We start from the raw sequence: 40,718 nt of genomic DNA, 5'->3' as shown, positions 1-40,718 counted from the left end.
GGGCACTTCAGAGAGGGTGTCGTCCGACCATACCGCCCGCCGATGGACCACTATGACCCGAACGTTGGGTGAGGGAGGTCTCGGGTGTTGATTGCCGGCCCGGACACACGTGTCGTCGAACTGCGGGTACATGGCGTGCAGGGAACGACGCCGCAGACGCTGGTCGACGCCGTTGCGGCCGTGGACGTTGCGGGAGACGGCCTCGGGCGCATCGTGCGCCCGGCGGACAGACTCCGCAGGCCCGCGCCCGGACCGGTGCTGCAGACCGAGGGACGTCCGATACCTCGCGTCGTGGAGGGCTACCTGTGGGGCGGAATGACGTCCGGAGGTGTGGCCAAGGCCACGTGGGCGCTGCTCTTCCCGTTCAGCATCGCGAACGTCGCGCACTGGATGCTCCCTCCCGTCCCCGAACGGAATCTGCCCGCCCACCTGCTCGGCATCGGTCTGCGGTCGTTGTTGCGGGTGTTCGCCCTGCTGCTGACGGCGTTGCTGGTCGCGCAGATCTCCGTGGTCAGCCTGGACCTGCTCGCCGCCCAGTGTCTCCGGCCGGGTACTGCGTGTTTGACCAGCATTCCGGCTGACGTGCGCACGTTTCCCTGGTTCCGGACCTTTCTGGGGCTGCTGCCGATCGTCGTGGTGATCGCGGTGATGCGGCGCGTCTCGCACGTCGAGTGGCGGATCGAGCGCAAGGCGATCGCCGACGCCGAGGAGCAGGAGAAACAGCCCGCGTCCGGACTGCCCGGCGCCCACGTCGCGACCGACCCGGACACGCCGGCGTTGCGGTCGCTGCACGTCGTGACGGCGCTCGCGGTGACGGCACTGATCGCCCTGGGCGGTCCGTTGAAGCAGCTCACGGCCTCCGGCGGCATGGGCGTGGCGATCACGGTGGCGTGGATCGTGTCTCTCGTGTTCATCGGCGTGTCCGTGCTCGGTGCGCTGCTGCTGGACGATCCCACGGGCGGTGCGCCTCATCGCGGCGGACGGTGGCTGCGCGCGGCGTTGGGCCGTAAGCCGCGAAGGCTGCTGTTGGTGTTCTCGGTGCTTTTGGTTCTGACGACACTCGGCTTGCAGGAACAACTGCCGTTGCGGGTGCCCGGCGCGGACGTGACCGTGCAGGTCGTGGCGTTGCTGATGGCGTTCGTGCTGGTGCTGTTCGGGCTGATGCTGATTCCCGCCGCCCTGCTCGCGCGGGGCACCTGGAAGTCGTTGCCGCGCGAACTGCGGCCGTGGGCGGGCGGCTGGTTCTCCGCGCCGGTGCTGGCGATCGCCGGTCTGCTCGGCGGTGGCTTCGGCGCCGGGGTCGCGTTGCCGGTGCGCAAGGCTCTGGGCGACGGGCTGAGGCTGCCGGCCGGCTACGAGTACATCACCCTGTTGTGGGGTGTGGCGGGCGCTTTGGCGCTGTTGAGCACGTTCGCGGTGGCGTCGTTCACCGGCGCCGTGCGGTGGCGGGCGTTCCGCAAGGGCAAGGTGTGGGCGCGCGAGGCGTCGTTGCTGCACTCCGGCCGGATGCGCGACCTTCGCACCGCGACACGCGCGTGGTGGTGGGCGCGCTGGGAACGCAACCACGGCCACCACATGATCCTGATCGTCGCGTCCGTGCTGGTGGTCGGTGCCGTGCTGGCCACGGTGCTGCGGGTGCAGAACGTCCCGCTCGGCTCTTGGGCGGTGTTCTCGGCTTTCGGCGTGTTCGTGCTCGGCCTGCTCGCCGTGTCGCTGCTGCGCGCCGTCTATCTGGCGGCGCGGCAACCGGAGTCCGGCCGGCGGCTCGGGATCATCGCGGACATCGCGCAGTTCTGGCCGCGCGAAGCTCACCCGATCGTGCCTCCCTGCTACGCGCTGAAGGTCGTGCCGGAGCTCGTCGCCCGCGTGCAGGACCACCTGCGCGACCCAGGAACCCGCGTCGTCCTCTGTGGACACTCGCAGGGATCCTTGCTGGTCGCCGTCGCGGCAGCCCGGTTGCTGGAGGAACTGCCCGCGCACGACCGCGAACGGATCGGGCTGCTGACGGCAGGTTCGCAGCTGCAGTGGGCTTACCCGCGGGCGTTCCCCGCCGTGGTGCCGCACGCGTCACTGGCCCGGCTGGCCGGCGGGCTGGACGGACGCTGGCGCGCGCTGTGCCGGGGCACGGACCCGTTGGGCGGCGCGGTGACGACGTGGCGGCGGCAGGTGTTCGACGGCATGCTGCTCGGCGTCGGCTACCGGGAGGACGGCTCGGAGGGCGCGCTGGCACCGGCGTTGCGCGGGCCCACCGGGGCGTTGGTGCTGGGCGGCGACCACTGGCTGCCGGATCCGCAGCGGGGCCCGTTCCCCGGACGGCGGTGGCGGTCGGGGGTGTCGGCGCACTCGGACTACACGTCGGATCCGGAGTGGGACCGGGCGGTGGCGATCGCGGCGGGGCTGTTGCAGGTGGACGCGCCGGAGTCGCCTTCGCTGCCGTTCGCACGCAAGCCGGAAACTCGGTCGCGGGACGTGTTGGGCGGCTCCTAGTGGCGTGGCTTGGAACGTTGCCGGGGGATTCGCGGTCAGACGGGTGCATCGGGGTGTCGCCCCCACGTCCTCGTACTGGGTTGTACGGGGGCGTGGGGGCGGCGCCGCGAGGCGCCCTGCTGGGCGTGAATTACCTCGCCAACGTTCCGAGACACGCCACTAGACCGCGACGACGATCTTCTTCCCGTCGTGGAGCCCCTTCGCCAGGTGGCGGTGTGCGTCGACGACGTCGTCGAGGGCGAACACCCTGTCGACGGCGGGCCGCAGGGCACCGAGGCGGACACCGGCGTTCAGGAAGGCCGCCATGCGATTCACCACGACGGCGTCGAGGGTGTGCTCGAAGCTCCGATAGCTGAAGATCGTGAGCGCCGTGCCGCCGGGGAACGGTGTGGGCCGTGGGTCCAGGAAGCCCGCGGCGACCAGCGTTCCGCCGGGGCGGGCCGCCTTCAGCAGATCCTGCTGGCCGGGGCCCATGACCACGTCGAGGACGATGTCGGCGCCGGTCCCGCCGGTGTGCCGGCGGACGGCTTCGACGACGTCCGCTTGGTCGGTGGCGATGACCGCGGCGGCGCCGGCGGCGAGCAGGTCGTCCTTCTTCGCGGTGTGCCGCGTGACGGCGATGGGCACGGCGCCGATCTGGTTGGCGATCTGAATCGCCGCCCGGCCGACGCCGCCGGATGCCGCGGTGATGAGCACGTGGTCGCCCGGCCGCATCCTCGCCTTCTCGACGAGTGCGCCGTAGGCGGTGGAGTACGCGACCCAGATCGCCGCCGCCTCCGTGACTCCGAGCCCGGCAGGCCGGGCGACGACCCGGCTCGCGGGAACCGTGGTGTAGTCGGCGTAGCTGCCCCTGACGCTCGCGTCCGGAATGGCCGTGATGATCACCGGATCACCGATCTCCAGTCCGGCGACCCCAGGGCCCAGCGCATCGACGACGCCGGTTCCTTCAACGCCGAGGCGAGCGTGCGGCAGGGGAACGACCGCGGGCGAGGTCCCGGAACGCATCATCTGGTCGAGCGGGTTGACGGCGAACGCCTCGATCCTGACCCGCACCTCACCGGCCGCGGGTTCGACGACCGGCTCCTCGACGACGTGCATGACTTCCGGACCGCCGAACTCGTCGAACACGACGACTCGTGGCATGGGGATTCCTCCGCATCTGGTGCTGAACTCGCTGCTGCGGAAGACGTTACGAAGCCGTCAGGTACCTCCTGGTACCTTCGATTCACATGCAGAACGCGGCCGGACCGACCTTCCTCGCCGACTGCCCCACGCGCCTGGCGGTCGAGATCATCTCCGACAAGTGGGCAGTGCTGGTGCTCTTCGGCCTGAGCCACCAGCCTCGCCGGCACGGTGAGCTCGTCGACCTCATCGGCGGCATCTCGCGCAAGGTCCTCACCCAGACCCTGCGCCGGCTCCAGCAGTACGGTCTGGTCGAGCGCCGCGCCGACGCGCCCCGGCAGGTCGAGTACAGCCTTACCGACCTCGGCCGCACCCTCGTCGAGCCGATCGAGGTCCTGACGAACTGGGCGAGGGACCACGGCGGTGCCATCGCCGACTTCCAGGAGGCAGCGGAAACCCGGTCGCGGGACGCGCTGGGCGACTCCTAGTCTGCGAATCATGCTGACCGGGGATCTTGTCCGACTGCGGCCCGTCGAGCCCGAGGACGCCGACGCGTTCCATCGCTGGCACAACGACGAAGAAGTCATGCGGTGGCTGCAGAGCTACTTCCACACGTCGCTGGCATCGGCGCGCAAACGCTTCGGCGACCGCCAGGAGAACTCGTACGAGAAGGTCACCTTCTGCATCGAGACGCTGAAGGACGGCAAGCTGATCGGCGTCGTCGTCTTGCGGGACGCGGATCCGATCAACGCGCGGGCCGAGGTCGACATCTACATCGGCGAGAAGGACCACTGGGGTGGCGGCTACGGCACCGATGCGCTGCGCACGGCGTGCAGGTACGGGTTCGACACCATGCGGTTGCACTCGATCGAACTTGGTGTCGTGGAGGCGAACGCCCGCGCGATTCGGTCCTACGAGAAGGTCGGTTTCCAGGTCGACGGACGGTTCCGTCAGTCGTTCTTCCGCGACGGTGAATGGCACGACGCGCTGCTGATGTGCGTTCTCAAGGACGAGCTCAAGTGAGCGCGGGCGCGAGGTGACCGATCGCCTCGCGCAGGTGGTCTTCGACTGAGGTGGTCGGCACCACGACGAGGCCGGACGGGCGGACGTCCACCCAGCGTTGCACCGCCAGGCGTGCGGCGGCGGACACCGCGGCCGCCAGGACCTCGGCGCCGACCGGGTCCTTGCCCAGGCGTTCGGCGATCACGGTGGCGATCGGGGGTTCCATGGACGCCACCGAGTCGAGGTAGGCCTCGCGCAGGGCCGGTGTCGAGGTGATCAGCGCGAGGGCCTCGGTCGGCGGTTCGCGGTACTGCTCGGCGAACGCGGCGATGATCGAGTCGACCAGAGGTTCGGACGAAGGCCGCGAGCGCAGTGCGTCCGCTACCTGGAGGGCGCGCGAGGCCGTGATGCCGGCGACGATCGCGTGCTCGCGGCTGGCGAAGTAGTTGTTGTAGGTGCGCGGCGAGACGTTCGCCGCTTCGGCGATCTCGTCGACTCGTACGTCGTCCACGCCCTTCTCCAGGGCGAGGCGCAGTGCGGCGGCCGACAACGCCGCTCGGGTCTCGGTCTTCTTGCGCTCGCGCAGTCCCACGCCGGTCACTCTAGAGACCGGTTGCAACACGATCACTACCGATTGACTTTCGATAGATCACTACCGATACTCGATCCATGATTGCTGAACGTTGGGCGGTGACAGCCCTCCGGGTGTTCCTGGTGGCGTTGTTCGGGATCCTCGTCGTGCTGGAGACGTTGTCGATCCCAGGCTCGTACGCGTACATGGCGCAGCAGAACCCCGCGGAGGCCCACCTGAGGTGGCCCTCGACGATCGTGTCGATCTTCTGGGTCGTGTGCGTGCAGGTGGTCATCGTCGCCACCTGGAAGCTGCTCACGTTGGTGCGCAAGGACCTGATCTTCACCGAGGCCGCGATCAAGTGGGTCAACGTGATGGTGTGGGCGATCGCCGCGGCGTGGGTCGTGCTGGTGGGGGTGTTCATCTGGGTCGGCGTCAACGCCGACGACCCCGGCGTGATCGTGTTGTTCTTCCTGTTCACGTCGGCGGTGTCCGTGGTCGGGCTCGTGCTCGTCGTGATGCGGGCGCTGCTGCAGCGCGCCACGACGCTGCGCGCCGACATGGAAGCGGTGATCTGATGGCCATCGTCGTGCGCATCGACGTCGAACTGGCCAAGCGCAAGATGAGCGTCGGCGAGTTCGCGGAGAAGGTCGGGCTGACCCCCGCCAACGTCGCGGTGCTGAAGAACGGGCGGGCGAAAGCCGTGCGGTTCAGCACTTTGGAAGCCATGTGCCGGGTTCTGGAGTGCCAGCCCGGCGATCTCCTCGAGTTCGTGGACGACGAGGAGTCCGCCTAGCCCAGCCGCTTCGCCAGTCGGTCGGCGGCCTCCAGCCGCCCCGACTCGGCGAGCAGGCCCACCGGTGCCAGCACGTAGTCGCGGTCGACGGTGATCTCGGCGGTCCGCAGCACCGGTCGCAGCACCGGGTCGGCCCGCAACGCCTCGACGATCGGCGAAATGTCCTTCGTGTGCCGGAAAACGCCACCGGAGAGCACGAGCAGACCCGCGCCGTGCGGGCCGAGTTGCCCGTCGACCTGCCTGAGATGCCTGCGCACAGCCAGAATCGCCGCGAACGAGGCCAGCTTCACGTCGACGGCCGGGTCTTCCGCCAGCCAGTCGACGTTCTCGGCGCGGTACTGCGCCTCCGCAGTCAGGTCTTCGGTCGTCAGGCGTTCGGCGAGCGCTTCCTTGACCACGCCCGGCGCGGACCAGCGCATGCCGAGATCGCCTTCCACGGTGCGGCGGTCCGGCGGCAGCGCGACCGTCCTCTCCAGACCTTCACTGTCCACAGTCGACACCGCCGAGTAGACGTCCGTGGTCGCACCGCCGACGTCCACCACGAGCACCGCGCCTTCGCGATCCTGTGCCGCGACCCGGGAAACGCCTGCCAGCACGGCATCCGGTGTCACGGCCCGCACGAGCTGACGGAACCGCGGGCCGCGCGACAGGCCTTTGCCGCCGATCACGTGCTGGAGGAACGCCTCGCGGATCGCTCGACGGGCCGGTTCCGGGGCGAGCCGACCGACGTCGGGCAGCACGTTCGGACAGGCCACCACGGTGCGTTTCGCCAGTAGTTCCAACGCTTCCGGCTGCGCCTCGACGTTGCCCGCCAGCACGATCGGCACGGCCACGCGGGCGAGCTTCGCGGCGTTGTGCAGCAGGACCGACTTATCGCCGCCGTCCGTGCCGCCGACCAGCAGAATCAGGTCCGGTGTCGTGGCTCGGAGTGCCTTCACGTCGACCGGGCCCGCGCTGACGTGCACGATCTTGGCGCCCGCGGACAACGCCACCCGGTAGCCCGCCTCGGCGCTCACCACACGTTCCTGACCGACGACGGCAAGCCTGAGACCGCCCCCGGCCGACGAGCACGCGAGGATCTCGCCGTCACCGACCTCGGAGCGCAGCACGTCGATGCCGCGCAGCACCTCCGGCGGCGTGGTCGGGTGCTGCCCGGTCCGGACCAGCTCGCCCTCGGGAGTGACGAGAGCGGCCTTGGTCCAGGTGGAACCGACGTCGAGACACAGGATCACGGGGTTAGCTTGCCATCATGAAGCTCACGCCCAAGGTGATCCTCGAAGGCACGCGGCTGACCGGCAAGACGGATTTGGCCTTCGCCCTGAACGAACACCCTCGTCTCGTCGGGCATCGCCGGTACCGCTACCACTCGCCGTTGATCTCGGCGGAGTGGAGCGGGTTCAGCAACGAGCCGTGGGGTCGTGGGCTGATCGACTTCGCGCCGGACGAGACCGCGCACGCGATGGAGACCTACGAGACGTGGGTGCGGATGTTCGAACTGCAGCGCTACTACTCCTGGATCGTCGACCGCTTCCACCTGTCCACGCTGGCGTTCCAGGCACGGCAGGGTCGCGAGTTCGACTTCGGCTGGCTGGAGGAACGGCTGAAGCCGCTCAACTTCGCGATCGTGCTGTGCACGCGGCCCGAGGACACGTTCGAGGAGGCGCGGGAGGAACGGCTGAAGATCAGCGCGAACCCGAAGCAGTACGTCGAGCTGGAGCCGTTCGTCGAGGAGCAACGGCAACTCCGCGAGCTCGCGGCGAAGTCGATCCTGCCCGTGCTGGAGCTGGACGTGGCGCGGCAGGGCCCGGACGACGTGGCCGAGTGGCTCGACCAACGAGGTCTGCTGACGCTCTAATCGTCGGCTTTCTCGTGCACGGTCTGCATGAACGACCCGAGCTGCGCGAGCTGGTCCGGCGTGAAGAGGTCGATCAGGTACTCGCGGACCGTGGTGACGTGACCGGGTGCGGCGGTGCGCAGCAGGTCCTTGCCCGCGTCGGTCAGCACGGCGAGGATGCCGCGCTCGTCGGACTCGTGCGGTTCGCGCCGCACGAGTCCCGACTTCTCCAGCTTGCCGATCTGGTAGGTCAACGAGCTCTTCGAGACCACGACCCTGCGCGCCAGTTCGGTCATGCGCATGCGGTTGCCCGGCTGTTCGGACAGGACGACCAGCACGTTGTACTGCGCGTGCGAGAGGCCCGCGTCGCGCTGCAACTGCTGTTCGATCTGCCTCTCGAGGAGGTGGTACGCCTGGACGAAGTGATGCCAGGCGCTGCCTTCCTCCTCCGAGAGCCACCGCGCGTTTCCCATGGTGGGCAGGTTAGTTGGTCACGCCGCTAGATCCCCGGCTCTTCACCCTGCTTGACCACCGGTTCCGGCTCGACCTTGGTGTCGCCGGTCTTGCCCAGCACCGAGTTGCGTCGGCTGTAGACGAAGTAGACGACGACGCCGAGCGCCATCCAGATGATGAACCGGATCCAGGTGAGCGCGGTCAGGTTCAGCATCAGCCACAGGCAGGCGAGAATCGCGAGGATCGGCACCAGCGGCACGAGCGGCACGCGGAAGCCACGCGACAGGTCCGGCCGCGTCTTGCGCAGCACCAGCACACCGCCGGAGACGAGGATGAACGCGAACAACGTGCCGACGTTCACCATCTCTTCGAGCTTGCCCGCGGGGAAGAAGCCCGCCGCGACCGCGACCAGCGCGCCGACGATGATCGTGATGCGCGTCGGCGTGCCGTGGCTGCCGGTCTTCGCGAGCTTGCGCGGCAGCAGGCCGTCGCGCGACATCGCGAACAGCACACGGCTCTGGCCGAGCATCAGCACCATGACGACGGTGGTCAGACCGGCGAGCGCGCCGACCGAGATCACCGTTGCCGCCCAGTCGACCCCGTTGTCCGAGAACGCCTTGGCCAGCGTCGCGCGCGTGCCGTCCGGCTGCGTGGCGAGCTCCGTGTACGGCACCATGCCGGTGATCACCAGCGTGACGGCGACGTAGAGCACCGTGACGATCGCGAGCGAACCGAGGATGCCGCGCGGCACGGCCTTCTGCGGGTTCTTCGTCTCCTCCGCCGTGGTCGCCACGACGTCGAAACCGATGAACGCGAAGAAGACGATCGAAGCCGCGGCCAGCATGCCGAGCACGCCGTAGGTGCTGCCCGAGTAGCCGGTGATCAGTGAGAACAACGACTGCTCGACGCCCGTGTGCGCGGCAGGCCCGCCTTCGGCCGCCGGCGGGATGAACGGCGAGTAGTTCTCGGCCTTGATGTAGCCGATGCCGAGCACGATCACGAGCAGCACCACGGCGACCTTGATGGCCGTGATGACCGCGCTGACCCGCGAACTCAGCTTCGTGCCGACGACCAGCAGGGTCGTGATCACCGCGACGAGCAGCACGGCGCCCCAGTCGAACTTGAGGCCGTCACCCACCTCGGTCTTCACATCGAGACCCATGAGGCCCAGCGTCGTCTGCAGGTAGGCCGACCAGCCCTTGGCGACCGCGGCCGAACCGACCGCGAACTCCAGCACCAGGTCCCACCCGATGATCCACGCGGCGAACTCGCCGAACGTCGCGTAGGAGAAGGTGTACGCGCTACCCGCGACCGGCACCGTCGAGGCGAACTCGGCGTAGCACAACGCAGCCAGCGCACAGGCGATCGCCGCCAGCACGAACGACAGCGAGACCGACGGCCCCGCGATGTTGCCCGCGGTGCTCGCGGTGAGCGTGAAGATGCCGGCGCCGATGACGACCGCGACGCCGAAGACCGTGAGGTCCCACGCCGTCAGATCCTTGCGGAGCTTCGTGTCCGGCTCGTCCGTGTCAGATATCGACTGCTCGATCGACTTCGTGCGCCACAACCCGTTCCCCGGCACGGTGCATACCTCCTTGATGGAAACCGATTCGGCCCACCCTAGAGGTATCCACGACCTGGGACCCCTATAGCTCGTTTCACATGGCAAACGGGGCGTTTCTCACTCGACTGGAGTGCGAAACGCCCCGTTCGGCCAGATCAGGAGCTGGCGACCGTCGACCGGTCCAGGTCCGGCTCCAGGTAGATCAACCGGGCGTGCGGCACCTTGGCCCGCACCCGCTGCTCGGCGTCGTTGATCGCCTGAGCCACCTCGTCCAGCTGCAGCCCCGGGTTGAGCGCGATCTTCGCCGCGACGAGCATCTCCTCCGGCCCGATGTACTGCGTCTTGATGTGGATGACGCGCTGCACCTTGCCGGCGGCCAGCTCATCGATGATCACGTTGAGGTCCTTGTCCGACGCACCCTCACCGATGAGCAGCGACTTCATCTCGATGATCAGGATGACCGCGATGACGCCCAGCAGCACACCGATGGCGACCGTGCCGAGCGCGTCGAAGACCGGGTTCCCGGTGATCGTCGCGAGGCTGACACCGATCAGGGCCAGCACCAGACCGATCAGGGCGCCCGCGTCCTCCAGCAGCACGACCGGCAGTTCCGGCGTGCGGGAGTTGCGGATGAACTGCCACCAGGTGGCGTCGCCCTTGATCTTCTTCGACTCGACGATCGCGGTGTAGAAGCTGTAGGACTCCAGGCCGATCGCGACGACGAGGATGCCGACGGCGACGAGCGGGCTGGAGAGGTCCTCGGGGTGCTGCAGCTTGTGGATGCCCTCGTACAGCGCGAAGACCGAGCCGAGCGTGAAGAGCATCAGCGCCACCACGAACGACCAGAAGTACCGGTCGCGGCCGAAGCCGAACGGATGCAGCTTGGTCGCCCTGCGCTGAGCCGTCTTCTGGCCGAGCAGCAGCAGGCCCTGGTTCGACGTGTCGGCCACGGAGTGCACCGACTCGGCGAGCATCGACGACGAGCCGGTGATCAGGAATCCGATGAACTTGGCCACCGCGATTCCTGCGTTTGCCACCAACGCCGCGACGATGGCCTTGGTTCCGCCCCCTGCTGACACGCCTGTCTCCTTGCTGAGAACCAGTCCGGTTTGTCCGGTCGTGAACCTTAGTCTGTTCCGGCCGTGGCACGGAAAAGTTCAGCGGATTCAACACCATCCGGGCGCACGAGCACCGCCGGGTCCGACGCGGGCAGCCACACGGACTGACCACGCGCCAGCTTCAGCTCGTCGCCTCGGGCGTTCGTGAGTACCACGGAACCCTCGGTGCAAATCATGATCTGCGGGCCGTCGTGGTTGATCCGCGTCTCGCCTGCCAGGTCCAACCTGGACAGTTCGAACTCGGGCGCGGGTGTGCGGTAGATCCGGACGCCGGGCTGGACCTCCTCGCCCAGCAGCACTTCCATGTCACCGCAGGTGAAGTCGAGCACACGCAGCAGCTCGGGCACGTCGACGTGCTTGGGCGTGAGGCCGCAGCGCAGGACGTTGTCCGAGTTCGCGAGGATCTCGATGCCCGTTCCGCGCAGGTAGGCGTGCAGGTTGCCGGCGGGCAGGTGGATCGCCTCGCCCGGCTGCAGCACGATGCGGTTCAGCAGCAGTGCCGCGAGCACGCCCGCGTCGCCGGGGTAGGACTCGCCCAGCTCCAGGATCGTGCGGCACTCCAGATCGAACTCGCCGTGCTCCTTCACGTGCAGCACGCACGCGTCGAGAACCTGGGGCAGCAACGTGCTCAACGACGTCTGCGGCAGCGTGATCAGCATCGTGAACAGCGCGCGCAGGCCCGACGAGTCTGGCTGGCCGACCAGCATCTCGGTGTACGGGGACAGCGCGGGCGCGTCCAGGGAGCGCAGCAGCGAGACGGTCCGCGACGGCTCCCGGAAACCGGCCAGCGCGTGGAACTCGGTCAGCGCGCAGACCAGTTCCGGCTTGGCTGCCGGGTCCTTGTAGTTGCGGACCGGGGAGTCGAGCGGCACGAGACGCTTCTCCTCGGCCGCGAAGCCCTCCGCCGCCTGGGCTGCCGACGGGTGCGCCTGCAGGCTCAGCGCCTCGTCGGCGGCGAGCACCTTGAGCAGGAACGGGAGCCTGCTGCCCCACCGCGCGGCGACGCGCGTGCCGAGCTGACCGTCCGGGTCGGACGCCAGCAGGTCGAGCAGCGAGCGCTCGGTGCCGTCCGCGCCGGCCACGCGGGACGGGTCGCCGGGGTGGGCGCCCATCCACAGTTCGGCCTCGGGATGGGGTGCTGGCACCTCCTTCCCGAGCAGCTCGGCGATGGCCGTGCGTGAACCCCACGCGTACGGCCTTACCGCGTTGTGCAGCAGGTCCACTTCTAAGTCAGCTCCCAAATCAGTACGGGTTGCCGCCGAGAGTTCCGGCGGCGAGCCCGAGGTACAGCGCGGCCAGTTCGAAGCGGAGCGCGAGGAGTGCGGCGCTGACCGCGTCGCCTCCCGCCACCTCGACGGCCGGCTCCAGCACGTCCGCGCCCGGCAGGGCGTCCTCGGCGGCGTGCCGAACAGCGTCCGCCACCGGGCCCTGGCGCACAGCCAGCAACAACACGCGCACGAGTCCGCTGCCCGGCTCGTCGTCCGGGTCGGCGAAGAGGTCTGCACCCGAGGTTCCCTGCACCGCGCGGCGGTGCAGCACCGGGCGGGTCAGCGCCTGTGGATACCCGGCGACGTCGCACGCCACACCGGCGAACGCCGCCAGCACGCCCGCGCCGTGCATGCCGACCGACGTGGCGACCTCGTCGAGGCCCCACAGCAGCGGCGTGCGGTCGGCGACGCGCAACGCGAGCGACTTCGCCGGGTTCACGAACGACTCGTGCATCGGGTGGTCGCGCTCGGCCTCCCGGTCGAGCTCGTCCGCGATCAGTTCGACGTCGGCCTTGAGCAGACCGAGCGAGTGCAGCACCAGCAGCCACGCGGCGAGCGCGCGCGGGAAGCTGAAGCCCGGCGGCACGTCGATGCGAGGAGGCAGCAGCACGGCCCGGCCGGCGGCGGCCGCGGCGATCGGACCGGAGTCCGGTGCCGTCAGCAGTGTGCGGGCGCCCCTGCGGACGGCCCTGTCGATCGACTCGGCGAGCACCCGGTCGCCGGGGTCCTCGGTGTGCGCGAGCACGACGTCGAGAGCGCCGACCCAGGGCGGCACCTCGTCGGCGAGCACGACCGGCACCGAGCAGCCGGGGCCGAGCAACGCCATGACGACGTTGGCGACGGCGACCGAGTGGCCGGGCCGGGTGATGAGCACGACCGCGCGCGGGCGTTCGGCGAAGATCCGCTCCAGCCCCGCCTCGGCCGCGGCCTCAGCGGTGGAACGGACCTGTGCCCCCGCCCGCGCGGCAGCGCGCAGCCAGCCGCCCGTGTCGGCGTCGGCGAGGCGGCTCGGGTCGTCGAGCAGCGTGTCGTCGAGCACCTGATCACACAGCCGACGGCGGCGCGACCGCCTCGTCCAGCAGGAGAACCGGGATGCCGTCGCGAACCGGGAACGAACGACCGCACGCGGTGCACGTGAGGAAGTCAGCTTCCGGATCGGTCGGCGTCCCGACCTGCAGGGGCGCGTGCTCAGGGCACGGGCAGGCGAGAATCTCCAGCAACTGCTCTTCGAGCTTGACGGCCACGGTGTTCTCTCCTCAGGCCCGCACGATCGCGAGGACCTCGTCGCTCAGCGCGGCGACGGCCTCGGGCGTGGCGGCTTCGACGTTCAGGCGCAGCAGCGGCTCGGTGTTCGAGGCCCGCAGGTTGAACCACGACCCGTCCGCCAGCTGCACGGTGAGACCGTCCAGCTCGTCGATCGTGACGCCGTCCTTGGACCCGTACGCGTCCTTGATCGCGGCGATCCGCCCGGCCTGGTCGTTGACCGTCGAGTTGATCTCACCGGAGGCGGCGTAGCGGTTGTAGATCGACGTCAGCGTCGACAGTGGACCGTCCTGCTCACCGAGCGCGGCCAGCACGTGCAGCGCGGCCAGCATGCCGGTGTCGGCCTTCCAGAAGTCGCGGAAGTAGTAGTGCGCGGAGTGCTCGCCACCGAAGATGGCACCGGTCCTGGCCATCTCCTCCTTGATGAACGAGTGGCCGACGCGCGTGCGGACGGGCTTGCCGCCGTGCTCCTGGACGATCTCCGGCACGGCGTGCGAGGTGATCAGGTTGTGGATGACCGTGCCGCCGGGGTCCTTGGCCAGCTCGCGCACGGCCACCAGCGCCGTGATCGCCGACGGGCTCACCGGGTCGCCGTTCTCGTCCACGACGAAGCAACGGTCCGCGTCGCCGTCGAACGCGACACCGGCGTCGGCGCCCTCGGCCTTCGTGCGGGCCTGAAGGTCCACGATGTTCTTGGGGTCGAGCGGGTTCGCCTCGTGGTTCGGGAAGCTGCCGTCGAGCTCGAAGTACATGGGGACGACCTCGATGGGCAGGCCCTCGAAGACCTGCGGCACCGTGTAGCCGCCCATGCCGTTGCCCGCGTCCACGACGATCTTGAGCGGGCGGATGCCCTTCAGGTCGACCAGGTCGTTGAGGTAGGCCGCGTAGTCGACGAGCATGTTGCGCTCCTCGAACGTGCCGGGCTCGACACCCTCGGCGTCCGGAACCTGGTTCTCGGCGTCCTGGCGGATCTGCGCGAGACCAGTGTCCTGGCCGACCGGCGAGGCACCCGCGCGGCACATCTTGATGCCGTTGTACTGCGCCGGGTTGTGGCTCGCGGTGAACATGGCGCCGGGCAGATCCAGCTTGCCGGACGCGAAGTACAGCATGTCCGTGCTGGCCAGACCGATGCTGATGACGTTCACGCCCTGCGCCTGCGCACCTTCGGCGAAGGCACGCGACAGCCCGGGCGACGAGTCGCGCATGTCGTGGCCGATGACGATCGTCGGTCCACCGACCAGGCGCGCGAAGGCGGCGCCGAAGTCGCGGACCAAGCCGGCGTCCAGCTGCTCGCCGACCACCCCACGGATGTCGTACGCCTTGACGATGCCGGACAGGTCACGCACGCCGCACACTCCCGAAACTCGCTCTTGACGGCCACTGCCAGGGCAGCCTACCGGCGAGAAGATTAGTGATGCGTGTGGTCAGTCAGTCCTCGTGCGGATCAGGCAATACCCGCAGGTGGCCACGCCTGTGAGAGCCCGCGGTCACGTCGGGCAGCTTCGGGCTCACATCAGCACGCCCAGCCTCCCTCACCGCCTCGGCCAACGCCGTCAGGTCGTCCACAGTCGGCTCGGGCGCCGCGAACTCACCCTGGTGCCTCACGACCTCCCAACCCCGCGGCGCAGTGAGCCGCAAGGCGTGCTCCTCGCACAGGTCGTAGCTGTGCGGTTCGGAGTACGTGGCAAGCGGCCCGACGACCGCGGTGGAGTCCGCATAGGCGTAGGTGAGCGTGGCGACAGCCGGGTTAGCACACCCGGTTCGCGAGCACCGTCTCACGCTCCGCACGATCGGGGACGATAGCGCGTCCACGGGAGGCTGTGTGTGAGGCACGCTGTGTTTAGTCGTCAGGGGTAGCAACTAGGCTGCTGGGTTGTGGTGATGGCACGGGGTTCACAGCGGCAGAATTCGCCGCGCCGACGCAACCGCGACCGGCACGGCCGAGGCCTGCGCGGCCCGCTCTACCCGGCCACGCTCCCAGCGGCCCGTTCCCGGGCAGAACGCTTCGACGCGCTGGTCATTGAGGCACTGGAGCCCATCGAGGCCCGCTGGCGAACCGAGCTCACCCAACTCGACGTGGCCGTCGACGACGTCCCGGACGTGCAGGTCGAGGGCGAGGACGGCGTGGTGGAGGACGGCAACGTCCCCCTGGCCCGCCTGCTCCCGCCGGGCTCGGACAACCGTGCCCGGATCGTTCTCTACCGCAGGCCTCTCGAGGCGCGGGCGAAGGACGGCGCCGACCTGTCCGACCTGGTGCACGACGTGCTGGTCGAACAGGTGGCGAACTACCTGGGCCTGGACCCGGACGTGGTGGACGAGGGCTGAGACGCCTCTCACACGGGTTCGCCGTCAGGCCGTCTTCCGCCGTGTCGGTATGGCGGTCAGCAACGTGAACAACGCGGCGGCCGCCTGCCCCAGCAACAAGAAGTCCCGCAGGGTGGAGGACATCTCCACCCGGACCTCGGCGGCAGAGGACGGCAACGGCACCCCGACCAGGTGCCCCCAGGCCCGGACAACGGGTACCTGCTGCCCGTCCACGAAGACCTGCCAGCCGGGCTCGTCCTCCGCGGCCAGCACGAGCACCCGCCCCTCCCCGCCGGGCGAGACCTTCACGGCGACCTCCGGCAACGACAGGTTCACCGGCACCACGCCGGACGCGGCCAGTTCCTCAGGCGGCTCCCCGCCGGTCCGGGCCCGCCGAGCCAGATCAGGCGCCAGCAACACCCCGGTGTCGGCCGCGAACCGCAGCCGCAACACCGGCCGCCCGTCAGACGCCCCCGGCGCCACGGACACCAGTTCCCCAGCGGCAGCCCGCACCCGCGCGGACGCCTCCTCGGACGGCAGGACCACGAAGGTCACCCCGGAAGCCGCGGCCTGAGCCAACGCGGTCTTCACCGCGGGCGCGGCGCCGTCCAGCAACGACGAGTTCCACCGCCGCAACCGAGCAGGCGACGAGACCGTGGGCACGAGATCGTCATCCCCGAAGGCGGGCATCCGCCCGGCGACCTGACGCACCGGCGAGCCCAGGATCAGCACGGACCGCCCGGACCGCTCCAACTCGGCGGACAAAGACGGACTCAAGGCAACACCACCGTCAGCCTTCAACGGCCCAGAACGCAGATCCAGCAACCCGGCCACTCCCAAGCTGACCAGCGTCACCACGCCAACGAGGTACACGGCCCGACGCACCCGAACCTGCCCGGCAACGCCCGGCGCCACTCCACGCTGACACCCGGCGAGCACCACGCACACGAGCCCCCACGCCAGCAGAACCAACGGCGTCCCGGGCCACGCCCCGACAGCGGCCACCGCCGCGAGAGCACCGATCGCCAGCACGATCACCAACAGGCCAGGCAGCATCGAAGCGTTGGGCCGCAACACCGCGGCAGCGAACGCGGCGGCCACGAAGACCGAGCACACGACCAGGTTCGGTGGCGGCGACGAGAACGCGGCGCCGAGACCGTTGAGGACCATCTCCGGGTGTTGCAGCAAGACGGCGGGCCACGGCAGAAGCAGCCCCATCGGCAGAAGCACGATCATGAACAAAGCCGCGATCCGGCGTGCGCCGCCGGTGACGGCGATGAAGCCGGCGAGGGCGCCCACGATGATCACGACGTGGGTCAGCGGCGAGAAGGCGCCCAGCACGGCGACGCCGATGGCGGTGCCGGAAGCCATCGGCAGCCAGGCGTGCGTGGACGACGCGCGCAAGACCGCGTACACGCCGGCGAAGACCACGGGCGTCACGACGTGCACGACGATGACGTCCAGACGGCCTTCGGCGACCGCGGTCGTCGCGACCGGCAGCAGGCCGTAGAAGGCGGCCACCACCGCGCGCACGGAACGTCGTACGCGCATACCGCGTGACGCGATGTAGGCCGACAACGCGGCGAGGGGAATGTCGCCGAGCAACAGCAGTGCGACGGCGAACGAAGGCCCGCCGGGGATCAGGCCCAGGACTGCCAGTGCGGCGGGGGCTGGGGCCGCCGTGCCGCCGAAGACCGGGTGCCACGACGACAGGTAGGTCGACCAGACCGAACCCGCCGAGCCGACCGGGAGCAGCCGGCCGCCCGCGAGGTTCAGGCCGAGCCGGGACCAGTTCGCGATCACGGCGACGGCCGAGAGCCCCAGCAGGAGCAGGACCGGCGGCGCGAGCAGCAGTGACCGCAGCATCCGCGACTGGTCGACCTCGACGAAGACCATGCCGGGAGCGCCGCGCGGGCCGGGCGACGGGCGGGGGCGCGGAGTTGGGCGCAGGGCACCGGGCAGGGCGGCGTCCACGGGAACGACCACGGGTGGGCGGCGCAGGCCGGCGACGCGCGGGCGGCCTCGGGAGGCTCCGGCGGGCAACGCCGACGGACCCACCGGACGAGAGTCCACTTCGGATGGTTCGAGCCACGCCGAACCTGCATCGGTTGCGGGCAAACGACCTAGTGCGGCGTCCGCCTCGACGCGGCGGCGGATCAGGAACGTCGCGCCGGCGCGGATCGCGTTGCGCAGCCTGGTGAGTCTGCTGGTGAAGAGGCCGCGCACGACGGCGGAACCGCGGCGGGCGCGGCGGCCTTCGAGCAGACGGCCTCTGGTCAGGAGGTAGCGGGCCGCGCCGACTTCGGCGTGTGCGTCCGCGAAACGCCGGAGGAACAGGAAGCCCAGAGCGCGCAGCAGCGACAGGAACAGCAGTCGCGGAACTCCGACGAGAAACGAGATACTTGAACAATTGACCAAAAATGTACGCATGCCGTGCGCTCGGTCGACGCCACGAAATGACGGACCGGGCCGCGCCATGGCCGCGTCCAAACGACGTGAGCCTTTAGTTGCGGCGCGCGCATGTCGCATGCGTGCGACCGGTACGCACAGGACCAAATGACCCGCGCGATTAGCGCGCCAGCCGAAGTCGAGATCGTCGCGCAGCAGCGGCATCGCTTCGTCGTAACCGCCGAGCGCGTGCCAGATCTCACGTTTGATCAGCGATCCCGCGGACGAGACGGCGAGAACCTCGGTGCTCTGCTGAAACGAAGCGGAATGTTCGGCCGACGACAGGCCAGTCTGTCGATGTCCTGAAGAATCCGTCGACAAACCCGCCTCGACGACCAGACGAGAATCCACCCAATCGAGGCACAGCGGACCCAGCACGGCAGCCGACGGCGACACCTCGGCCGCGGTCAGCAGCGAGGCCAGGCAGTCGGGTTCGGGCGCGCTGTCGTCGTGCAGCAACCACAGCCATTTGCCGGGGTCACCCCACCGTTCGACGGCGTGCTCGACCGCGATCCGCACGGCGGTGCCGTAGCCCGTGCCCCGCGGCGCGGTCAGCACGCCGTCCAGCAGATCTCCCGCCTCCGCCAGCACCTTCGCTGTCCGGTCGGTTGATCCGGTGTCGACCGCGATCACGTGCCGAGGACGAATTCGCTGGCGCCGCAACGCGGACAGCGCCGTGCTGAGCCACTGGTCTCCGTCGTGGCAGACCAGGACGCACAGCACCGGCGCTGTCCGGAGCCTCGGCTGAGGACTTGTCACGCCCCCAAGTTAGGGCACGAAGATCACGCTTCTAGACGGCTCGCTTCTTCAGCTTGCGGCGTTCTCGTTCACTGAGACCGCCCCAGATGCCGAAGCGTTCGTCGTGCTGGAGTGCGTACTCAAGGCACTCCGAACGCACCTCGCAGCCCAGGCAGATGCGCTTGGCCTCCCGAGTCGACCCTCCCTTTTCGGGGAAGAACGCCTCAGGATCGGTCTGTGCGCAGAGCGCGCGCTCCTGCCAGTCCTGCTCGTCGGCAGGGTCGAACAGGTACGACAGCTCGCCCTGCACGACCGGCTGCGTGACGTGATCTTCTTCGAGCTCTTCGAATTCCTGCATTTCGTCCGCCTCCTCGCCTTCCGCTCTCCCCGGTTGGCGGACGCCAGACGCCGTTCCCACAACGACGAATGACACCGATGTGATTACACCTGCGTCACAGCGGGCGGTCAAGCGGAGTCCACACGTCGGGGGATATTCGCGCGGATGGCCGCAAAAACCTTGACTGGCAGCACAGACAGTGATTCAGGTGTTGCAACGTGTCCCCGAACGGCCCACGACACCAGCCGACACGCCACACTGGAGGGGTGAAGCGATCAGCGGTTCGCCCCAGTCCACTGTTCCTAGGCCTGCTCGCGGCGACTGCCGCTGGAGCCGCCCTCACCCTGCTCGAGGGTGACGCCGCCATCATCTCGGGCACCATCCTCTTCGTACTCGCCGGGTGGGCGGTCACGCTGTGCCTGCACGAGTTCGGGCACGCCGCCGTCGCGTACAAAGGTGGCGATTTTTCCGTACGTGACAAGGGTTATCTGACCCTCGACATCCGTCGTTACACCGATCCCGTGCTCAGCATCGTGCTGCCGCTGGTGCTGCTGGTCATGGGCGGAATCCCCCTTCCAGGTGGTGCGGTGTGGATCAACCACCACGCGCTCCGGTCGAAGAAGATCGAGTCGTTGGTCTCACTCGCGGGTCCGATCTCGAACCTCGTGATCGGCGTTCTGCTCGCACTGGTCGTCGCGATCTTCTCGCCGCCCGCCGCGCTCGCCGCCGCGATTTCGTACCTGGCTTTGTTGCAGGTGTTCGCGTTCGTGCTGAACATCCTGCCGATTCCCGGCCTGGACGGCTGGGGTGCCATCGAGCCGTTCCTGCCCTACGAGGCACAGCGGTTCGGCGCGAAGGCCAGGCCGTGGGCGCCGCTGGTCCTGTTCGCCGTCCTGATCGGTTTCTCCCAGGTCAGCCAGGTGTTCTTCGAGGCGTCCACCTGGGTGTTCGAGCTCATCGGCGGCGACCCGTTCTCGGCGTTCGAAGGTTCGAGGACGTTCTCGTTCTGGCGCTACCTGTAAGCACGAACCGACGCTGTGGAAGCATGGGCGGGCGTGAAGGTCGTAGCACTGGTCGGCGGGGTCGGCGGCGCGAGGTTCCTGCAAGGACTCAATGCCCTCGGGGCAGATGTCACCGCGGTGGTGAACACCGGCGATGACGTGTGGATGCACGGGCTGCGCATCACTCCCGACCTCGACACCTGCATGTACACGCTGGGCGGCGGGATCGACACCGAACGCGGCTGGGGCCGTGCGGACGAGTCCTGGACCGTCAAGGAGGAGCTCGCTGCCTACGGCGCCGAGCCGACGTGGTTCGGCCTGGGCGACCGCGACATCGCGACGCACCTCGTTCGCACCCGCATGCTCCGCGCCGGCTATCCGCTGTCGGCCGTGGCGGAGGCGCTGTGCGACCGGTGGAAGCCGGGCGTGAAGCTGCTGCCGATGTCGGACGACCGCGTGGAGACGCACGTCGTCGTGGAGCTCGAGGGTGAGACGAAGGCCATCCACTTCCAGGAGTGGTGGGTCAAGCACCGGGCCGCACTGCCCGCGAAGTCGTTCGCGTTCGTCGGCGCCGAGACCGCCACCGCCGGGCCCGGCGTGCTGGAGGCGATCGCCGAGGCCGACGCGGTGATCCTGGCCCCGTCCAACCCCGTGGTGAGCATCGGCACGATCCTCAGCGTGCCCGGCGTGCGCGACGCGTTGCGCAAGACCGAGGCCGGCGTCGTGGGCCTGTCTCCGATCATCGGCGGGAAACCGTTGCGGGGCATGGCCGACGCTTGTTTGGACGCGATCGGTGTGGAGACCTCGGCCGAGGCGGTCGGGCGGCACTACGGCTCCCGCAAGTGCTCCGACGGCATCCTCGACGCGTGGCTGGTGCACACCGGCGACCGCGCCGACGTGCCCGGTGTCGCGGTGCGCGCGGTCCCGCTGCTGATGTCCGATGTGGACGCGACAGCGCAGATGGCCCGCGCCGCGCTGGACCTGGCCGGAGTCGAAGTTGACTGATCACGCCGCGGCTGCCCTGGAGCTGCTGCCGGTTCCGGGCCTGCCGGAATTTCGCCCCGGCGACGACCTGGCCGGCGCGATCGCGAAGGCCGCGGCCTGGCTGCGCGACGGCGACGTGCTCGTCGTCACGTCCAAGATCCTGTCCAAAGTAGAGGGACGACTCGTTCGGGTACCGGCCGATCCCGGGGAACGGGACCGGATCCGGCGCGAGCACGTCGACGCGGAGTCGGTGCGGGTGCTCGCCCGCAAGATGCGCACGCTGATCACCGAGAACAAGCTCGGCATCGTGCAGGCCGCGTCCGGCGTCGACGCCTCGAACGTGGCGGGAGACGAGATCGCGCTGCTCCCGGTCGACCCGGACGGCTCCGCGGCCTCGTTGCGCGGCGCTCTCAAGGACCTGCTGGGTGTCGAGGTCGCCGTGGTGATCACCGACACGATGGGCCGCGCGTGGCGGATGGGCCAGACCGACGCCGCGATCGGCGCGTCCGGCATCCGCGTGCTGCACGACTACGCGGGCGCGGTGGACGAGCACGGCAACGAGCTCGCGGTGACGATGGTCGCGATCGCCGACGAGATCGCCGCGGCCGCCGACCTGGTGAAGGGCAAGCTCGACTCGGTGCCGGTGGCGGTGCTGCGCGGGTTCGAGGTGGTGGACGACGGCTCCACGGCCCGCGACCTGAACCGGCCGGTCGAGGAGGACCTGTTCAGTCTCGGCACGGAGGAGGCGCTGGCCCAGGGCCGCGCTCAGGCCGTGCTGATGCGCAGGTCCGTGCGGTTCTACTCGGACGAGCCCGTCGATCTCGCCGTGGTGCGCAGGGCCGTCGGTGCGGCACTGACCGCGCCCGCGCCGCACCACACGAAGCCGCTGCGGTTCGTGCTGGTGCGGGAGAAGCGCTTGGAGCTGCTCCAAGCGATGCGCTCGCAGTGGGAAACCGACCTGCGCGCCGACGGGTTCACTCCCGAGCAGATCGCGCGCCGTGTCCGTCGTGGCGACCTGCTGGTGGAGGCGCCGGAGATCGTCGTGCCGTTCCTCGTCCGCGACGGCTCGCACGCCTATCCCGACGACCGCCGCTCCGACGCCGAGAAGACGATGTTCACGGTCGCCGGTGGCGCCGCCGTGCAGGGCCTCCTGGTGGCGCTGGCCGCCGAGGGCCTCGGCTCGTGCTGGGTGTCGTCCACGATCTTCTGCGCGGACCTCGTGCGTTCGGTGCTGGGTGTTCCCGGCGACTGGGAGCCGCTGGGCGCCGTCGCGATCGGGCATCCGACCGAGCCGCTGACGCCGCGCGAGCCGCTGGAAGGACTGATCGAACTGTGACGCTGCACGCCGACGCCGTCTCGACGCTGAGCCGGTTCGCGGGACAGGACGCCCTGCGCGAGGCCTACCTGGGCTTCCTGGCGGCCCGCGAGGACGCCTGCCGGCGATCTTGCGAGCCGGGGCACATCACGGCCTCAGCGTTGGTCCTGGACGCCACCGCGGAGCACGCGTTGCTGACGCTGCACCCGCGAGTGGGCCGATGGCTTCAGCTGGGCGGCCACTGCGAGCCTGAGGACTCAACGCTGGCCGGTGCCGCTCTGCGCGAGGCCACCGAGGAGTCCGGCATGCGCGGCCTGCGCATCGAGCCGACGCCGATCCACCTCGACGTGCACCCGATCACGTGCTCGCTCGGGTTGCCGACGCGTCACTTCGACGTCCGCTTCCTGGTCCGCGCTCCCGTCGGCGCGCAGCCGGTGCGGTCGGCCGAGTCGGTGGACCTGCAGTGGTGGCCGCTGGACTCGTTGCCGGACAACGTGGACGACCTGCACCCGTTGATCGAGAGCGCTCTCGCGCGGCTGCGTTAGAACTTGCGGTAGTCGCGCGGCGAGAACCTCGGCGCTCGCCGCGGCCGCCGCAGACCCGCCGCCTCCAGGTACATGACCGCGCGGTGGCGTTGCGGCTTGTAGGGCTCCAGCAGCTCCATCATGCCGTCGTCATCGCCCGGCGTGCCGGTCAACGCCCACGTGACGTTCTTGGCGACGTGGTAGTCGCCGACGCTCACGGCGTCCGGATCGCCCCAGGACCGTTGCGCGACCTCGGCCGACGTCCACACGCCGATGCCGGGCACCTTTTCGAGCAGCTCGCGGCTGCGCATCTCGGCTGCCTTCTCCAGCCGGTGCGCGACCTGCGCGGCGTTGATCAGCGTCCTTCTGCGGGCGCCGTCGAGGCCGCACTGGTGCCACTCCCAGTCCTGCAGGCCCAGCAACCGTTGCGGCGTCGGCGGAACCTTCAGCGGCTTCGGCCCGGGAGCGCTCTCGCCGAACCGCCGCCCCAGCTCACGCCACGTCCGGAAGGCCTCCACGCCGGTGACCTTCTGCTCCAGGATCGAGGCGAACAACAGGTCCCAGACCCGGTTCGTGGCCCCGAGCCGCAGCCCGGGCCGCTGCCTGCGCGACTCGGCGATGATCGGGTGGTGGGCGACGAACTCGTCCACCGTGTCATCGGCGCCGAGCAGGGCGGGCAGCCCGTCCAGCAGCCACTGCCCGCCCTCGCCCCACGCTTCCGCCAGCACCTCGCCGCTCGTCCTCGTGACGTGCAACGTGCCGGGCCCGCACGGCGTGTTCGCCGCGAACCAGACACCGCCCTCCGCACTGAAGGACGGGTCGCCTGGTCCGCGGCGCAGCCTGCCGAGCACCGCTCCCAGATCGAGTGGGAACGGTGGAGTCCAGGCTCTGCTAGGCATCCGTCGAGAAGCGCACGCCGGCCTCTGGCAGAACCACACCCGGCCACACCCGCGCTCCGCCGATCAACTCACACCGCGCGCCGATCACCGCGGAGTCGCCCACGACGGCGTCCCGCAGCACCGCACCGGCCTGCACGAGCGCACCGGCACCCACGATCGAACGCTCGACGATGGCGTTCTCACCGACAACGGCACCGTCGAACAAAATCGCGCCGTCGAGCACAGCACCGTCCGCAACCGTGCAGTTCGCACCGACCGCGGACCCGCCCTTGAGCGTCGCGCCTTCGTGCACGCTCGTGCCCTCAAGCACCAGATAGTCACCAGGCTGTGCAACTGCCGCCGACGGCGCAACACCGCGCACGAGGTCCGCGGACCCCTGCACGAACGCCTCAGGCTTGCCGAGGTCCAGCCAGTACGTGGCGTCCACGTGCCCCTGCAACCTCCGCCCCGCCTCGAGCAGCCCGGGGAACGTCTCGCGCTCCACCGACACCGGCCGCCCGGCGGGAATCGCGTCGATCACCTCGCGCCGGAACACGTAACAGCCGGCGTTGATCTGGTCCGTCGGCGGGTTCTCGGTCTTCTCCAGGAACGCCTGAACGCGCCCCTCGTCGTCCGTCGGCACACACCCGAACGCACGCGGGTCCGCCACCTTCACCAGGTGCAACGTCACGTCCGCCTCGTGCTTGCGGTGCGTGTCGACGATCCCCGACAGGTCGACGCCCGACAGGATGTCGCCGTTGAAGACCATCACGTCGGGCTCACGCAGCTTGTCCGCCACGTTGCGAATCGCCCCCGCCGTGTCCAGCGGCACCTCTTCCACCACGTACTCGAGTTCCAGCCCGAGCCTCGATCCGTCCCCGAAGTACTCCTCGAACACCTCGGCCTTGTAGGAGGTCCCCAACACCACGTGCGTGATGCCGACCTCCTTGATCCGAGACAGGAGGTGTGTCAAAAATGGCACCCCTGCGGTCGGCAACATGGGTTTGGGAGCGGACAGAGTCAGCGGGCGAAGACGGGTGCCCTTGCCCCCGACCAGCACCACAGCTTCGACGCCGTGCACCTTTTTCCTCCTCCGCGTTACAGCGAGCCGTTCGACGGAATACTCTGACACGAAGCAGATCGTCATATGGGATCTGGTCCCGGCAAGGAGCTAAATCCGACATGGACCCCCGCGACCGGGCCGACGCCATGCTCGCCCGCGCCCGCGCACGTGGGCGGAACATCGTGACGCCGGACAACATGACGTCCCCGATGGACTCCTCGGACACGCAACAAATCCCTCGCTCGCTGGTCAACGCCATGGACCCGCGCCGAGACCCGGACTCGACCATGATCCTGCAGCCCGCGCAGATGGGCCAGCAACACCACCAGCAGCAGCGCCCGCAACACCACGCGCCGGGCCAGCCCATGCCAACGCAACCGATGCCCGCCCAGTCGAGGCAGGGCCAGCAGAAGCAGGGCCAGCCGCTACCGGCACCGCAGGCCCCGGCAGATGACGCGGAGATCACTCAGGTCGTGCAGCCGGGCCTCATCCCGACCGTCTCGAACCACCAGCAGACCCGCAACTCGCTGACCCAGCGGCTGAGCGGCGACATGTGAGCACCCCCGGCGAACCCGCCGGGCAGGCTGACGCAGGGGTCCCCTTCGGGTTTGGCTCCCCCGCGACCCAACGTACAGAGCAGGTCTGACACTCCCGCGAAGCGAGAGCGAGAGCACCCGCGATGCCGAAGGCGAGCAGTCAGAGCGCAAGCGTCACGACAAGCGCCTGATCGCCCGCGAAGCCAGAGGCGAGCCGTCCTTACCGCGCGGTCACGGCAAGCACCCGCCCGCCCGCGATGCCGAAGGCGAGCCGTCCTTACCGTGCGGTCCGGGTGGGGTGGCTTCGTCACGAGTCGTGCCACAGCTCTTGCTGCAGCCAGGAAGGGGTGTCAACTCGACACGCTTTTCGTCGAGTTGACACCCCTTCCTGGCTGTGGCCCGCTCTTGGCTCGGCTCGTGACGAAGCCACCCCACCAACGCGCCCACCTACTCAACGCGCCTCCGCCCAACGCAACAGGCGTGCCATCAACCCGCGCACGGCGTGGACCCCGGCTTTTGATCAGATTGGCGGGGTCTGGGGCGGAGCCCCAGGAATCAGCCGCCACACACGCAAGCAACCCAACCACCTACGGACAACAAACCGCCGCCCGCCAACGAACCAGGGAGACGACCCACGAAACCGACGCGCCCACGCCGAAGGCGTCAGGCCCCCTTCCGAGTGAGAACCCAAGCCCTCAACCCAAGCCCAGCCTTCAACACACCCCGAAACGGCGCCCAAACCACCCCGGCATGCCGATCAGCCAGGTACCGGTAAGCACTCCGATGATGCTCCCTCAACATCCGATCCGAAGACCGGGCAGTCGAGTGCCCCCCGATGTGCACAACCTCGGCCTCAGGCACGTAAACGTTGACCCACCCAGCCGCACCGACGCGTTCGCCGAGGTCAACGTCCTCGAAGTACATGAAGTACCGCTCGTCGAACCCGCCAACGGAGTCAAAAGCCTCACGCCGCATCAAGAAACAGGACCCCGACAACCACCCGGCAGTCCGCTCGACGGGCGACTTCTCCTGCCGATAGGCCCGAGTCCAGGGATTCGACTTCCACACAGCCCCGAAAAGCGCATGCCCGACCCCACGCCCGAACGAGGGCAACAGCCGAGCAGACGGGTACACCTCCCCGGAGGGTTCCCGGATCAACGGCCCGAACATCCCACCCCGGGGCCACCGCTCACCAGCAGCGATCAACGCGTCCACGCTGCCGGGCGCGAACTCGATGTCGGGGTTGGAGATCAACACCCACCCGACGTCGGGCCCGAGAGCGGCGACACCACGATTGGCCCCACCGCCGTATCCGAGGTTCCCCCCGGTGGACAGGAACGTCACATGATCCCGAGACGCGGCAACCTCCTCGGGAACCCCGTCGGTGGACCCGTTGTCGGCCAGGATCACCTGCACCGGCCGGGAAGTTGCCTTCGAAAGGGTGTCCACAAAGGGAGCCAGCGTCTCGCCCGGCGAGTACGTGACCGTCACGACACCAAGTCCGTCGCCGTAGTTCACGCGCGTCACCCTAGCGTCGCCCGATCAGCCGCCGAAGCCGCACCGAGCCAGCGCACCAAGCCGGCACACCGAGCCGCCACACCGGAGCCAGCGCACCAAGCCGGCACACCGAGCCGCCACACCGGAGCCGGCACACCGGAGCCGTCAGCGCCGGCGTCGCACCAACGCCGCGCGCTCGTAGGCCAGCCGATGACGATCGGCGCTCACCGCCCACGAGAAGTCCTTGGCCCGCTGCTGTCCGGAAGCCGCGAGCGAGGCCCGGCGGGCCGGGTCGTCCAGCAGGTCGGCGACGGCAGCGGCGATGTCCCCGGCGCCGACACCGCAATAGGCAACGGCCTCGCCGCCCACCTCGGGCAGCGACAGCCGACGCGTCGTCAGAACGCACGCGCCACAAGCCATGGCCTCCAGCACCGGCAGGCCGAAGCCCTCGCCCAAGGACGGGTAAGCCACCAACTCGGCACCGCCCAGGAAGCCGGCGAGCTGCTCGAACGGCAGGTAGCCGGCGCGGATCACGCGGATGCGGTGCGGGACGGAGTCCAGGGCGCGCTCCACCTGGCTGTCCCAGCCGGGCTGGCCGGCCAGCACCAGAGCGGGCGGATCGGCTCGGCCCACCATCGCCTGGGCGAAGCCGCGGATCAGTGCCGGGACGTTCTTGCGGGGCTCCAGGGCGCCCAGGAACGCCACGTACGGCGTGTCCCCCAACGACAGGGCCTTGCGCACCGCCAGGACCTCGTCCGGTGACGGCGGGTGGAAGCGTTCGGTGTCGACGCCGTGCTGGGCGATGTGCAGGACTCGGCGGTCGGCTCCGGCCACGCGGACCAGTTCGTCAGCCGTGGCCTGGGACGGGACCACGCACAGGTCCGCGCGTCTTAGGGACGCTCGGGTCCAGGTGCGGAAGAAGCGGGCCTTCACGGACGAGTGCAGCACCGGGTCGGTGAAGAACGTGGCGTCGTGCAGCGTCACGACCGAGGCGGCCTTGCCTGCCAACGGGAGTGTGTAGTGCGGTGAGTGCACCACGTCGACGCCCAGGGTCCTGATCAGGCGCGGCAGTGTCGTCTGTTCCCAGGCCAGGCGGGCCGTCCTGGTGGCGACGGCGTCAGCGGCCCTGATGACCCTGGCGTTCGGCGCGATCTTGGTGAACAGGTCCTCGTCGCGTGGCTGGCACACGACGGAGAGTCTGGCCCCGTCCGCGTCCAGCGCCGCGACGAGCGAATCCACGTAACGGCCGACGCCGCCCCGGTCTGCGGGGATCGCGGTGGCGTCGATCAACACGCTGGGTTCGACGGTGGGCACGATCAGCTAGCGTAATGTCATTTGCTTATGCGTTTAACGGGAATGCACTAATCCGGTCGTTAAGCGTGTGTGTCCCAGACACCCTCCGCCGTCTTTTCCCAGGTGAACTCACTCGCGCGAGTGATTCCGGCCTCGACGGTGTGACGAGGATCAGCCAGGACGGCCCGCAGTCCTTCCGTCAACGAGGCCAGATCGCCGCGCCGCACGAGGGTTCCGGCGCCTCCCGCGACCTCCACCAACGCCGGGTCGTCGGAGTGCACGACGGGCACGCCGGCGGCCATCGCCTCCAGCACCGGCAGGCCGAAACCCTCGGCCAGGCTGGGCGCGGCGAGCACCGTGGCGCCGGCCAGCACCGAGGCGAGCCGCTGGTCGGAGACCTTGCCCAGCAACGTCACGTGCGGCGCGCTCAGGTCGACGCCGCCCCAGCCCTGCTGGCCGATCACGACCAACGGCACCCGCAACCGTTCCGTCGCCCGCACCAACAGCCCGAAGCCCTTGCGCGGCTCCACGGTGCCGATGGCGAGCACGTACGACGAGGGCAGGTCATCGGCCGGTGGGGCGACCAGTCGCGTCACGCCGTTGGGCACCACGTGCACAGGAACCTCGACGCGCACGCACGCCGCCAACTGAGACGCAACAGCGTGCGTCGGCACGACCAGAGCGCGCGCCTCGCGTGCCGCCCGCGCGATCACCTTGCGGTGCCAGGCGACCCCGCGCGGCGTCAGCGTCTCCGGATGCGTCCACGGCACCACGTCGTGCACGGTGACGACGGCGCCCGGCAGCGGGGCGAGTGGCGTCGGGGCGTGCACGTGCGGGCCGAGCTTCGGCGGAAGACCGCGCTCCCACAACGCCACCAGCGCCCGGCGCGGCACCCTGATCACGCGGTCGGCGCGGGACGTCGCCGCGGTCACCACGGACCAGCCGTCAGGAACGCTCTCCCCCAACGCCTTGAGCAGCTCCGCCGTGTAGCGGCCGGTTCCGCCGGGGACCGGGGCGTTGAGTTGCTCGGTCAGCACTACTAGCTCGGGCACGTCGCGTACCGTCTCACGCCGTGTCGGCAGTCAGCACCGTGGTGGTCGTGACGTGGCGAGGCCGTGACCACATCACGGCGTGCCTGGACGCCCTCGCGGCCCAGAAGAGTCCACATAGGACGATCATCGTGGACAACGCGTCCGACGACGGCACTGCCGAGCTGATCAGCGGACATGAGGTCGTGCGGCTGCCGCGCAACCGCGGTTACGCGGGCGGTCTCGCCGCCGTTCTGGACATGGTCGACACCCAGTTCGTCGCGTGGCTCAACGACGACGCGGCGCCGGACCCGTCGTGGCTGGCCGAGCTGGAGAGCGCTCTCAACGGTGAGCCCGGAGCAGCAGCCGCCACCTCGTCGATCTTGCTCACGGACGGCTCGACGCAGTCCGTCGGCGTGGCGCTGACCGCGGACGGCCACGGCAGGGACGTCGTGCTCGCCGGACGCGAGGTGTTCGGGTTCTGCGGTGGCGCGGCGCTGCTCAGGACCGACGAGCTCAGGGCGGTGGGCGGCGTCCCGGCGAGCTTCTTCTGCTACTACGAGGACACCGACACGGCCTGGCGGCTGCGGCTGGCCGGGCACCGGGTGATCTCGGTGGGACCGGCGCGGGTCAGGCACAAGCACGGCGCCAGCACCCGTCCCGGCTCGACGCTCTTCCACCGCTGGAACGAGCGCAACCGCCTGCTGATGCTGCTGCGGTGCGCGCCCGCCTCGGTCGCACTCACCCAGCTCGCCCGGTTCGTCGCGATCACCGCGATGCTGCCGTTCCGCAAGAACGTGCCGGACGCGGCCAACTTCCGGCTCGGGCTCCGCGCTCAGGTCCTGGCCGAGGTGCTGCTCAGGCTCCCCACCACGCTCGTCCAGCGCCTCAGAGTCAAGACCGAGGTCCCGCGCACGAGCGTCTGGCGGGACTGGGCCGGCCGCTGATGTCCCGCGGCGATGGAACCTCCTGCCGCCCACAGGCGTCCCCCGTGACGATGAACCTCTGGAAGCAGTCGTGAGGCGGCCGGCGCCACTCATCGTGATCGGGCTCGCCGCGGTCGTCGTCGCGGTCGTGCTGGGCGCCGTCGTGCCCGAGCAGTACGAGCTCGCGGTGCTGATGCCGTGCTGCCTGCTGTCGATCGCGTTCGCGTGGGGCGTCGGCAAGCTCGGGCCGGCGTGGCTCGTGCTGCCCGCGTTCATGGTCGTGATCCCAGGCACAGCGGTGCTGGTCGGCGACGGTCACCGCGCGTTGATGGACGTGCTCGCCACGCCCCAGACGTGCGTGATCACCAGCGTCGAGGCCGTGCCGGGGCCGGACAACCCGGCGCACGCGCACCGCGTCACCTGCCCGGACGGCGCCGAGCTGCGGATAGTCGTGCGGGGCGAGCAGGACAAGAAGATGCAGCCGGGTCCGGCCACGGTTCTGCGGCATCCGCTGATGCGGCCGTTGCTCGCCGAGCGCAACGACTGGTCCACCGAGTGGGTCTTCGGGGTTCCTCTTGCTGTCTTGTTGCTCCTGATCTGTGCAACCACACTGCGGGCGCGCAGAGTGATGAGGCAGGCTTAGCGCGTGGATCGAGTCTCGCTGCCCGTCGTGTCCGTCGTGGTCGTCAACTATCGCGGCGCGGAAGACACCGTGACCTGCGTGCGCGGGCTGGCCGAGGTGGACTACCCGGCCGAGCTGCTCCAGGTGATCGTCGTCGACAACGAGGCGCACGACACCGCACGGCTGAAGGCGGAACTGCCGGGCGCCGAGATCGTCACCTCGGAGAAGAACCTCGGCTTCGCGGGCGGCTGCAACCTCGGCGTCGAGCACGCCACGGGCGGGGTGCTCGCGTTCCTCAACAACGACGCCCGCGCGGACCGGAACTGGATCAAGGCCGCAATCCGGGTGTTCCACTCCGAACCGGCGGTCGGCGCGGTCGCGAGCAAGGTCCTCGACTGGGACGGCGAGAAGATCGACTTCGTCGACGGCGGGCTGACCTGGTTCGGCATGGGCTACAAGCGGCACGCCGGTCAGGACGACGACGGCAGCCACGACGGCCCGAAGGACGTGCTGTTCGGCACCGGGTCCGCGATGTTCGTGCGCGCCGACCTCTACAAGAAGCTCGGCGGGTTCGACGAGCGGTTCTTCATGTTCTACGAGGACGTCGACCTCGGCTGGCGGCTGAACCTGCGCGGCTGGCGGGTCCGCTACGAACCGGCGTCGCTCACGTTCCACCGCCACCACGCGTCGATGAGCTCGATCCACGAGAGCCGCGAGCTGTACCTGCTGGAACGCAACGCGCTCATGTCGCTGTACAAGAACTTCTCCGACGAGACGCTGGCGAAGGTGCTGCCGGCCGCGCTCGCGCTGTGCGTGCGCCGGGCGACGGCCCGCGGTGAGATCGACCCCACGCAGCTGGAGATCACCCGCCGTCCCGCCGACCCCGCGCAGGACCGCGAGCCGGTCGGGATGTCCCGCCAGTCGCTCGCGGGGTTCCTCGCGATCGACCAGTTCGTCGAGCTGATGCCGTCGCTGGCCAAGTCGCGCAAGATCGAGCAGGCCGCGCGCCGGATGTCGGACACCGACCTCGTTCCGTTGATGCGCAAGGCTCTCGAACCGGCCTATCCCCTGCCGCGCTACCTCGCCGCCCACGACATCCTCGTGGACGTCCTGGGCATCGACGACGTGTTCGGCCGGCCCCGCAAGATCCTGGTGATCACCGGTGACGCGATCTCGGACCGGATGGCCGGCCCCGCGATCCGCGCCTGGCACATGGCCGACGTGCTGTCCGGCGAGCACCAGGTGCGGCTGGTCACCACGAACCCGCTGTGCGCGCCGCCCGACGCCCCGTTCGGCGTCGAACGCGCCCGGCCGAAGGAACTGCCGCCGCACGTCGCGTGGGCGGACGTGGTCGTGCTGCAGGGCCACGCGCTGGAGATGGTCGGCGAGCTGAAGAAGGAGTCGTCGACCAAGATCGTGGTCTGCGACATGTACGACCCGATGCACCTGGAACTGCTGGAACAGGGCAAGGACAAGGCGGACGACAAGCGCGCCCTCGACCTCGCCGCCGTCACCAAGGTGCTGAACACGCAGCTCGAACGCGGTGACTTCTTCCTGTGCGCGTCGGAACGGCAGCGGCACTTCTGGCTCGGCCACCTGGCCGCGCTGGGCCGGTTGACGCCGACGTTGTACGACAACGACCCCACGACGGCGTCACTGCTCGGGATCGTCCCCTTCGGACTGTCGGGCAAGCCGCCGCAGCGCACCGGCCCGGCGATCAAGGGCGTCGTGCCGGGCGTCACGGACGCGGACAAGGTCGTGATCTGGGCCGGCGGCGTCTACAGCTGGTTCGACCCGCTGTCGCTGATCGAGGCGATGGACCACCTGCGCAGGCGGCAGCCGTCCGCGAAGCTGTACTTCCTCGGCATGAAGCACCCGAACCCCGAGGTCCCGGACATGGACATCGCCGGCCAGACGCGGGCGCTGTCCGCACAGTTGGGGCTGACCGGCGAGACCGTGTTCTTCAACGACGGCTGGGTGCCGTACAACGACCGGCAGAACTGGCTGCTCGACGCGAACTGCGGTGTCACCACGCACTACGAGCACGTGGAGACCACGTTCGCGTTCCGCACTCGGGTGCTCGACTACCTGTGGGCGGGCTTGCCGATCGTCACCACGTCCGGCGACTCGTTCGCGGACCTGGTGGAGCGCGAAAGTTTGGGCGTCGTCGTACCGCCGGAGAACCCGGAGGCACTGGCCGACGCGCTGGAGAAGGTGCTCTACGACGAGGAGTTCGCGGCCGCGTGCCGTGAGCGCATCGCCGTCGTCCGCGAACGGTTCACCTGGGAGACGGCACTCGCGCCGCTGGCCGAGTTCTGCCGCAACCCCAGGCCCGCCGCGGACCGTCTGCCCGGCTCGGCCCCCATGGTGCGCACACCGGGGCTCAGCAAGGCGGACAAGGTGAAGCGGGACCTGCAACTGGTGCGCGAGTACCTGGACGCGGGTGGCCCGACCGAGTTGGCCAAGCGGGCGACGGGGCGTCTGCGGAAAATCGCGCGTGGTGGCAGGTAAATGGCGAGATCCCCGAAACCCCTCAAGGTGCTGCTCGACGGCACCCCTCTGCTAGGACATCGCACCGGAATCGGCCGCTACACCTCGGCGCTGGCCGAAGAACTGGCGTCGATGACGGACGACGTCGACGTACGGGCCGTGGCGTTCACGCTGCGCGGCTGGCGTGCGTTGCGCACCGTTCTCCCGCACGACGTGACCGCGCGCGGCCTGCCCGTCTCGGCACGGGCGCTGCGCGAACTGTGGCTGCGCGGCCCGTTCCCGCCGGTCGAGATGCTGGCCGGGTTCACCGACGTCATGCACGCCACGAACTTCGTGCTGCCGCCGACGATCCGGGCCGGCAAGGTCGTCACGATCCACGACCTGGCGTTCCTGGACGCGCCCGGCGACCTCCCGCCGTCCGACCGCCGGTTGCCCGAACTCGTCCGGCTGTCGGCTCAGCGCGCGGACGTGATCTGCACGCCGACCGCGGCCGTCGCCTCGGTCGTCGCGGACCGGTTCTCGGTGCCGCTGGAGAAGATCGTGGTGACGCCGCTGGGCGTCGACCCCGCCTGGTTCGCCTCGCGGCCGCCGTCGCCGACGTTGCGCGGACGGCTCGGCCTGGGCTCGGAGTACCTGCTGTTCGTGGGTGCGGCCGGGCCGCGCAAGGGCCTCGAGTACCTGATCAAGGCGCACGCGTCCGATCCGTCGCTGCCGCCGCTCGTGATCGTCGGGCCCGGCCGGTCCGGTGTGGACGGCCGGGTGCTGCGGACCGGGTACCTGTCCGACGTGCATCTGCGTTCGGTGGTGGCCGGAGCGACGGCGCTGGTGCTGCCGTCGCGGGACGAGGGTTTCGGGCTGCCCGTGCTGGAAGCATTGGCCTGCAACGTTCCTGTCGTGTGTTCGGACGTGCCCGCGTTGCGCGAGGTCGCCGGTGGGCACGCACTGCACGTGCCGGTCGGCGACGTCGAGGCACTGGCCCACGGGCTGGCTCAGGCCGTCGCGGCGCCGACCACTCCCGAGGCGCAGTCCGAACGGCGTGCGCACGCGTCCGGGTTCACCTGGCGGCGGTGTGCGGAGAAGACGGTCGAGGCATACCGGCGGAGCAGGGCCTGAAGTGCGTCTGCAAGCACTACCGGCTCGCGGTCGGTGGTACTTGCAGACGCCCCAACGACTTCACCGAGAGTGCGGCCTCGGCGAACGCTTGTCGAGCTGGCTCATCGACACCTGCCGCGAGCCCGTGACAACCGCAACGCATTTCAGGAAGCGTTGCCGATCGGAATCCGCTGTCACGGGACGCTGAGGTGTGCGCCCGGAATCGAACATGCCGAACAGGCTCCCGCACTTGGGACTACCGTGCCAGACCGGTCACCCCAATGGCGCAGCACCGGTACGGGGAGCTACCACCCCGGCGCGGACTGCCTCCGAAAGGGCGCTTCGCCAGTGCGGCAACGGGCGTAGTCCCGCCGCTGCCCACGCGGCACCCGACAGCACCGAGTAGGCGGGTCGCGGTGCCGGGCGCGGGAAGTCCGCCGTGGTGCAGGGCTGGACGCGTGCGGGATCGGCGCCGAGCTCCTCGAAAATGGCCTGTGCGAAACGGAACCAGGTGGTTTCGCCACCTCCGGTCGCGTGCAACAGGCGCGTCTCCGGCAGAACCGAGGCCAGCTCGAGAAGTCCGGCGGCGAGGTCGTGCGACCACGTCGGCGAACCGGCCTGATCGTCCACAACGGACAGCGAAGGCCGCGAGGATTCCAGCGCTGCCATGGTCTTCACGAAGTTCGAGCCTTGCACGCCGTAGACCCACGCGGTGCGCACGACATAGCCGCCCGCGTCCAGCACACGGCGTTCGCCTTCGAGCTTCGTGCGGCCGTACGCGGACTTCGGACCGACCGGGTCAGAAGTCTCGTAGGGCCGCGTGCCGTCGCCGGCGAACACGTAGTCCGTCGAGACGTGGATCATCGGAATGCCGGCGGAAGCGCACTCCTGCGCCAGCAGACCAGGGCCGACGGCGTTGACCGCGAACGCGCGGTCCTCGTCGGTCTCGGCGGCGTCGACGGCGGTGTACGCGGCGCAGTTGATCACCGCGGAGGCGCCGGCCAGGTCCGCGGCCACGACCTTCGTCACGTCCAGTTCAGCAGAGGACACCGCGCGGACGTCGGAGGACAGGGCGGCGAGGTCGTGGCCGAGCTGGCCACGACCACCGGGAACGAGGATCAACTTCTCAGCCCTTCGCCAGCGCCGCGCGCTCCTTGAGCGGCTCCCACCAGGCGCGGTTCTCGCGGTACCACTCGACCGTGTCGGAGAGACCGACGGTGAAGTCGACCTGCGGCGCGTAGCCCAGTTCGGAGGCGATCTTGGAGATGTCGACCGAGTAGCGGCGGTCGTGGCCCTTGCGGTCCTGCACGGGCTCGACGGCCGTCCAGTCGCGGCCCGTCGCCTCCAGCAGCTTCTCGGTCAGCTCGCGGTTGGTGAGCTCGGTGCCGCCGCCGATGTTGTAGATCTCACCCGGCCGGCCGGCCTCGGCGACGAGCTGGATACCGCGGCAGTGGTCGGCCACGTGCAGCCAGTCGCGCACGTTCAGGCCGTCGCCGTAGAGAGGCACCTTCTTGCCGTCGATCAAATTGGTGACGAAGAGCGGAATCACCTTTTCGGGGAACTGATACGGCCCGTAATTGTTCGAACACCGAGTGATGCTCACGGGCAGTCCGTGAGTGCGGTGGAACGCGCGCGCCAACAGGTCGGAAGAGGCCTTGGAGGCCGAGTAAGGGGAGTTCGGTTCGAGGATGTGCGTCTCGGTCCAGGAGCCGTCCTCGATCGAGCCGTAGACCTCGTCCGTCGAGACGTGCACGAACCGGCCCACGCCCGCGTTCAGGGCGCCCTGCAGCAGCGTCTGCGTGCCCAGGACGTTCGTGAGCACGAAGTCCGCGGATCCGGTGATCGACCGGTCCACGTGCGATTCGGCCGCGAAGTGCACGACGACGTCGATGCCGCGCATCTGCTCGGCGACCACGTCCGCGTCGCAGATGTCCCCCTGGACGAACTCGAACTTGCCCGCGACCGGCGCGAGGTTGGTCTCGCTGCCCGCGTAGGTGAGCTTGTCGAGCACCACCACTTCGGCACCGGCGAACGCCGGGTAGGACCCGCTCACCAACTCCCGCACGTAGTGCGAGCCGATGAACCCGGCCCCACCTGTCACCAGTACGCGCATGCCATTTCCTCCCGTGGTGTTCCCCGCTCGCAGTCTGTCACGTACCTAATCGCTGCAACCCACAGCAACGTCACGCCGTCTGACTTATAAAAGAACTAAGCTCGCGGTGTGGGGGAGGAAACGGCTGTGGAAGGCAGAACTCTGCCGGTCAGGGTGGTGAGCACCCGGCCGCATGGGGCCTTTCGCGCTTTCCTGATGACGGGGAAGATCTTCGTCGCGCTCGTCTCGGCCGCTGTGCTCCTCATCACGTCGTACGGCTGGAACAGGCTGCGCACGGCGAACGAGGGCATCGTCAAGACCGAGGTCATCTCCGAGGAACTCACCAAGCAGGGGCCCAAGCCGCTCGACGGCGCGGTCGACATCCTGCTGGTCGGCATCGACAGCCGCACCGACGCGCAGGGCAACCCGCTGTCGGACGAGGTGCTCGCCATGCTCAACGGCGGCATCGCCGACGGCGAGCAGAACACCGACACCATGATCCTCGTGCACATCCCGGTCGACGGTACCCGCGCGGTCGCGATCTCGTTCCCCCGCGACTCCTACGTCGAGATGGCCGACGGGTTCGGCAAGCACAAGCTCAACTCGGCGTTCGCGCGCCAGCGCAACACCGTCGACCAGCAGCTGCGCTCACAGGGCGTGACGGACGAGGCGCGGATCCGCACCGAGTCGATGGCCGCCGGTCGCAAGACGCTGATCAAGACGATCGAGGGCCTCTCCGGCAACCAGGTGCGGATCGACCGCTACGCCGAGGTCAACCTGGCGAGCTTCTACGAGGTCACCAAGGCCATCGGCGGCGTCGAGGTGTGCCTGAAGGAACCGACCTCCGACAGCGACTCCGGCGCGAACTTCCAGGCGGGCCAGCAGACGATCGAGGGCGCGGCCGCGCTGTCGTTCGTGCGGCAGCGCAAGAACCTGCCCGGCGGCGACCTCGACCGGATCGTGCGCCAGCAGGTGTTCATCGGCGCCCTCGCGAAGAAGGTGCTGTCGACCGGCACGCTGACGGACACGGACAAGCTCAACGGGCTGGTCGAGGCCGTGCAGAAGTCGGTGATCCTCAGTTCCGGCTGGGACATCACCACGTTCGCCGAGCAGATGCAGGGCCTCGTGGGCGGCAACTTCGAGTTCAAGACGATCCCGGTGGGCGACCCGACGGACACCTACAGCGACGGCAACGTGCTGCCGGTGAACCCCGCGCAGGTGCGCAAGTTCCTCACCGACCTGGCCGCGGAGAAGGACACGACGAGCAAGGCTCCGACCACGACCACCAGCCTCCCCGCGCCGCCGAACTCCTCGATCACCGTGCAGGTCTTCAACGCCGCCGGCATCCAGGGTCTCGCGTCGCAGGTGATGAACACGTTGGCGGCCAAGGGTTTCCAGCGCGGGCCCGTGGCGTCGGCGCCGCAGAACAGCGACACCACCGTCGTGCGGTACGCGACCGGTGAAGAGGGCTCCGCGCGCAAGGTCGCGGCGGAACTCGGCGCGGGCGTCGGCGTCGAAGAGGACGCGACCGTCCGAAAGGGACAGGTCCAGGTCTTCGTCGGCAGCGACTACCAGGCGCAGGGCGACGACTCCGAGGACATCGACCCGCAGGGCGTTCCCGGCACGTCGACGGCCGCCAGCTCGAGCAGCACCCCGCCGATCACGGCGGGCGGACTGGTCTGCGTGAACTGAAACCCCCGGCGTAACGGGCTTGCGATAGTTACGCTGAGCACGCAGAACCAGCACACGAAGGGCCAACCGTTGAGCACTGCCGCACGCGCGAAGAAGACCGCACGGGTCATCGGCCGTGTGGTGATCGCGCTTGTCGCCGTGGCGACGCTGGCGTTCTCCGGCTACTTCTGGACCGCGCTGCGACTGGTGAAGCAGAACACCAACACGACGCAGATCCTCCAGGTGCTGGAGGACATCCCGAACTCACCGCCCGTCGAGGACGGCGCGATCGACATCCTGCTGGTGGGCAGCGACAGCCGGACGGACGCGCAGGGGCGGCCACTTCCCGCGGACGTGCTGCGCAAGTTGCGCACCGAGGGCACGGACACGGTGAACACGGACACGATCATCGTGATGCGCGTGCCCCGCAACGGCGGCAAGGCGAGCGCCATCTCGATTCCACGCGACACGTACGTCCCGATCGCCGGCTACCGCGACGACAAGATCAATTCCGCGTACGGCGCGGTGAAGTACCTGACCGCGGAACGGTTGCAGGCCGAGGGCGTGAGCGACCAGCAGGAGCGCGAGCGCAGGTCGGACGAGGCCGGGCGCAAGGCGCTGGTGCAGGCGGTGCAGGACCTGACGGGGATGCGCGTCGACCACTACGCGGAGATCAACCTCTACGGCTTCTACCTGCTGACCGAGGTGATCGGTGGCGTGCAGGTGTGCCTGAAGGCCGGCACGTCGGACCCGAACTCCGGCGCGAACTTCCGCGCGGGCCCGCAGACGATCTCGGGCGGTGACGCGTTGTCGTTCGTGCGGCAGCGGAACATGCCCGGCGGTGACCTGGGTCGCATCGCGCGGCAGCAGGTGTTCATGTCGCAGGCGATGAAGCAGTTGCTGTCCGCGGGCACGTTCACCGATCCGGCGAAGATGAGCGGGCTGCTCGACACGGTGTCGAAGTCCGTTGTCGTGGACGAGAACCTCGACCTCGCGACGCTGGCGGCGCAGGCGCAGGGGCTCGCGTCGGGCAACGTGGAGTTCGCGACGATCCCGGTGACGAGCATCGACGGCCGCAACGAGCGCGGGCAGAGCATCGTGACGGTCGACCGCGAAGCGGTGAAGGCGTGGGTGGCGCAGCTGATCGGCGAGACCCCGAAGCCCGTGCCCTCGTCGACGACCCCGAGTACGCCCGCGCGGTTCGGCCCTGAAAAGCTGCTCTCGCTGGACGGCGCGCACGCTGTCGCAGCACGCCAGGATGTGCCGTGCGTCGACTAGGGAGTACCGCGTGAGCGTGACCGAGATCCTCTTCGCGCCGTTGCTGAAGGCCGATCCGGGTCGTCCGCTGATCACGCACTACGACGACGCGGCGAACACGCGGATCGAACTGTCGCGCGCGACCGTGAAGAACTGGGCCGCGAAGACGGCGAACTGGCTGCGTGACGAGCACGACGTCGAACCGGGTGACTCGGTCGCGGTGCTGCTGCCCGCGCACTGGCAGACCGTGGGCCTGCTGCTCGGCGCCTGGTGGTGCGGTGCCCGCGTGGTCGGTGCCGGAACCGAGGCGAAGGTGGCCGTGGTGCCACCCGGTGGCACTGCCGACGCGGACGTCGTGGCCGTGGCCTCGTTGCACCCCATGGGGTTGGGCTCCGGCGCCCCGGTCGACTACGCCGACGACGTGCGCGTGCACGGCGACGACTTCATGCCGTGGGAGCCGATCGCGGGTTCCACGCTCGCACTGGGCGAGTCCACTGTGGACGAGGTGGTCACTCAGGCGCGGGAGCTCGGCGCGAAGCTCGGCTCCGAGCCACGCGTGCTGTCCACTCTGGAGTGGAACTCGTCTTCCGCCGTGCTGGAAGGATTTCTGGCCGTGCTCGCGGCCGGCGGCTCGCTGGTGCAGGTGAGCAATCCCGACGCGGGCCTGCTGGCCGCGCGCCGGGAGAGCGAGAAAGTCACGCAGCTGCTGGGTTGAGCACCTTGTTGTTCTTGAACAGCACGCGGTCCAGCGCGTAGGCGCCACCGTTGAAGCCGAGCGCCAGAGCGGCCGCGCCGAGCACTACGACCAGCTCGGAGCCGCCCTCGCCGAGAAGGCCGTTCGGCAGGTGCACGAGGACCCACGCGCCGATCATGTTGATGGCGAGCAGCACACCGGCGACCGGCAGCGCCAGACCGGCGATCAGCGCGAGGCCACCGGCGAGCTCGACCGACGCGGCGAACCACGCGGACAGCGTCGGCAGCGGCACGCCCATCTTGTCGAACGAGCCAGCGGTGCCCGCCATGCCGAACTCGGTGAACTTCTGCCAGCCGTGCGCGACGAACACGACGCCGACGGCGATGCGCCCGATGAGTGCGGCGATGTCCTTGACCATGTTGCTTGCTCCCCGATCCTGTCGTTCAGCAG

The 40,718-nt window shown here is 69.3% G+C and carries 40 protein-coding genes; 19 read left to right on the top strand and 21 right to left on the bottom strand.

All coding sequences use genetic code 11. The features are described from left to right. The first annotated feature begins 84 nt into the window (after nt 1-84). Entirely contained in the window at nt 85-2,487 is a 2,403-nt protein-coding gene (locus tag SK854_RS12295; RefSeq protein ID WP_319975187.1) for a hypothetical protein, read from the top strand. Between the two features lie 159 nt (nt 2,488-2,646). Here SK854_RS12295 and SK854_RS12290 read toward each other — a convergent pair whose 3' ends face one another. Continuing rightward, on the bottom strand, nt 2,647-3,630 hold the full coding sequence (locus SK854_RS12290) for a zinc-dependent alcohol dehydrogenase family protein (RefSeq protein ID WP_319975186.1): 984 nt from the start codon (nt 3,628-3,630) through the stop codon (nt 2,647-2,649). Between the two features lie 86 nt (nt 3,631-3,716). On the opposite strand from SK854_RS12290, the gene SK854_RS12285 reads away from it, so the two are divergent. Beyond that, a complete protein-coding gene (locus tag SK854_RS12285) occupies nt 3,717-4,097 on the top strand; it encodes a winged helix-turn-helix transcriptional regulator (protein ID WP_319975185.1) in 381 nt (126 codons plus the stop codon). Between the two features lie 10 nt (nt 4,098-4,107). Beyond that, nucleotides 4,108-4,632: a GNAT family N-acetyltransferase gene (locus SK854_RS12280; RefSeq protein WP_319975184.1), complete on the top strand. Its 525-nt coding sequence runs from the start codon at nt 4,108-4,110 to the stop codon at nt 4,630-4,632. Here SK854_RS12280 and SK854_RS12275 read toward each other — a convergent pair. Continuing rightward, nucleotides 4,625-5,203 (bottom strand): TetR/AcrR family transcriptional regulator, encoded by a 579-nt coding sequence (locus tag SK854_RS12275; RefSeq protein ID WP_319975183.1) that lies wholly within the window; start codon nt 5,201-5,203, stop codon nt 4,625-4,627. The two genes, SK854_RS12280 and SK854_RS12275, sit on opposite strands and share 8 nt — an antisense overlap. A gap of 77 nt (nt 5,204-5,280) precedes the next feature. Here SK854_RS12275 and SK854_RS12270 point away from each other — a divergent pair, with 77 nt between their 5' ends. Together SK854_RS12270 and SK854_RS12265 are read left to right on the top strand one after the other, a co-directional pair. Beyond that, a complete protein-coding gene (locus tag SK854_RS12270) occupies nt 5,281-5,760 on the top strand; it encodes a DUF2975 domain-containing protein (RefSeq protein ID WP_319975182.1) in 480 nt (159 codons plus the stop codon). Next, nucleotides 5,760-5,978: a helix-turn-helix domain-containing protein gene (locus SK854_RS12265; protein ID WP_030476549.1), complete on the top strand. Its 219-nt coding sequence runs from the start codon at nt 5,760-5,762 to the stop codon at nt 5,976-5,978. The genes SK854_RS12270 and SK854_RS12265 overlap by 1 nt, the downstream gene beginning before the upstream one ends. Here SK854_RS12265 and SK854_RS12260 read toward each other — a convergent pair. Continuing rightward, the gene (locus SK854_RS12260; RefSeq protein WP_319975181.1) at nt 5,975-7,210 is read right to left on the bottom strand and encodes a glutamate mutase L; all 1,236 of its coding nucleotides are present in this window, start codon (nt 7,208-7,210) and stop codon (nt 5,975-5,977) included. The two genes, SK854_RS12265 and SK854_RS12260, sit on opposite strands and share 4 nt — an antisense overlap. Before the next feature lie 17 nt (nt 7,211-7,227). On the opposite strand from SK854_RS12260, the gene SK854_RS12255 reads away from it, so the two are divergent. After that, complete coding sequence (locus tag SK854_RS12255; RefSeq protein ID WP_319975180.1) at nt 7,228-7,833, top strand: hypothetical protein; 606 nt, start codon at nt 7,228-7,230, stop codon at nt 7,831-7,833. On the opposite strand, the gene SK854_RS12250 is transcribed toward SK854_RS12255, so the two are convergent. The 8 genes from SK854_RS12250 to SK854_RS12215 all read right to left on the bottom strand — a co-directional run bounded on the left by SK854_RS12250 (nt 7,830) and on the right by SK854_RS12215 (nt 15,266). Continuing rightward, nucleotides 7,830-8,285 (bottom strand): MarR family winged helix-turn-helix transcriptional regulator, encoded by a 456-nt coding sequence (locus SK854_RS12250; RefSeq protein ID WP_093591893.1) that lies wholly within the window; start codon nt 8,283-8,285, stop codon nt 7,830-7,832. The two genes, SK854_RS12255 and SK854_RS12250, sit on opposite strands and share 4 nt — an antisense overlap. Before the next feature lie 26 nt (nt 8,286-8,311). Continuing rightward, nucleotides 8,312-9,847, bottom strand: coding sequence for an amino acid permease (locus tag SK854_RS12245; protein ID WP_319975179.1), 1,536 nt, complete (start codon nt 9,845-9,847; stop codon nt 8,312-8,314). Between the two features lie 137 nt (nt 9,848-9,984). Continuing rightward, nucleotides 9,985-10,908 (bottom strand): cation diffusion facilitator family transporter, encoded by a 924-nt coding sequence (locus SK854_RS12240; RefSeq protein WP_319975178.1) that lies wholly within the window; start codon nt 10,906-10,908, stop codon nt 9,985-9,987. Between the two features lie 47 nt (nt 10,909-10,955). Continuing rightward, complete coding sequence (manA, locus tag SK854_RS12235; protein ID WP_319975177.1) at nt 10,956-12,170, bottom strand: mannose-6-phosphate isomerase, class I; 1,215 nt, start codon at nt 12,168-12,170, stop codon at nt 10,956-10,958. Nucleotides 12,171-12,189: 19 nt separating this feature from the next. Beyond that, the gene (locus SK854_RS12230) at nt 12,190-13,254 is read right to left on the bottom strand and encodes an SIS domain-containing protein (RefSeq protein ID WP_319975176.1); all 1,065 of its coding nucleotides are present in this window, start codon (nt 13,252-13,254) and stop codon (nt 12,190-12,192) included. 4 nt (nt 13,255-13,258) lie between these two features. Beyond that, complete coding sequence (locus SK854_RS12225) at nt 13,259-13,459, bottom strand: Trm112 family protein (RefSeq protein WP_319975175.1); 201 nt, start codon at nt 13,457-13,459, stop codon at nt 13,259-13,261. Between the two features lie 12 nt (nt 13,460-13,471). Continuing rightward, on the bottom strand, nt 13,472-14,824 hold the full coding sequence (locus tag SK854_RS12220) for a phosphomannomutase/phosphoglucomutase (RefSeq protein WP_319975174.1): 1,353 nt from the start codon (nt 14,822-14,824) through the stop codon (nt 13,472-13,474). An 82-nt stretch (nt 14,825-14,906) separates the two neighbouring features. Continuing rightward, on the bottom strand, nt 14,907-15,266 hold the full coding sequence (locus tag SK854_RS12215) for a DUF3499 domain-containing protein (protein ID WP_319975173.1): 360 nt from the start codon (nt 15,264-15,266) through the stop codon (nt 14,907-14,909). 93 nt (nt 15,267-15,359) lie between these two features. Between SK854_RS12215 and SK854_RS12210 the strand changes: the two genes are divergently transcribed. Beyond that, nucleotides 15,360-15,803 carry a metallopeptidase family protein gene (locus SK854_RS12210; RefSeq protein WP_093593602.1) on the top strand — a complete coding sequence of 148 codons (444 nt, stop codon included), beginning with the start codon at nt 15,360-15,362 and terminating at the stop codon, nt 15,801-15,803. A 24-nt stretch (nt 15,804-15,827) separates the two neighbouring features. Here the strand turns inward: SK854_RS12210 and SK854_RS12205 are convergent, their stop codons facing one another. Then, nucleotides 15,828-18,989: a glycosyltransferase family 2 protein gene (locus SK854_RS12205; RefSeq protein WP_319975172.1), complete on the bottom strand. Its 3,162-nt coding sequence runs from the start codon at nt 18,987-18,989 to the stop codon at nt 15,828-15,830. A gap of 31 nt (nt 18,990-19,020) precedes the next feature. Next, a complete protein-coding gene (locus SK854_RS12200; RefSeq protein WP_051784712.1) occupies nt 19,021-19,326 on the bottom strand; it encodes a WhiB family transcriptional regulator in 306 nt (101 codons plus the stop codon). A 245-nt stretch (nt 19,327-19,571) separates the two neighbouring features. On the opposite strand from SK854_RS12200, the gene SK854_RS12195 reads away from it, so the two are divergent. Genes SK854_RS12195 through SK854_RS12180 form a run of 4 tightly spaced genes read left to right on the top strand, consistent with a single transcriptional unit; the run spans nt 19,572 to nt 23,150 of the window. Continuing rightward, nucleotides 19,572-20,327, top strand: a complete 756-nt coding sequence (locus SK854_RS12195) for a site-2 protease family protein (RefSeq protein ID WP_319975171.1) — start codon at nt 19,572-19,574, stop codon at nt 20,325-20,327. Between the two features lie 33 nt (nt 20,328-20,360). Continuing rightward, the gene (gene cofD / locus SK854_RS12190; RefSeq protein WP_319975170.1) at nt 20,361-21,311 is read left to right on the top strand and encodes a 2-phospho-L-lactate transferase; all 951 of its coding nucleotides are present in this window, start codon (nt 20,361-20,363) and stop codon (nt 21,309-21,311) included. Continuing rightward, on the top strand, nt 21,304-22,626 hold the full coding sequence (locus SK854_RS12185) for a coenzyme F420-0:L-glutamate ligase (RefSeq protein WP_319975169.1): 1,323 nt from the start codon (nt 21,304-21,306) through the stop codon (nt 22,624-22,626). Before cofD ends, SK854_RS12185 begins: the two co-directional genes overlap by 8 nt. Beyond that, a complete protein-coding gene (locus SK854_RS12180; protein WP_319975168.1) occupies nt 22,623-23,150 on the top strand; it encodes an NUDIX hydrolase in 528 nt (175 codons plus the stop codon). Before SK854_RS12185 ends, SK854_RS12180 begins: the two co-directional genes overlap by 4 nt. Here the strand turns inward: SK854_RS12180 and SK854_RS12175 are convergent. Then, complete coding sequence (locus tag SK854_RS12175; RefSeq protein WP_319975167.1) at nt 23,147-24,028, bottom strand: DNA-3-methyladenine glycosylase family protein; 882 nt, start codon at nt 24,026-24,028, stop codon at nt 23,147-23,149. The genes SK854_RS12180 and SK854_RS12175 overlap by 4 nt on opposite strands. Then, the gene (locus SK854_RS12170; protein ID WP_319975166.1) at nt 24,021-25,088 is read right to left on the bottom strand and encodes a mannose-1-phosphate guanylyltransferase; all 1,068 of its coding nucleotides are present in this window, start codon (nt 25,086-25,088) and stop codon (nt 24,021-24,023) included. Before SK854_RS12170 ends, SK854_RS12175 begins: the two co-directional genes overlap by 8 nt. A 101-nt stretch (nt 25,089-25,189) precedes the next feature. Here SK854_RS12170 and SK854_RS12165 point away from each other — a divergent pair, with 101 nt between their 5' ends. After that, nucleotides 25,190-25,627 (top strand): hypothetical protein, encoded by a 438-nt coding sequence (locus SK854_RS12165; protein ID WP_319975165.1) that lies wholly within the window; start codon nt 25,190-25,192, stop codon nt 25,625-25,627. A gap of 642 nt (nt 25,628-26,269) precedes the next feature. Here SK854_RS12165 and SK854_RS12160 read toward each other — a convergent pair. The 3 genes from SK854_RS12160 to SK854_RS12150 form a co-directional block, all read right to left on the bottom strand. Next, nucleotides 26,270-27,124: a glycosyltransferase family 2 protein gene (locus SK854_RS12160; protein WP_319975164.1), complete on the bottom strand. Its 855-nt coding sequence runs from the start codon at nt 27,122-27,124 to the stop codon at nt 26,270-26,272. Nucleotides 27,125-27,268: 144 nt separating this feature from the next. Further along, a complete protein-coding gene (locus SK854_RS12155; RefSeq protein ID WP_319975197.1) occupies nt 27,269-28,396 on the bottom strand; it encodes a glycosyltransferase family 4 protein in 1,128 nt (375 codons plus the stop codon). Between the two features lie 80 nt (nt 28,397-28,476). After that, nucleotides 28,477-29,448 carry a glycosyltransferase family 4 protein gene (locus tag SK854_RS12150; protein WP_319975163.1) on the bottom strand — a complete coding sequence of 324 codons (972 nt, stop codon included), beginning with the start codon at nt 29,446-29,448 and terminating at the stop codon, nt 28,477-28,479. Between the two features lie 20 nt (nt 29,449-29,468). Between SK854_RS12150 and SK854_RS12145 the strand changes: the two genes are divergently transcribed. From SK854_RS12145 to SK854_RS12130, 4 genes are all read left to right on the top strand, one after another. Further along, nucleotides 29,469-30,371, top strand: coding sequence for a glycosyltransferase family 2 protein (locus SK854_RS12145; RefSeq protein ID WP_319975162.1), 903 nt, complete (start codon nt 29,469-29,471; stop codon nt 30,369-30,371). 70 nt (nt 30,372-30,441) lie between these two features. Next, the gene (locus SK854_RS12140) at nt 30,442-30,993 is read left to right on the top strand and encodes a hypothetical protein (RefSeq protein WP_319975161.1); all 552 of its coding nucleotides are present in this window, start codon (nt 30,442-30,444) and stop codon (nt 30,991-30,993) included. A 3-nt stretch (nt 30,994-30,996) separates the two neighbouring features. Beyond that, nucleotides 30,997-33,483: a glycosyltransferase gene (locus SK854_RS12135; protein ID WP_319975160.1), complete on the top strand. Its 2,487-nt coding sequence runs from the start codon at nt 30,997-30,999 to the stop codon at nt 33,481-33,483. Beyond that, entirely contained in the window at nt 33,484-34,575 is a 1,092-nt protein-coding gene (locus SK854_RS12130; protein WP_319975159.1) for a glycosyltransferase family 4 protein, read from the top strand. It begins immediately after the preceding gene. Nucleotides 34,576-34,827: 252 nt separating this feature from the next. On the opposite strand, the gene rfbD is transcribed toward SK854_RS12130, so the two are convergent. Together rfbD and rfbB are read right to left on the bottom strand one after the other, a co-directional pair. Then, entirely contained in the window at nt 34,828-35,676 is an 849-nt protein-coding gene (gene rfbD, locus SK854_RS12125) for a dTDP-4-dehydrorhamnose reductase (protein ID WP_319975158.1), read from the bottom strand. A gap of 4 nt (nt 35,677-35,680) precedes the next feature. Continuing rightward, nucleotides 35,681-36,667: a dTDP-glucose 4,6-dehydratase gene (gene rfbB, locus SK854_RS12120; protein ID WP_319975157.1), complete on the bottom strand. Its 987-nt coding sequence runs from the start codon at nt 36,665-36,667 to the stop codon at nt 35,681-35,683. A gap of 195 nt (nt 36,668-36,862) precedes the next feature. Between rfbB and SK854_RS12115 the strand changes: the two genes are divergently transcribed. The 3 genes from SK854_RS12115 (at nt 36,863) to SK854_RS12105 (ending at nt 40,289) form a co-directional block, all read left to right on the top strand. Beyond that, complete coding sequence (locus tag SK854_RS12115; RefSeq protein ID WP_319975156.1) at nt 36,863-38,338, top strand: LCP family protein; 1,476 nt, start codon at nt 36,863-36,865, stop codon at nt 38,336-38,338. 69 nt (nt 38,339-38,407) lie between these two features. Beyond that, nucleotides 38,408-39,595, top strand: a complete 1,188-nt coding sequence (locus SK854_RS12110) for an LCP family protein (RefSeq protein WP_319975155.1) — start codon at nt 38,408-38,410, stop codon at nt 39,593-39,595. A gap of 10 nt (nt 39,596-39,605) precedes the next feature. Then, entirely contained in the window at nt 39,606-40,289 is a 684-nt protein-coding gene (locus tag SK854_RS12105; protein WP_319975154.1) for a TIGR03089 family protein, read from the top strand. Here SK854_RS12105 and SK854_RS12100 read toward each other — a convergent pair. Continuing rightward, nucleotides 40,270-40,686, bottom strand: a complete 417-nt coding sequence (locus SK854_RS12100) for a DoxX family protein (protein WP_319975153.1) — start codon at nt 40,684-40,686, stop codon at nt 40,270-40,272. The genes SK854_RS12105 and SK854_RS12100 overlap by 20 nt on opposite strands. Nucleotides 40,687-40,718: the final 32 nt, after the last annotated feature.

The sequence above is a fragment of the Lentzea sokolovensis genome, assembly GCF_033949975.1.
Lineage (GTDB): Bacteria > Actinomycetota > Actinomycetes > Mycobacteriales > Pseudonocardiaceae > Lentzea > Lentzea sokolovensis.
This window is presented reverse-complemented; position numbering and strand designations above follow the sequence as displayed.

Coding starts and splice junctions, on each gene's coding strand:
- SK854_RS12175 (WP_319975167.1), bottom strand. CDS start 24,028: ATGCCTAGCAGAGCCTGGACTCCACCGTTCCCACTCGATCTGGGAGCG.
- SK854_RS12130 (WP_319975159.1), top strand. CDS start 33,484: ATGGCGAGATCCCCGAAACCCCTCAAGGTGCTGCTCGACGGCACCCCT.
- SK854_RS12200 (WP_051784712.1), bottom strand. CDS start 19,326: ATGCAGGAATTCGAAGAGCTCGAAGAAGATCACGTCACGCAGCCGGTC.
- SK854_RS12255 (WP_319975180.1), top strand. CDS start 7,228: ATGAAGCTCACGCCCAAGGTGATCCTCGAAGGCACGCGGCTGACCGGC.
- SK854_RS12290 (WP_319975186.1), bottom strand. CDS start 3,630: ATGCCACGAGTCGTCGTGTTCGACGAGTTCGGCGGTCCGGAAGTCATG.
- rfbB (WP_319975157.1), bottom strand. CDS start 36,667: ATGCGCGTACTGGTGACAGGTGGGGCCGGGTTCATCGGCTCGCACTAC.
- SK854_RS12285 (WP_319975185.1), top strand. CDS start 3,717: ATGCAGAACGCGGCCGGACCGACCTTCCTCGCCGACTGCCCCACGCGC.
- SK854_RS12165 (WP_319975165.1), top strand. CDS start 25,190: ATGGACCCCCGCGACCGGGCCGACGCCATGCTCGCCCGCGCCCGCGCA.
- SK854_RS12100 (WP_319975153.1), bottom strand. CDS start 40,686: ATGGTCAAGGACATCGCCGCACTCATCGGGCGCATCGCCGTCGGCGTC.
- SK854_RS12210 (WP_093593602.1), top strand. CDS start 15,360: ATGGCACGGGGTTCACAGCGGCAGAATTCGCCGCGCCGACGCAACCGC.
- SK854_RS12270 (WP_319975182.1), top strand. CDS start 5,281: ATGATTGCTGAACGTTGGGCGGTGACAGCCCTCCGGGTGTTCCTGGTG.
- SK854_RS12280 (WP_319975184.1), top strand. CDS start 4,108: ATGCTGACCGGGGATCTTGTCCGACTGCGGCCCGTCGAGCCCGAGGAC.
- SK854_RS12115 (WP_319975156.1), top strand. CDS start 36,863: ATGACGGGGAAGATCTTCGTCGCGCTCGTCTCGGCCGCTGTGCTCCTC.
- SK854_RS12250 (WP_093591893.1), bottom strand. CDS start 8,285: ATGGGAAACGCGCGGTGGCTCTCGGAGGAGGAAGGCAGCGCCTGGCAT.
- SK854_RS12265 (WP_030476549.1), top strand. CDS start 5,760: ATGGCCATCGTCGTGCGCATCGACGTCGAACTGGCCAAGCGCAAGATG.